The 57671-nt window shown below is 71.2% G+C and carries 54 protein-coding genes and 1 pseudogene (1 of these 55 running past the window's edge); 12 read left to right on the top strand and 43 right to left on the bottom strand.

From position 1 onward, the window contains the following. From carA to ACWF62_RS15900, 8 genes are all read right to left on the bottom strand, one after another. A protein-coding gene (carA, locus tag ACWF62_RS15935) for a glutamine-hydrolyzing carbamoyl-phosphate synthase small subunit (protein ID WP_378506272.1) crosses the window boundary here: on the bottom strand, positions 1-826 show its 5' portion. It extends 335 nt beyond the left edge of the window; the window shows 826 of its 1161 coding nt (coding positions 1-826); it begins with the start codon at positions 824-826; its stop codon lies off the left edge, out of view. After that, positions 823-1308 (bottom strand): PH-like domain-containing protein, encoded by a 486-nt coding sequence (locus ACWF62_RS15930; RefSeq protein ID WP_378506271.1) that lies wholly within the window; start codon positions 1306-1308, stop codon positions 823-825. The genes carA and ACWF62_RS15930 overlap by 4 nt, the downstream gene beginning before the upstream one ends. Further along, entirely contained in the window at positions 1308-2606 is a 1299-nt protein-coding gene (locus tag ACWF62_RS15925) for a dihydroorotase (RefSeq protein ID WP_452630582.1), read from the bottom strand. The genes ACWF62_RS15930 and ACWF62_RS15925 overlap by 1 nt, the downstream gene beginning before the upstream one ends. Then, positions 2603-3550 (bottom strand): aspartate carbamoyltransferase catalytic subunit, encoded by a 948-nt coding sequence (locus ACWF62_RS15920; protein ID WP_378506269.1) that lies wholly within the window; start codon positions 3548-3550, stop codon positions 2603-2605. Before ACWF62_RS15920 ends, ACWF62_RS15925 begins: the two co-directional genes overlap by 4 nt. After that, positions 3547-4128 (bottom strand): bifunctional pyr operon transcriptional regulator/uracil phosphoribosyltransferase PyrR, encoded by a 582-nt coding sequence (pyrR, locus tag ACWF62_RS15915; RefSeq protein WP_378506268.1) that lies wholly within the window; start codon positions 4126-4128, stop codon positions 3547-3549. The genes ACWF62_RS15920 and pyrR overlap by 4 nt, the downstream gene beginning before the upstream one ends. A gap of 186 nt (positions 4129-4314) precedes the next feature. Further along, on the bottom strand, positions 4315-4815 hold the full coding sequence (gene nusB, locus ACWF62_RS15910; RefSeq protein ID WP_378506267.1) for a transcription antitermination factor NusB: 501 nt from the start codon (positions 4813-4815) through the stop codon (positions 4315-4317). 1 nt (position 4816) lies between these two features. Next, positions 4817-5380 (bottom strand): elongation factor P, encoded by a 564-nt coding sequence (gene efp, locus ACWF62_RS15905; RefSeq protein ID WP_378506266.1) that lies wholly within the window; start codon positions 5378-5380, stop codon positions 4817-4819. Positions 5381-5397: 17 nt separating this feature from the next. After that, positions 5398-6504 carry an aminopeptidase P family protein gene (locus ACWF62_RS15900; protein ID WP_378506265.1) on the bottom strand — a complete coding sequence of 369 codons (1107 nt, stop codon included), beginning with the start codon at positions 6502-6504 and terminating at the stop codon, positions 5398-5400. 123 nt (positions 6505-6627) lie between these two features. On the opposite strand from ACWF62_RS15900, the gene ACWF62_RS15895 reads away from it, so the two are divergent. Further along, positions 6628-7266 (top strand): B-4DMT family transporter, encoded by a 639-nt coding sequence (locus ACWF62_RS15895; RefSeq protein WP_452630581.1) that lies wholly within the window; start codon positions 6628-6630, stop codon positions 7264-7266. 93 nt (positions 7267-7359) lie between these two features. Here the strand turns inward: ACWF62_RS15895 and aroQ are convergent, their stop codons facing one another. From aroQ to ACWF62_RS15840, 11 genes are all read right to left on the bottom strand, one after another. Continuing rightward, positions 7360-7785, bottom strand: coding sequence for a type II 3-dehydroquinate dehydratase (aroQ, locus tag ACWF62_RS15890; protein ID WP_378506263.1), 426 nt, complete (start codon positions 7783-7785; stop codon positions 7360-7362). Then, positions 7782-8891, bottom strand: coding sequence for a 3-dehydroquinate synthase (gene aroB / locus ACWF62_RS15885; RefSeq protein ID WP_378570072.1), 1110 nt, complete (start codon positions 8889-8891; stop codon positions 7782-7784). Before aroB ends, aroQ begins: the two co-directional genes overlap by 4 nt. Further along, entirely contained in the window at positions 8888-9460 is a 573-nt protein-coding gene (locus ACWF62_RS15880) for a shikimate kinase (protein WP_378506261.1), read from the bottom strand. Before ACWF62_RS15880 ends, aroB begins: the two co-directional genes overlap by 4 nt. Continuing rightward, complete coding sequence (aroC, locus tag ACWF62_RS15875) at positions 9457-10644, bottom strand: chorismate synthase (RefSeq protein WP_378506403.1); 1188 nt, start codon at positions 10642-10644, stop codon at positions 9457-9459. Before aroC ends, ACWF62_RS15880 begins: the two co-directional genes overlap by 4 nt. A 43-nt stretch (positions 10645-10687) precedes the next feature. Beyond that, positions 10688-11119: a prepilin peptidase gene (locus ACWF62_RS15870; protein WP_378506260.1), complete on the bottom strand. Its 432-nt coding sequence runs from the start codon at positions 11117-11119 to the stop codon at positions 10688-10690. 120 nt (positions 11120-11239) lie between these two features. Then, complete coding sequence (locus ACWF62_RS15865; protein ID WP_378506259.1) at positions 11240-12079, bottom strand: shikimate dehydrogenase; 840 nt, start codon at positions 12077-12079, stop codon at positions 11240-11242. Then, complete coding sequence (locus tag ACWF62_RS15860) at positions 12069-13298, bottom strand: endolytic transglycosylase MltG (protein WP_378506258.1); 1230 nt, start codon at positions 13296-13298, stop codon at positions 12069-12071. The genes ACWF62_RS15865 and ACWF62_RS15860 overlap by 11 nt, the downstream gene beginning before the upstream one ends. Continuing rightward, positions 13295-13822 carry a Holliday junction resolvase RuvX gene (ruvX, locus tag ACWF62_RS15855; RefSeq protein ID WP_378570071.1) on the bottom strand — a complete coding sequence of 176 codons (528 nt, stop codon included), beginning with the start codon at positions 13820-13822 and terminating at the stop codon, positions 13295-13297. Before ruvX ends, ACWF62_RS15860 begins: the two co-directional genes overlap by 4 nt. Further along, positions 13819-16485, bottom strand: a complete 2667-nt coding sequence (gene alaS, locus ACWF62_RS15850; protein ID WP_378570082.1) for an alanine--tRNA ligase — start codon at positions 16483-16485, stop codon at positions 13819-13821. Before alaS ends, ruvX begins: the two co-directional genes overlap by 4 nt. Before the next feature lie 116 nt (positions 16486-16601). Next, positions 16602-17744, bottom strand: coding sequence for a cytochrome P450 (locus tag ACWF62_RS15845; protein WP_378570070.1), 1143 nt, complete (start codon positions 17742-17744; stop codon positions 16602-16604). A gap of 72 nt (positions 17745-17816) precedes the next feature. After that, positions 17817-19181, bottom strand: a complete 1365-nt coding sequence (locus tag ACWF62_RS15840; RefSeq protein ID WP_452630586.1) for a replication-associated recombination protein A — start codon at positions 19179-19181, stop codon at positions 17817-17819. Between the two features lie 199 nt (positions 19182-19380). Between ACWF62_RS15840 and ACWF62_RS15835 the strand changes: the two genes are divergently transcribed. After that, positions 19381-21021, top strand: a complete 1641-nt coding sequence (locus tag ACWF62_RS15835; RefSeq protein WP_378506254.1) for an alkaline phosphatase D family protein — start codon at positions 19381-19383, stop codon at positions 21019-21021. A 23-nt stretch (positions 21022-21044) separates the two neighbouring features. Further along, positions 21045-22334 carry an alkaline phosphatase family protein gene (locus tag ACWF62_RS15830; RefSeq protein WP_378506401.1) on the top strand — a complete coding sequence of 430 codons (1290 nt, stop codon included), beginning with the start codon at positions 21045-21047 and terminating at the stop codon, positions 22332-22334. 57 nt (positions 22335-22391) lie between these two features. On the opposite strand, the gene ACWF62_RS15825 is transcribed toward ACWF62_RS15830, so the two are convergent. Both ACWF62_RS15825 and aspS read right to left on the bottom strand, forming a co-directional pair. Further along, the gene (locus tag ACWF62_RS15825) at positions 22392-23624 is read right to left on the bottom strand and encodes a phosphotransferase family protein (protein ID WP_378506253.1); all 1233 of its coding nucleotides are present in this window, start codon (positions 23622-23624) and stop codon (positions 22392-22394) included. A gap of 167 nt (positions 23625-23791) precedes the next feature. Continuing rightward, on the bottom strand, positions 23792-25564 hold the full coding sequence (gene aspS / locus ACWF62_RS15820) for an aspartate--tRNA ligase (protein ID WP_378506252.1): 1773 nt from the start codon (positions 25562-25564) through the stop codon (positions 23792-23794). A 162-nt stretch (positions 25565-25726) separates the two neighbouring features. Here aspS and ypfJ point away from each other — a divergent pair, with 162 nt between their 5' ends. Further along, positions 25727-26665 carry a KPN_02809 family neutral zinc metallopeptidase gene (ypfJ, locus tag ACWF62_RS15815; protein ID WP_378506251.1) on the top strand — a complete coding sequence of 313 codons (939 nt, stop codon included), beginning with the start codon at positions 25727-25729 and terminating at the stop codon, positions 26663-26665. A gap of 9 nt (positions 26666-26674) precedes the next feature. On the opposite strand, the gene helR is transcribed toward ypfJ, so the two are convergent. The 4 genes from helR to ACWF62_RS15795 form a co-directional block, all read right to left on the bottom strand. Continuing rightward, positions 26675-28900, bottom strand: coding sequence for an RNA polymerase recycling motor ATPase HelR (helR, locus tag ACWF62_RS15810; protein WP_378506250.1), 2226 nt, complete (start codon positions 28898-28900; stop codon positions 26675-26677). A gap of 133 nt (positions 28901-29033) precedes the next feature. Continuing rightward, on the bottom strand, positions 29034-30122 hold the full coding sequence (locus tag ACWF62_RS15805) for an AI-2E family transporter (protein WP_378506249.1): 1089 nt from the start codon (positions 30120-30122) through the stop codon (positions 29034-29036). Positions 30123-30175: 53 nt separating this feature from the next. Beyond that, positions 30176-31213, bottom strand: a complete 1038-nt coding sequence (locus tag ACWF62_RS15800) for an Rv2578c family radical SAM protein (protein WP_378506248.1) — start codon at positions 31211-31213, stop codon at positions 30176-30178. A 65-nt stretch (positions 31214-31278) separates the two neighbouring features. After that, positions 31279-31545 (bottom strand): DUF1876 domain-containing protein, encoded by a 267-nt coding sequence (locus ACWF62_RS15795; RefSeq protein WP_378506247.1) that lies wholly within the window; start codon positions 31543-31545, stop codon positions 31279-31281. A 111-nt stretch (positions 31546-31656) separates the two neighbouring features. On the opposite strand from ACWF62_RS15795, the gene ACWF62_RS15790 reads away from it, so the two are divergent. From ACWF62_RS15790 to ACWF62_RS15770, 5 genes are all read left to right on the top strand, one after another. Beyond that, positions 31657-32103 carry an HIT family protein gene (locus tag ACWF62_RS15790; RefSeq protein ID WP_378506246.1) on the top strand — a complete coding sequence of 149 codons (447 nt, stop codon included), beginning with the start codon at positions 31657-31659 and terminating at the stop codon, positions 32101-32103. An 87-nt stretch (positions 32104-32190) separates the two neighbouring features. Next, complete coding sequence (locus ACWF62_RS15785; protein ID WP_378506245.1) at positions 32191-34035, top strand: HNH endonuclease signature motif containing protein; 1845 nt, start codon at positions 32191-32193, stop codon at positions 34033-34035. A gap of 77 nt (positions 34036-34112) precedes the next feature. Next, a complete protein-coding gene (locus ACWF62_RS15780; protein WP_378506244.1) occupies positions 34113-34724 on the top strand; it encodes a DJ-1/PfpI family protein in 612 nt (203 codons plus the stop codon). Continuing rightward, the gene (locus ACWF62_RS15775) at positions 34721-35215 is read left to right on the top strand and encodes a MarR family winged helix-turn-helix transcriptional regulator (protein WP_378506243.1); all 495 of its coding nucleotides are present in this window, start codon (positions 34721-34723) and stop codon (positions 35213-35215) included. Before ACWF62_RS15780 ends, ACWF62_RS15775 begins: the two co-directional genes overlap by 4 nt. 46 nt (positions 35216-35261) lie before the next feature. Further along, positions 35262-36068, top strand: coding sequence for a CPBP family intramembrane glutamic endopeptidase (locus ACWF62_RS15770; RefSeq protein ID WP_378506242.1), 807 nt, complete (start codon positions 35262-35264; stop codon positions 36066-36068). A 42-nt stretch (positions 36069-36110) separates the two neighbouring features. Here the strand turns inward: ACWF62_RS15770 and ACWF62_RS15765 are convergent, their stop codons facing one another. The 3 genes from ACWF62_RS15765 to ACWF62_RS15755 are packed head-to-tail and all read right to left on the bottom strand — an operon-like array spanning position 36111 to position 38706. Further along, complete coding sequence (locus ACWF62_RS15765) at positions 36111-36743, bottom strand: hypothetical protein (RefSeq protein WP_378506241.1); 633 nt, start codon at positions 36741-36743, stop codon at positions 36111-36113. Next, entirely contained in the window at positions 36730-38010 is a 1281-nt protein-coding gene (gene hisS, locus ACWF62_RS15760) for a histidine--tRNA ligase (RefSeq protein WP_378506240.1), read from the bottom strand. Before hisS ends, ACWF62_RS15765 begins: the two co-directional genes overlap by 14 nt. Positions 38011-38031: 21 nt before the next feature. After that, a complete protein-coding gene (locus tag ACWF62_RS15755) occupies positions 38032-38706 on the bottom strand; it encodes an MBL fold metallo-hydrolase (RefSeq protein WP_378506239.1) in 675 nt (224 codons plus the stop codon). A 160-nt stretch (positions 38707-38866) separates the two neighbouring features. Between ACWF62_RS15755 and ACWF62_RS15750 the strand changes: the two genes are divergently transcribed. Both ACWF62_RS15750 and ACWF62_RS15745 read left to right on the top strand, forming a co-directional pair. Further along, on the top strand, positions 38867-39742 hold the full coding sequence (locus ACWF62_RS15750) for a peptidylprolyl isomerase (protein WP_378506238.1): 876 nt from the start codon (positions 38867-38869) through the stop codon (positions 39740-39742). Next, positions 39739-40545, top strand: coding sequence for a peptidylprolyl isomerase (locus tag ACWF62_RS15745; protein ID WP_378506237.1), 807 nt, complete (start codon positions 39739-39741; stop codon positions 40543-40545). The genes ACWF62_RS15750 and ACWF62_RS15745 overlap by 4 nt, the downstream gene beginning before the upstream one ends. A gap of 35 nt (positions 40546-40580) precedes the next feature. Here the strand turns inward: ACWF62_RS15745 and ACWF62_RS15740 are convergent, their stop codons facing one another. From ACWF62_RS15740 to pdxT, 11 genes are all read right to left on the bottom strand, one after another. Then, positions 40581-42902 (bottom strand): RelA/SpoT family protein, encoded by a 2322-nt coding sequence (locus ACWF62_RS15740; RefSeq protein WP_378506236.1) that lies wholly within the window; start codon positions 42900-42902, stop codon positions 40581-40583. Between the two features lie 52 nt (positions 42903-42954). Next, positions 42955-43494 carry an adenine phosphoribosyltransferase gene (locus ACWF62_RS15735; RefSeq protein ID WP_378506235.1) on the bottom strand — a complete coding sequence of 180 codons (540 nt, stop codon included), beginning with the start codon at positions 43492-43494 and terminating at the stop codon, positions 42955-42957. Then, the gene (locus ACWF62_RS15730; RefSeq protein WP_378506234.1) at positions 43491-45185 is read right to left on the bottom strand and encodes an ABC transporter substrate-binding protein; all 1695 of its coding nucleotides are present in this window, start codon (positions 45183-45185) and stop codon (positions 43491-43493) included. Before ACWF62_RS15730 ends, ACWF62_RS15735 begins: the two co-directional genes overlap by 4 nt. Positions 45186-45191: 6 nt before the next feature. Next, positions 45192-46370 (bottom strand): protein translocase subunit SecF, encoded by a 1179-nt coding sequence (gene secF / locus ACWF62_RS15725; RefSeq protein WP_378506233.1) that lies wholly within the window; start codon positions 46368-46370, stop codon positions 45192-45194. A 2-nt stretch (positions 46371-46372) separates the two neighbouring features. After that, positions 46373-48076 (bottom strand): protein translocase subunit SecD, encoded by a 1704-nt coding sequence (secD, locus tag ACWF62_RS15720; RefSeq protein ID WP_378506232.1) that lies wholly within the window; start codon positions 48074-48076, stop codon positions 46373-46375. Between the two features lie 92 nt (positions 48077-48168). Then, positions 48169-48507 (bottom strand): preprotein translocase subunit YajC, encoded by a 339-nt coding sequence (gene yajC / locus ACWF62_RS15715; RefSeq protein ID WP_378506231.1) that lies wholly within the window; start codon positions 48505-48507, stop codon positions 48169-48171. Positions 48508-48580: 73 nt separating this feature from the next. Then, positions 48581-49675 carry a Holliday junction branch migration DNA helicase RuvB gene (gene ruvB, locus ACWF62_RS15710; protein WP_378506230.1) on the bottom strand — a complete coding sequence of 365 codons (1095 nt, stop codon included), beginning with the start codon at positions 49673-49675 and terminating at the stop codon, positions 48581-48583. Continuing rightward, positions 49672-50271: a Holliday junction branch migration protein RuvA gene (ruvA, locus tag ACWF62_RS15705; RefSeq protein WP_378506229.1), complete on the bottom strand. Its 600-nt coding sequence runs from the start codon at positions 50269-50271 to the stop codon at positions 49672-49674. Before ruvA ends, ruvB begins: the two co-directional genes overlap by 4 nt. Next, positions 50268-50852, bottom strand: a complete 585-nt coding sequence (gene ruvC / locus ACWF62_RS15700) for a crossover junction endodeoxyribonuclease RuvC (protein WP_378506228.1) — start codon at positions 50850-50852, stop codon at positions 50268-50270. Before ruvC ends, ruvA begins: the two co-directional genes overlap by 4 nt. A gap of 111 nt (positions 50853-50963) precedes the next feature. Further along, positions 50964-51716 carry a YebC/PmpR family DNA-binding transcriptional regulator gene (locus tag ACWF62_RS15695; RefSeq protein ID WP_452630579.1) on the bottom strand — a complete coding sequence of 251 codons (753 nt, stop codon included), beginning with the start codon at positions 51714-51716 and terminating at the stop codon, positions 50964-50966. Between the two features lie 100 nt (positions 51717-51816). Beyond that, the gene (gene pdxT, locus ACWF62_RS15690; RefSeq protein ID WP_452630585.1) at positions 51817-52413 is read right to left on the bottom strand and encodes a pyridoxal 5'-phosphate synthase glutaminase subunit PdxT; all 597 of its coding nucleotides are present in this window, start codon (positions 52411-52413) and stop codon (positions 51817-51819) included. Between the two features lie 273 nt (positions 52414-52686). Between pdxT and ACWF62_RS15685 the strand changes: the two genes are divergently transcribed. Next, the gene (locus tag ACWF62_RS15685) at positions 52687-54495 is read left to right on the top strand and encodes an APC family permease (RefSeq protein ID WP_378506226.1); all 1809 of its coding nucleotides are present in this window, start codon (positions 52687-52689) and stop codon (positions 54493-54495) included. Here the strand turns inward: ACWF62_RS15685 and ACWF62_RS15680 are convergent. The 4 genes and pseudogenes from ACWF62_RS15680 to ACWF62_RS15665 all read right to left on the bottom strand — a co-directional run. Further along, a complete protein-coding gene (locus ACWF62_RS15680; RefSeq protein WP_378506225.1) occupies positions 54482-55297 on the bottom strand; it encodes an acyl-CoA thioesterase in 816 nt (271 codons plus the stop codon). The two genes, ACWF62_RS15685 and ACWF62_RS15680, sit on opposite strands and share 14 nt — an antisense overlap. Positions 55298-55466: 169 nt before the next feature. Then, entirely contained in the window at positions 55467-56381 is a 915-nt protein-coding gene (pdxS, locus tag ACWF62_RS15675; RefSeq protein ID WP_378506224.1) for a pyridoxal 5'-phosphate synthase lyase subunit PdxS, read from the bottom strand. 84 nt (positions 56382-56465) lie between these two features. Then, the gene (locus ACWF62_RS15670; RefSeq protein WP_378506223.1) at positions 56466-57521 is read right to left on the bottom strand and encodes an NUDIX hydrolase; all 1056 of its coding nucleotides are present in this window, start codon (positions 57519-57521) and stop codon (positions 56466-56468) included. After that, positions 57521-57671, bottom strand: a pseudogene (locus ACWF62_RS15665) (alpha-(1-2)-phosphatidylinositol mannosyltransferase); the annotation flags it as partial. The pseudogene ACWF62_RS15665 and the gene ACWF62_RS15670, both read right to left, overlap by 1 nt.

Below are 57671 nucleotides of genomic sequence, written 5' to 3'. Positions count from 1 at the left end.
GGATCTGGTTGCCGAAGCAGATGCCGAACAGCGGCAGACCCTGGCCGAGGACCTCCTTCGTCAGGTGCACCGCGCCGTCCGCGGTCGCCGGGTCGCCGGGGCCGTTGGACAGGAACACGCCGTCCGCGTTCAGGTCGAGGATCTGCTCGAGGCTCGCGGTCGAGGGCAGCACATGCACCCGGATCCCGCGCTGCGCGAACATCCGCGGCGTGTTGGTCTTGATGCCGAGGTCGATCGCGGCGACCGTGAAGCGGGCCTTGCCGCCGACCGGCTCGACGACGTAGCCGCTGCTGGTGGACACCTCACCGGCCAGGTCAGCGCCGAGCATCGCGGGCTGCCCCTGCACCGCGGCGAGCATGCTGGCGTCGTCGGCGAGCGCGGCGCCGGAGAACACGCCGGCGCGCATCGATCCGCGGGTGCGCAGGTGCCGGACCAGGGCGCGGGTGTCGATGCCTGCGATGCCGACGACGCCCTGCCGCTCCAGCTCATCCTGCAGCGACCCGGTGGCCCGCCAGCTCGACGTGCGGCGCGACGGATCACGGACCACGAAACCGGCCACCCAGATTCGCGACTCCGACGACTTTCCGGTCGGGCCGACGGACTCGTTGTCCTCGTCGTTCCAGCCGGTGTTGCCGATCTGCGGGGCGGTGGCCACCACGATCTGGCGGTGGTAGCTGGGGTCGGTCAGGGTCTCCTGGTAGCCGGTCATGCCGGTGGAGAACACCGCCTCACCCAGGGTCTGCCCGGTGGCGCCGAACTCGACGCCGCGGAAGATCCGGCCGTCCTCCAGGACGAGGGCCGCGGGCCCTGACTTCACGATGCTCACTCTTTCTCTCCATCCACCCAGGTCGGGTACACGCTCTTGTCGTCTCCACGGAATCCGGTGTCGATCTCCGTTCCGGTGGGCAGCTCCCACCGGATCACCAGGACCCCGTCCTTGCTCATGACCTTGCCCGCGAGCCCGCGTTCGGTCCGGATCGCGCGGATCGACTCCTGCGGGATCCAGATCGGCGACGCCCCGTCGCGTTCGAGCAGCACACCCAGCTCGTGGCGGCTCAGTTCGCCGGTGGCCCGGTGGCCGAGGTCGCCGACCGCGATCCGGTCCTGCCAACTCGGGGCGAGGGTGCTGCCCACATACAGTCCGGTGCTCGGCGGGATCAGCTGCGCCCCCCGCTCGGCGGGGACGGCGGGCAGGTCGCCGACGCGCTCCCGCTGCCGCTTCGCCCGGCCCCGCCAGCCCCAGAACATCAACGCAACCAGCACCACCCACAGGGCCGCGAAGCCGGCGGTGATCAGGACCCGGTCCATCACCGCACCCGCCCCTCGAGCACCGTCGGCGTGCCCCGCAGCAGGGTGGTGGTGACCTTCGCACCGAAGGTCATCGCCTCGTAGGGAGTGTTGTTCGCGATCGACGCGAGCTCGGGTCCGCGGACCGTCCACTCCCGGGCCGGGTCGACCAGCGTCAGGTTTGCCGGCTCGCCGACCGCGATCGGGCGGCCCTGGTCGGGCAGCCCGACGATCTCCGCGGGCCGCTCGCTCATCACCTTCGCGACGCCGCGCCAGTCCAGCAGCCCGGGCTCGACCATGGTCTGCGCGATGATCGCCAGCGCCGTCTCCAACCCGAGCATGCCGGGGCGGGCCTGCGAGAACTCGCAGCACTTGTCCTGCTCGGCGTGCGGGGCGTGGTCGGTGCCGACGCAGTCGATCGTGCCGTCGGCCAGCGCCGCGCGCAGCGCCTCCACGTCGGAACGTTCCCGCAGCGGCGGGTTCACCCGGTTCACCCCGTCGTAGGTCTCCAGCCGGGAGTCGTCGAGCAGCAGGTGATGCGGGGTGACCTCGGCGGTGATCGAGATGCCCTGCCCCTTGGCCCACTTCAGCAGTTCGACGGTGCCTGCGGTGGAGGCGTGGCAGATGTGCACGCGGGCTCCGGCGTCGCGGGCAAGCAGGGCGTCGCGGGCGACGATCGACTCCTCCGCCGCCCGCGGCCAGCCACCGAGCCCGAGCCGGGCGGCGGTCGGGCCCTCGTGGGCGACGGCGCCGACGGTCAACCGCGGCTCCTCCGCGTGCTGCGCGATCAGCACACCGAGCGCGCTGGAGTATTCCAGGGCGCGGCGCATGATTAGCGGGTCGTCAACGCAGTGGCCGTCGTCGGAGAACAGCTTGACCTGCCCGACGCCGGCGGCCATCGTCGCCATCTCGGCGAGCTGCTTGCCCGCCAGTCCGACGGTGACCGCCCCGACCGGGTGCACGTCGACGAGCCCGACCTCCTGGCCGCGGCGCCACACGTGGTCGGTGATGACCACCGAGTCGGCGACCGGGCTGGTGTTGGCCATCGCGAAGACCGCGGTGAATCCACCGAGAGCCGCTGCCGCGGAGCCGGTTTCGATGGTCTCGGTGTCCTCGCGGCCAGGTTCCCGCAGGTGGGTGTGCAGGTCGACGAAGCCGGGCAGCAGGATCTGGCCCGCGGCGTCGATCACGGTGGCGTCGTCCGCCGCGGCGAGTCCCGCCCCGATCTCGGCGATCTCGCCGCCGCGGATCAGCACGTCGACCGGGTCACCCTCGCCGTAGATCCGCGTTCCGGTGATCAGCACCTCGCCGCCGCTCACAGCGCCACCCCTTCCCCGGTACCGACCAACAACCCGAACAGGACAGCCATGCGGATGTGAACTCCATTCGTGACCTGCTGCAGCACAGCAGTTTTCGGTGAATCGGCAACGGCGGACGCGATCTCCATGCCGCGCAGCATCGGCCCCGGGTGCAGCACCACCGCATGCTCCGGCAGCAGCGCGAGGCGCCTCTCGTTGAGGCCGTAGGTGATCGAGTACTCGCGCGGCGACGGGAAGAACCCGCCGTTCATCCGCTCCGCCTGCACCCGCAGCATCAGCACCGCGTCCAGGCCCGGCAGTTCGGCGTCGATCGAATGCGAGACGGTGACCGGCCAGCTCGACACCCCCACCGGCAGCAGCGTCGGGGGCGCGACCAGCACCACCTCCGCGCCGAGCATCGACAGCAGGAACGCGTTGGACCGCGCGACCCGACTGTGCAGGATGTCGCCGACGATCGCGATCCGTTTGCCCGCGATGTCGCCGAGCCGCTGCCGCAGGGTGAGCGCATCCAGCAACGCCTGCGTCGGATGCTCGTGGGTGCCGTCGCCCGCGTTGATGACGGCGGGCCCGCCGCCGTTACCGTCGCCGGTCCACTCGGCGATCCGGTGCGCGGCGCCCGACGCGGGATGCCGCACGATCAGCGCGTCCGCGCCAGCGGCGTGCAGGGTCAGCGCGGTGTCCCGCAGCGACTCGCCCTTGCTCACCGATGAACTCGACGCGCTGACGTTGATCACGTCCGCGCTCATCCACTTCCCGGCGACCTCGAAGGAGACGCGGGTGCGGGTCGAGTTCTCGAAGAAGACGGTCATCACGGTGCGCCCGCGCAGGGTCGGCAGCTTGCGGACCTCGCGGCCGAGCAGCGCCTGCTGGAATCGTTCGGCCTCGTCGAGCAGTGCGGTGGCCGACTCCGCGGTCAGGTCGGTGACCGAGAGCAGATGCTTCACTGGGCGGTTCCCTCGTTCTCTCCGCTGCTGAGCGTCACGGCGTCGACGCCGTCGTGCTCGACCAGCAGCACCTGGACGTCCTCGCTGCGCGCGGTGGGGACGTTCTTACCGACGTAGTCCGCGCGCAGCGGAAGCTCCCGGTGGCCGCGGTCGACGAGGACCGCCAGCTGCACGGCACGGGGCCTGCCGAGGTCCCGCAGCGCGTCCAGCGCCGACCGCACCGAGCGGCCCGAGAACAGGACGTCGTCGACGAGGATCACCAGCGCGCTGTCGACCCCGCCGTCCGGCACCGAGGTCCGCTCGAGCGGGCGGTGCGGCTTGGTCCGCAGGTCGTCGCGGTAGAGGGTGATGTCCAGGGATCCGACGGGGGGCCGGATGCCGGAGAATTCCTCGATCTTCGCGGCGAGGCGGTGGGCGAGGGTGGTGCCGCGGGTCGGGATACCGATCAACACCACACGGGGTGGATCGTTCTCCGCGTCCAGCGCGGTCTTCTCGATGATCTGGTGCGCGATCCGGGCGACCGTGCGACCGACGTCGGCAGCGGAGAGCAACTCCCTACCGGTGGGTGTGTTCGACAAGCTGGACCTCCTTCTCCGCCTCTCGGGACGGATCGTTAAAGGATGTCTGACGCCGCTCAGCCTAGCAGCGCGGGCACCCGTCACCCGCACCCGCGCGACGTGGGCCTGACCACAGCCCGGATACGGGTGAAGGGCACCCTCGCCCGGTCCAACCGGTCGAGGGTGCCCTTCACCCGTGGCGGCGAGTCAGTCGTCGGACGACTCCGCGGCCTGCTGCTGAGACTGCGCGGTCGCGGCGGCGGCGGCCCGCACCTGGGGCGCGACGAGGACGACCTGCCCGAGGATGCCGTTGACGAACGCGGGCGACTCGTCGGTGGACAGTTCCTTCGCAAGTTCGACGGCCTCGTCGACCGCGACGACCGGCGGCACGTCCGTGGCGTGGAACAGTTCCCACACCGCGATCCGCAGGATGGCCCGGTCGACGGCGGGCAGCCGGTCGAGCGTCCAGTCCTGCAGATGGTCGGCGATCACCCGGTCCAGCCGGTCCAGGTTCTCCGCGACACCGGTCACCACCGTGACCGTGTACGGGTTCACCGGCGCGACGGTGTCGTCCCTGCTGGACAGCTCGACCCGCTCATCCGCAAGGTTCACCGGGTCGAGGTCACGCGCCTCCGCCTCAAACAGGAAGTCGACGGCACGCTTGCGGGCCTTGTGCCTGGCCCCGAGCTTCTTCTGGCTACCGGACACGCTACGAGTTCACGCGGCCCAGGTAGTTGCCGTCACGCGAGTCGATCTTCAGCTTGTCACCGGTGTTGATGAACAGCGGGACCTGCACCTCGGCGCCGGTCTCCAGGGTCGCGGGCTTGGTGCCGCCGGTGGAGCGGTCACCCTGCAGGCCCGGATCGGTGTGCTGGACCAGCAGCTCGACGGTGACCGGCAGCTCCACGAACAGCGGGGCATCCTCGTGCGTGGCGACCTGGACCTGCATGTTCTCCAGCAGGAAGCGGTGGCCGTCCCCGACGGTGGCCTCCGGGATGGAGATCTGGTCGTAGGTGTCGCCGTCCATGAAGACGTAGTCGCTGCCGTCGTGGTACAGGTACGTCATGTCGCGGCGGTCGACGGTCGCGGTCTCGACCTTCACCCCGGCGTTGAACGTCTTGTCCACGTTCTTGCCCGAGAGCACATTCTTCAGCTTCGTCCGCACGAACGCGGGACCCTTGCCCGGCTTGACGTGCTGGAACTCGACGATCTGCCAGAGCTGGCCCTCGATCTTCAGTACGAGCCCGTTCTTGAAATCACTGGTGTCCGCCACTGGCTTCGCGTCTCCTTTTAGACGATTGTCAAATCCTTGCTGGTGAGCGTGAGGAGCTCGGGCCCCTGCTCGCGGACCACGAGGGTGTCCTCGATCCGGACGCCTCCGCGCCCGGAGAAGTACACCCCCGGCTCGACGGTCACCGCAGCACCGGCTAGCAGTGTACCGGTGCCGCCCTTCCCGATCCCCGGCGCTTCATGGATCTCCAGGCCGACACCGTGCCCGAGACCGTGCAGGAACAGGTCGCCGTGACCCGCGTCCTCGATCACCGAACGGGACGCCGCGTCCACCTCGCCGACCGCGACCCCGGGTGCCAGCGCCGCCCGCCCCGCCGCCTGCGACCGCAGCACCAGGTCGTACACGTCCCGCTGCCAGGCCGCAGCCGACCCGAGCACATAGGTGCGGGTCATATCGGAGTGGTAGCCGGCGACGGTGGCTCCGAAGTCGAGCTTGACGAAGTCCCCGGACGCCAACACCGCGTCCGTCGGCCGGTGATGCGGGATCGCCGAGTTCGCGCCCGCCGCCACGATCGTCTCGAACGAGACGCCGTCGCCGCCGTGCTCGAGCATCAGGAACTCAAGGTCCCGCCCGACCTCCCGCTCGGTCCGGCCCGGCCGCAGCCCGCCCCGCTCGATCAGCACGGCCAGCGCCAGATCCGCAGCCGCACAAGCCCGCCGGAGCAGACCGACCTCGTGCTCGTCCTTGACCTCCCGCAGCCGCTCCACCAGTCGCGGGGCACGGGTCAGGGCAAGGTCCGGCGCCGCGGACCGCCACGCGGCCAGCGCGTCGACCGTCACCACATGACTCTCGAACCCCACCCGCACGCCCGCACGGTCCGCGAGCCGCCCGACCAGGGCCGCCGCGCTCGACCGGTCGATCACCGCCCGCAGGTCCGGCACCTGCGCACCGACCTGGGTGACGTAGCGGCCGTCGGTGCAGATGACCGTCCGGTCCTCAGTGTCCGGGCCGTCGCCCGCGTCGACGATCAGCGCCGCGTTCGACCCGGTGAATCCGGTGAGGTAGCGGATGTTGAGCAGGTCGGTGACCAGCAGGACGTCGAGGTCATGCTCGGCGAGCAGTCGGCGCAGGGCGGCGCGGCGTGCGCCGTGATCGGCAGTGAACATGGGTCCAACCTACGACAGTGACCCGCCCGGTCGGGCGCGGTCGCCGTCCGATTGGCCGAGTATCCGCGGCCGGCGGTGTCGGTTGGGTCACAGCCCCGACGTGACGCTCGTTACGCTGTCCGCATGAAACCCTGGATTGTTCGCGGTCTCGGCATGACATTCGTCCACGTCATCACCCGTGTCGTGCTCGGAATCGCCATCACCGCGTGGCCCCTGCACGGGTCGCTGATGCGCTGGCTCGGCATCATCGTCGTCGTCCTCGCGGCACTGTTGTGGGCGGGAATCGACGGCATCCGTGACGCCCGCGCGCATCCGTCCGAGCGGGAGGAGGCGGACCTGACGATGACCTGGCTCAAGGCGGGCGCCGTCGCCGGCCTGCTCTCGGGTGCGGTGTGCTGGCTGATCGGCGCGGTGTCCGACATCGCGCTCGGCGAGAACCCGCTGTTCTTCGAACTGACCTCCGGCGCCGCCTTCACCCTGCTGCTGGTGTTCGTTCCCGCGATGCTCGCGGTCGCGGTCGGGCGGTTCCTCGCGCATCGGGACGCGAACAAGGCGGACAAGCAGGCCGCGGTCGCCGCGCCGGTCCCGGTGGCGGCAGCAATCGCGGGTGACCCCGAGACGACCGAGCAGTGGTCACACGAGGAGGACGGTGGATCGTACGGGTTCGCCGAGGGCCCCTACTCCGAACCCTCCGACGACACCGGTCCCGCCGACGACGCCCCCACCGAGGTGTTCCGCGCGGTCCAGCCGCCGAAGGACTGAATGCAGCTCCGCTGCCCGTGAGTGATTTTCACCCCGGTCGGGGTGAAAATCACTCACAGTTCCGGCTTCCCGGGGCGGCGCGGCCGCCGATGGTCAGCGCTCGGCGAGGAACCGCATCGCGAGAGCGTAGCCCTGCACCCCGGCACCGACGATGACAGCGGTCGCGAGCGGGCTCAGGTACGAATGCTGCCGGAACTCCTCGCGGGCGTGCACGTTCGAGATGTGCACCTCGACGAGCCCCGCGGTCAGCTCCGCGCAGGCATCCCGCAGGACCACCGAGGTGTGCGTCAGACCACCCGCATTGAGGATCACCGGCTCCCCCGCGTCCGCGGCGTCGTGGATCCAGCCGAGCAGCTCGCCCTCGTGATCGGACTGCCGGACCTGCACCTGCACACCGAGTTCCGCGGCGGTGCGGTCGCACAGGGCCACCAGGTCGGCGTGTGTGGTCGCGCCGTACACCTCGGGCTGACGGCGTCCGAGCCGCCCCAGGTTCGGCCCGTTGATGATCTGGATCGTCACAGCAGTACCGTACCGGCGGTCGCGCCCGGGTCACGGGAGATCGCGGAGTAGGCCGCGGCGAGCAGCGTCGGGTCCGGGCCCTCCAGTCGGCTCGGCTTCGCCAGGCCGTCCAGGACCACGAACCGCAACATGCCCGCGCGGTTCTTCTTGTCGGTCTGCATGCCCTTCATCAGGTCGGCGAAGGCGTCCGCGTCGTAGCCGGTGGGCAGCCCGATCGACTCGAGGATCGACTTGTGCCGATCGGCGGTGGCATCGTCGAGGCGGCCCGCGAGCCGACCGAGTTCGGCGGCGAAGACCAGCCCGACGGACACCGCGGCACCGTGCCGCCAGCGGTACTTCTCGCGCCGCTCGATCGCGTGGCCGAGGGTGTGCCCGTAGTTGAGGATCTCCCGCAGGCTCGACTCCTTGAGGTCCGCGGCGACGACCGTCGCCTTCACCTCGACAGAGCGGCGGATCAGTTCGGGCAGGACCTCCCCGGTCGGGTCGAGGGCGGCCTCCGGGTCCGCCTCGATCAGGTCGAGGATCACCGGGTCGGCAATGAAGCCGGTCTTGATCACCTCGGCCATGCCGGCAACGATCTCGTTGCGCGGCACCGTTTCCAGGGTCGCGAGGTCGATCAGGACGGCGGACGGTTCATGGAACGACCCGACGAGGTTCTTCCCCGCGTCGGTGTTGATGCCGGTCTTGCCGCCGACCGCGGCATCGACCATCGCCAGCAACGTGGTCGGCACGTGCACGACCTTCACCCCGCGCATCCAGGTCGCCGCGACGAACCCGGCGAGGTCGGTTGCCGCGCCGCCGCCGAGGCTGACCACCGCGTCGCTGCGGGTCAGGCCGATCCGGCCGAGCACCTCCCAGCAGAATCCGGCGACCGCGAGATCCTTGCCGTCCTCGGCGTCCGGGATCTCGATGCTGTGCGCGTCGATCCCCTTCGCGGCGAGCGCCGCCTTGAGCACGTCCGCGGTCTGCAGCAGCGTCGGCTGGTGGATGATCGCGATGGTCCGGATGCCCGCAAGTTCGCCGACGATGTCGTCGAGCAGACCGCGGCCGATGATCACCGGATACGGGTTGGCCGTCTCGACCTGGACGCGTACGGGTTCGGTCACTGCCTGCCTTCTTCCTTCTGCGTGTCACCGGGCCGCGGGTCGAGCGGCGCCGGGTCGGTCTTCGTCGGGTCAAGCTTCGCGAGCAACTGCTCGACGACCCGGGCGGGGCTGCGCCCGTCGGTGCGCAACCGAATGGTCGCGACCTCCCGGTAGAGGGGTCGGCGGCGGCGCATCAGATCGCGGTACTTCTGTCGCGGGTCGCCGCCGGTGAGCAGCGGGCGACCGGTGTTGGCGCCGGTCCGTTTGAGGCCCTCGGCGACGCTGATCTCGAGGTAGACGACGGTGTGCCCGGCCAGCCTGCGCCGGGTGGTGTCGGAGAGGATCGCGCCGCCGCCGAGGGAGACGATGCCGTCCTGCTCCCCGAGGGCGCGGCGGACGACGTCCTCCTCGATTGTCCGGAACCCCGCCTCGCCGTCCTCGGCGAAGATCGCCGGGATGGTCCGGCCGGTCTCCTGCTCGATTGCCACGTCGGTGTCGTAGACGTCGAGGTCGAGCGCCCGGGCCAGCCGCCTCCCGATGGTCGACTTCCCGGCACCGGGCGGCCCGATCAGGACCGCGCGCGGGCTCACCTCGCCAGCCGCTCCCGCACGGCCGCGAGGTAGCCCTCGACGTTGCGCTGGGTCTCGGCGACGGAGTCGCCACCGAACTTCTCCAGCGCCGCCTGCGCGACGACGAGCGCGACCATGGACTCCGCGACGACACCGGCCGCGGGGACCGCACACACGTCGCTGCGCTGGTGGATCGCGACCGCTTCCTCGCCGGTGGCCATGTCGACGGTGGCCAGCGCGCGCGGAACGGTGGAGATCGGCTTCATCGCGGCACGCACCCGCAGCGCCTCGCCGTTGGTCATGCCGCCCTCGAGGCCACCCGCCCGGTTGGTCGAGCGCAGCACCCCGTCGGGGCCGGGCGTCATCTCGTCGTGCGCGGCACTTCCGCGGCGGCGGGCGGTCTCGAAGCCGTCCCCGACCTCGACACCCTTGATCGCCTGAATTCCCATGAGAGCGGCGGCCAGTCGTGCGTCGAGGCGGTTCTCGCCGCTGATGAATGAGCCGAGCCCGACGGGCAGGCCTTCGACGATCACCTCGACGACACCGCCGAGGGTGTCGCCGTCCTTCTTCGCGGCCTCGATCTCGGTGATCATCGACTCCTCGGCTGCCTTGTCGAAGGCGCGCACCGGGCTGGCATCGACGGCATCGAGATCGTCGGGCCGCGGCCCGGGGCCGACGTAGGGTTCGGACGCGCCGATGGAGATGACATGCGAGAGCACCTCGACACCGAACACCTGGCGCAGGAAGTTGCGGGCGATGGTGCCCGCGGCGACCCGGGCCGCGGTCTCCCTGGCGCTGGCCCGTTCGAGCACGGGACGGGCGTCGTCGAATCCGTACTTGAGCATCCCGGAGAAGTCGGCGTGGCCGGGCCGCGGACGGGTCAGCGGCGCGTTGCGGGCCAGGTCCTTGAGGAGCGCCTCGTCGACCGGGTCGGAGGCCATCACGGTCTCCCACTTGGGCCATTCACTGTTGGCGACCTCGACGGCGATCGGTCCGCCCATGGTGCGGCCGTGCCGGACGCCGCCGACGACGGTGACGACGTCCTTCTCGAAGCTCATCCGGGCGCCGCGCCCGTAACCGAGGCGGCGGCGGGCCAATTGGGAAGCGATCTCGTCCGAGGTGACCTCGACCCCGGCGACCATGCCGTCGAGCATCGCGACGAGGGCGGGTCCGTGGGATTCTCCGGCAGTTATCCAGCGCAGCACGCCGCCCATCATTCCACGGGACTGTTCCCGCTCGTCACACCGGTCACGCGAGGACGGCGAGCGCCACGAGCGAGGCCGCGCACATCGACGGTCCGTGCGGCAGACTCGCCCCGCCCCGCCCGGCGATGCGCAGCGTCACCCCGGCTGCGGCGGTGAGCGCGAACGCCCCGACCGCCGCCGCCAGCCACACCTGCGCCCCGCCCATCCCGGTGGCGGCGCCGAGCCCGACCGCGAGTTTGACGTCCCCGCCGCCCATCGAGGTGGGGGCGGCGAGGCGCATCAGCAGGTACCCGCCCCCGAGCAGGGCGGCGCCGACGAGGGCCTGGCGCAGCCCGCCGGTCGCGGCGGCGACCGCGAGGATCGCCGCAGCCCCCGGCAGCGTCAGCAGGTTCGGCAGCCGCCGCGTCCGCAGGTCGATCAGTCCGAGCCAGCCGCACCAGGCCGCGAGCGGTAGTAGTCCCCCGATGTCCCCCATCCGGGCAGCGTCGCACGCGCCGTCAGTCCTCCCCGACCGGCGACCTGGGGCTATCGCCGTCCTGTGGATGAATTCGGCGCCGCCGACCGTGCGTGATTTTTACCCCAATGCGGGTGAAGATCACGCACGGGCGCGGAGCGCTGCGGCCATCGCGGCTCGCGGCGCCTGCCGCCCGGTGAACTGCTCGACCTGCCCGAACGCCTGGTTCAGCAGCATCCGCAGCCCGTCGACGACGGTGCCACCCGCCGCCAGCACCGCCGACGCGAGCGGCGTCGGCCAGGGGTCGTAGATGGCGTCGAAGACCACCGGCGCGTGCGCGACCGCGGACGCGTACGGCGCGACGGCGTCGGCGGGGACGGTGCTGATCACGACCGCGGCGTCCCGGCACGCGGCGGCCAGCGCGACCTGCTCGAAGCCCTGATGGCGGGCCCGCAGCCCCATCGTGCCCGCGCAGGCCAGGGTGTCGGCGGCGCGGTCCGCGGACCGGGCGACGACGGACACCTCCGCGACACCGAGGTCGGCGAGCGCGCGCAGGGCCGGGCGTGAGGTGCCGCCCGCACCGATCAGCACGGCGCTCGCACCGGCGAGGTCCACCACCCCGACCTCGGCGAGCGCACCGGCGACACCGTCGACGTCGGTGCAGTCGGCGCGCCAGCCTCCGTCTATCCGGACCAGCGTGTTCGCCGACCCGACCTGCACGGCCCGCTCGGTCCGCTCGACCGCATACCCGAGGGCGGCGACCTTGCCGGGCATCGTCACCGACAGCCCGACCCATTCGGGTCCGAGTCCGTCGACGAGGCCGGGCAGCTGCTCGCCGGTGCATTCGATGCGCTCATAGGTCCAGTCGGTGAGGCCGAGCGCCCGGTACGCCGCGAGGTGCAGCTGCGGGGACCGGGAGTGTTCGATCGGCTTCCCAAGGACGGCCGCCCGCCGCGGCCCGCTCGTGTGGTCAGCGTCCACTGCTCAGAATCCCGCTCTGCACAGCCTTCTTGCTGTTCTCGAGGTGCTCGGCGTAGCTCTTGGTGAACAGGGTGGTGCCCCTGTCGTCGATGGTGACGAAGTACAGCCAGTCGCCGGGCGGCGCGGTCTCGACCGCCTGCACGGCCTTGATGCTCGGCGACGAGATCGGTGTTGCGGGCAGCCCCTCCATCGCGTAGGTGTTCCACGGCGTGACCGTCGCCCTGTCGGCGTCGGTGGTCGCCAGCTCCGTGGTGTCGAGGGCGTAGTTGACGGTCGAGTCGAACTCGAGGCGCTGCGGAACCGCGAGCCGGTTGATGATGACCCGCGCGACCTTGCCGAAATCGGCGGGCAGGGCCTCCCGTTCGACGAGGGATGCGGCGATCAGCACCTGATACCCGTCCAGCCCGATGCTGGCGCCCGCGGACGTGATGCCCGTCGCCTCGTACTTGGCGGCGCTTCCGCTGACCAGTCCACGGAGGATCTCGGTGGCGTCGGCGCCCGGGTCGAAGTCCCAGCTGCCCGCGGCGATGAGCCCCTCGAGCTGGCGGGTGCGGTCGGGCACCCCCTGGACCCGCGCGGCCGCCCAGTCGGGAACCCCGAGCGCGGCGAGGTCGGGTCCCGCGCCTGCCGCGTCGAGTTCCTCGACGCTGACGCAGTCCAGCGCACCCGACGCCGCGGGCAGGCAGCTGGCCTCGGAGATCAGGGTGTAGATGCCCCGCTTGGTTGCGCCGGTCTTCACGTCCGTGGTGTCGTGCAGTTGCCTGCCCTCGGAGATCACCAGCGATCCGACCCGCGACGACGGGTCGACCAGCGTGCTGACCGCGGTGGCGGCGGGCAACCGGGATTCCAGGTGGTAGTACCCGGGCTGCAGCGAGTTCATCGACGCGTTCTGCACGGCGGCGGTGTAGAACGCGGCGCTGCTGGCGACGACGTCCTTCTCGACCATCTGCGCGCCGATCTCGGTCGCGGTGTCGCCGGGGCGCACCTCGACGACCACCTCCGGTCCGGCGTCCCCCGCCGCGTAGTCGGCGGGGGCGTCGTCCCCGAGCAGACCCAGCGCGAGGTAGCCACCACCCGCGAGCACGCCGACGCCGGCGACCGCGGCGGCGACAACCCCCACCGTACGGCCGCGTTTACGGCGGGAAACGGCGGATTCCCTTGCCTCCCTGGCTCGGCGGGCCTCCGCACGGCTCTGGTACTGCCGATGCTCGTCGATCACTCCTCCTCCGTCGACACGTCCGCGGTGTGCGCCGACCGCAGCACCGCGCTTCGCTGATCGAGCCATCCCTGCAGGATCGCGACGGCCGCGGCCTGGTCGATCACCGACCGCTGCCCCTTCGCCTTGACCCCGCTCTCCCGCAGGGCCCGCGACGCGGTGACCGTCGTGAAGCGTTCGTCGGTCATCCGGACCGGGATCGGGGCGATCCGTTCCCGGAGCCGATCCGCGAACGCCACGGCGAGACCGGCGGCGGCGCCGCGCTCCCCGCGCAGGGTCTGCGGCAGACCGACGATAACCTCCACCGCCTCGTACTCCTCGACGATCGCGACCAGGCGCGTCAGGTCGGAGGTGTCCGCCCTGCTCTTGGCCCGGGCAACGGTCTCGACCGGCGTGGCGAGAATGCCGTCGGGGTCGCTCGCCGCGACCCCGATCCGGACGCTGCCCACGTCGATGGCGATGCGCCGCCCCCTGCCGGGGTCGTCCGCACCGGGCTGGTCAGCCGCCGGCGGCGGGCCCGAACTCACCCGGCGATCTCGGTGACGCGGGCGCGGACCGCGGCGAGGGCGGCCGGGATGCCGGACGGGTCGGCGCCGGATCCCTGCGCCATCTCCGGCTTGCCGCCGCCACGCCCGCCGATCAGCGGGCCGAACGCGCCGACCAGGTCGCCGGACTTGACGCCGAGGTCCTGCGCGGCCTTGCTGGCGGTGACGACGAACGGCACCTTGCCGTCGGTGGCACCGAGCAGCACGACGACCGCGGCCTCGGTGCCGAAGCGGCCCCGGATGTCGGTGGCGAGGGTGCGCAGGTCCCCGCCGGACACCCCGTCCGGCGCCTGCGCGGCCACCAGCAGCAGCCCACCGATCCGCTCGGCCTTCTCGACGAATCCGGCCGCCGACGCGAGCACCGCCGCCGCCTTCGTTGCCTCGAGTTCCTTCTCCGCGACCTTGAGCCGCTCGACGAGCTGCTCGACCCGGCCGGGCACCTCCTCGGAGGGCACCTTCAGCGCGGTCGCGACACCGGCGAGCAGGGCCCGCTCCTTGGCGAGGTAGCGGTACGAGTCGAGGCCGACGAACGCCTCGACGCGGCGGGCTCCGGAGCCGACGGACGACTCACCGAGAATGGTGATCTGGCCGATCTGCGCCGACGCCTGCACGTGGGTGCCGCCGCACAGTTCCATCGAGAACGGGCCGCCGATCTCCACGACCCGCACCTCGTCGCCGTAGTTCTCGCCGAACAGCGCCATCGCGCCCATCGACTTGGCCTTGTCGAGATCGGTGACGAACGTGTTGACGGGGTGGTTCGCGGCGACCGCCTCGTTGGCGACGGCCTCGATGTCGGCGAGCTGCTGCGCCGACAGCTGGTTCTGCGCGGCGAAGTCGAATCGCAGGTAGCCGGGCTTGTTCAACGACCCCTTCTGGGTGGTGTTCGGGCCGAGCACCTGCCGCAGCGCGGCGTGCACCATGTGCGTGCCGGAGTGGCCTTGGGTGGCACCGGACCGCCAGGACGGGTCGACCTGCGCGAGGATCGCATCACCCTCGGTGATCTGCCCGTCCTCGACGGTGACCTTGTGCACCCACAGCTTCTTCGCGATCTTCTGCACGTCCCGGACCCGCACCCGCATGCCGGGGCCGGTGAGGACACCGATGTCGGCGATCTGGCCGCCGGACTCGGCATACAGCGGGGTGCGGTCGAGGATCACCTCGACCTCCTGCCCCACGGTCGCCGTCGGCACCCGAACGCCACCGGAGATCAGCGCGAGAACCGTTGCCTCCGTTGTCAGTTCCGCGAAGCCGGTGAACTCGGTCTCGCCGCGGTCGACGAACTCCTTGTAGATGCTCAGGTCAGCGTGCGCGTGCTTGCGGGACTGTGCGTCCTCCTTGGCGCGCTTGCGCTGCTCGGCCATCAGCGACCGGAAGCCGTCCTCGTCGACGGACAGGCCCGCCTCGGACGCCATCTCGAGGGTCAGGTCGATCGGGAACCCGTACGTGTCGTGCAGGACGAACGCCTCGCTGCCGCCGAAGACCTTCTTGCCCGACGACTTGATCTCGTCTGCCTCAGCCTCGAACATCTTCGAGCCGGACGCCAGGGTCCGCAGGAACGCGGTCTCCTCGCCGACCGCGACGCCGAGGATGCGGTCGAAGTCGGTCTCGAGGACGGGGTACGACGGGGCCATCGTGTCCCGGACGACGGTGACGAACTCGCTCATGCTGGGCTGGTCCGCGCCGAGCAGCTTCGCGGAGCGGACGATGCGGCGCAGCAGCCGGCGCAGCACGTAGCCGCGACCCTCGTTGCCGGGGTTGACGCCATCCGCGATCAGCATCACCGCGGTGCGGGCGTGGTCGGCGATGACGCGGAAGCGGATGTCGGACTCGTTGTCGACGCCGTAGGCGGCGCCGGTCAGCTCCTCCGCCTTGGTGATCACCGGGCGTACCAGGTCGGTCTCGTAGACGTTGTCGACGTCCTGCAGCAGGAACGCGACGCGCTCGACGCCCATGCCGGTGTCGATGTTCTTCTTCGGCAGCACACCGACCGGGGGGTGCCCCTTCTTCGGGCTGAGCTCACCCCGCACGTCCTGCATGAAGACCAGGTTCCAGATCTCGATGTAGCGGTCCTCGTCGACGACGGGCCCGCCCTCCTTGCCGTATTCAGGTCCACGGTCGTAGTAGATCTCCGAGCACGGCCCACCCGGGCCCGGCACGCCCATATCCCAGTAGTTGTCCTCGCCGTCACGGAACTGGATCCGCTCCTCGGGCATCCCGGCTACCCGCCGCCAGATCTCGGCCGCCTCCGGATCCTGGTTGTACGCGGTCACCCAGATGCGCTCGGGATCGAAGCCGTAGCCGCCCTCCTCCTGCGGCTTCGTGATCAGCTCCCAGGCGAGGGTGATCGCACCTTCCTTGAAGTAGTCGCCGAAGGAGAAGTTCCCGGCCATCTGGAAGAAGGTGTTGTGCCGGGTGGTGACGCCGACGTTCTCGATGTCGCCGGTACGCACGCACTTCTGGACGCTGGTCGCGGTCGAGTACGGCGGGGTCTGCTGGCCGAGGAAGTACGGCTTGAACTGCACCATGCCCGCGTTCACGAACAGCAGGTTCGGGTCGTCGAAGATCAGTGAGGCGCTGGCCACCTCGGTGTGACCCGCCGTGACGAAGTGGTCGAGGAATCGCCTGCGGATCTCGTGGGTCTGCACCTGGTTGCCCTTCGCGTCTGAACTGAATCTGCCGTCGACCGTCGCCGTGCACGACGACATCGACCCTTCACAAGCTTAACGTCCGTGTCAGGCGAGTTCCGCGGGCAGTGGCGCGATCACCGAAGACGCAGGGACAGCCGGGTGAACCCGCCGGTCGGATAGCGCGCGGTGACGGTCGCCCCGCCGCCCGGCGCGATCGCGGTCGTCGCCGCCAGCAGTTCCTCGAACAGCACCCGCAACTCCAGCCGCGCGAGCGGCGCGCCGGGACAGTAGTGGACGCCGCGACCGTAGACCAGGTTGTCGGCCCGGTCCCGGTCGAGGCGGAACTCGTCGGGGTCGCCGAACACCCGCGGGTCGCGGTTTGCCGAAGCCCACACCACGTACACCCGGTCCCCGGCATTGACCGGGGTCCCCGCCACGTCGGCAGGCCGGGTCACCCGGCGTCTGCTCGCCACGAACGGCGAGTTGATCCGCTGGATCTCGTCGGTGGCGGCGTCGAGCAGCGCCGGGTCGGCGCGCAGCACCGCCTGGACGTCCGGGTGTCGGGCGAGGAACTCGGCGACGACACCGGCGCTGGCCGCGATCGTGGACAGTTCCGCCACCGTCCAGTTCCGGATGATGGAGACGATCTCCTCGTCGGTGAGGGGCCTGCCGTCGACGCGTTCGGTGAGCAACTCCCCGGTCGGGTCGGCGGCGGGGCGTCCCCTGCGCCGGTCCAACTGTTCCCGGATGTGACCGTCGAACTCGACCGCGATCGCCGCCATCGCGGCCCGATCCACGGCGAGCGTTGCGCGCCGGTTCTTCTCCGTCCAGTCCCGCATCGGGGCACGCAGCGTGTCCGGCCAGCCCATGAACGCACAGGTCGCGTCGTTCGCGAAGGGTTCGGCCAGGTCCGCCATCGCGTCGACGTCGACGCCCCTCGGCAGGGCCGAGACCAGCCCGGCGCAGATGGTCCGCAGCATTGGCTCGAACGCGGCGATCCGGTCCCCGGTGAAGTAGCCGTCCACGATCCGCCGGAGGCTGCGGTGCCGCTCGCCGTCGAGACCGTTCGGGATCTGCAGGTGCCGGGACACCTCGTTCGAGTAGGTGCCGGGGTCGTCGGCGATCGCGACGGTGTCCGCGTGCCCGAATACCGTCCAGCTGTCGTTGCCGTCGTATGCGATCGGGCAGCGGGCCCGCATCGCGTCGTAGGACGCGAGCTGGTCGGATTGGACCGCGTCGGACCGGGGCTGCCAGTCCGGTTCCCGAGTGCCCGTCATGTCGGCTCCCCTCGTCCGTCGAACGGTGCGTGCTGTGCACCCCGATCGGGGTGCACAGCACGCACAGGCGCGTCAGCCGCGGACGATACGCCGCAATTTGCCGACCCGCGCGCCGATCTCGCGCTCGGAGCCGTGCGTGGTCGGGTCGTAGTAGTCGACCCCGACGAGGTCGTCCGGCGGGTACTGCTGCGCCAGCACCCCGTCGGACGTGTCGTGCGGGTACCGGTAGCCGACCGCATTGCCGAGGGGCTGCGCGCCCGCGTAGTGCCCGTCCCGCAGGTGCGGCGGAACGGCCCCGACCTTGCCCGCCCGGATGTCGGCGATCGCGGCCCCGATCGCGGCGGTGACCGCACCGGACTTGGGCGCGGTGGCGATGTGGATGGTGGCCTGCGCCAGCGCGAGCTGCGCCTCCGGCATCCCGACGAGCTGCACCACCTGCGCGGCTGCGGTCGCGGTCTGCAGCGCCGTCGGGTCGGCCATCCCGACATCCTCGCTGGCATGGATCATCAACCGCCGGGCAATGAACCGCGGGTCCTCCCCCGCGACGATCATCCGTGCGAGGTAGTGCAGCGCGGCGTCGACGTCGGATCCGCGCAGCGACTTGATAAACGCGCTGATGATGTCGTAATGCTGGTCGCCGTCCCGGTCGTAGCGGACCGCGGCCCGGTCGACGCTTGCCTCGACCGCGGCGAGGTCGACGACGGCACCACCGTCGCGGTCCTGCACGGCCTCGACCGCCGCCTCGAGCGCGGTCAGCGCCCGCCGCGCGTCGCCGCCGGAAAGCCGGACCAGGTGGTCGATCGCCTCGTCCGCCAGCGTGACGGCACCGCCGAACCCCCGCGGATCGGTCACCGCACGGTCGAGAAGTTCACGAATGTCCCCGTCCGTCAGCGACTTCAGCTGCAGCACCAGCGACCGGGACAGCAGCGGCGAGACGACGGAGAACGACGGGTTCTCGGTGGTCGCGGCGACGAGCAGCACGATCCGGTTCTCCACGGCGGCGAGCAGCGCGTCCTGCTGGGTCTTGGAGAAGCGGTGTACCTCGTCGATGAACAGCACGGTCTGTTCGCCGGGAGTGGAGCCCACGGAACGACCCGAGGTCCCCGCCGCGAGTCGCCTGCGGGCCAGGTCGATGACGGCGCGCACATCCTTGACCCCGGCGGACAGCGCGGACAGCGCCTCGAACCGGCGTCCGGTGGCCCGGGAGATCAGCGACGCGAGGGTCGTCTTGCCGGTGCCGGGCGGACCGTACAGCAGCACCGAGGCGGCGCCGGATCCCTCGACGAGGCGGCGCAGCGGGGCACCCGACCCGAGGAGATGGTCCTGGCCGAGCACCTCCTCGAGGGTCTCCGGGCGCATCCGGACGGCCAGCGGCGCGTCGGGGCGGGTCGGCGCGAGACCCCCGGTGACGCCGCCGGGTGCGGGTTCCCGGTCCACCGCGCCCGGCGCCTCGAACAGACCGTTCTCCTCGGCCGCGCTGTCGGACGGTCCCAGCCAATCGCTCACGTGCTCGAACCTACCGGGCCCGGCCGGCCCGGCGGCCGGTGGGCGACGGCCGTCGGAACTCTTCGTGAACATCGGTTCGGACCCAGCGCCACCGATTGAACACTCGTCCAGTTTCGGTTGTCATGCAGGCATGTCCACCGACGACTCGCCCCGCCTCACCCGCCGCACCGTGTTGCTGGGTTCGACCCTCGCGGCGGGCGCCGCCGTGCTCGCGGCCCGGACCGCGACCGCCACCGAGCCGGGCACGGCATTCGCCAACGGGGTCGCATCCGGGGATCCGCTGCCCGACCGGGTGATCATCTGGACGCGCATCACCCCGACCCCGGACGCCACCCCCGGATCCGGCGCGGGGGCGCCGACCCGGGTGCGCTGGGAGGTCGCGACCGACCCCGGATTCGCCGCCGTGGTCCGGGCGGGCGCCGTCACCGCGACCGCCGACACCGACCACACCGTGAAGGTGGACGTGACGGGCCTCGCACCCGCGACGACCTACCACTACCGGTTCACCGCACCCGACGGCCAGCGGTCCCGCCCCGGCCGCACCCGCACCGCACCGCACGTGGACGCCGACGTCGCCCGCCTGCGGTTCGGGGTGGTGTCCTGCTCGAACTGGGAGGCCGGGTACTTCGCCGCATACCGGCATCTCGCCGCCCGCGACGACCTCGACGCGATCGTCCACCTCGGCGACTACCTCTACGAGTACGGGCGCGGCGAGTACGGCGCCCGCGGCGGCCCGGTCCGACTGCACGACCCGGCGCACGAGATCGTGACGCTCGCCGACTACCGAATCCGGCACGCGCAGTACAAGACCGACCCGGACCTGCAGGCCCTGCACGCCAGGCAACCGTTCATCGTCACCTGGGACGACCACGAGACCGCCGACAACGCCTGGCGGGACGGCGCCGAGAACCACACCCCCGGGCTCGAGGGCGCCTGGGCGCGACGGTACGCCGACGGCAGGCGCGCCTACCTGGAATGGATGCCGCTCCGCGTGACCCGCCCCGACCAGCCGCTGTACCGGCGGTTGCGGTTCGGCCGGTTGGCGGAACTGTCGATGCTGGACCTGCGCAGTCACCGCTCCGAGCAGGTGTCGGCCGCCTCGGCCGCGGTCGACGCGACCGACCGGACGATCACCGGCGCGCGCCAACTCGACTGGCTGACCGCGGGCATCGTCACCGCGCCGACCCGATGGCGGCTGGTCGGCAATCCCGTGATGATCGCGCCGATCCTGTTGCCGCCCCTGGATGTTCGCACGACGGAGGCGCTCACCCGTGCGGTCGGCGTGCCCCGGGCCGGGCTGTCGTACAACGCCGACCAGTGGGACGGCTACACCAGCGACCGGCGCCGTCTCTTCGACGCGATCGCCGCGGCCGCCGCCCCGAACACCGTCTTCCTCACCGGCGACATCCACTCGTCGTGGGCGGCGGAACTGCCCCTCGACGCCGCGCAGCAGCCCGCGGGCGGCACCGTGGGCACCGAGTTCGTCGTCCCGTCGGTGACCTCCCCCAACATCGACGACCTGCTCGGCGTCCCATCCCGCTCGGCCTCCCCGGCGGTCGAGGCCGCGCTGCGGGCGACGAACCGTCACCTGCGGCACGTCGAACTGGACTCGCACGGGTTCGGGGTGTTCGAGGTGACCGCCGACCGCGCCCAGATGGACTGGTGGTATCTGACCGACCCGACCGATCCGGCGGCGGGCGCCCGGGTCGGCGCGAGCCTCGCGGTCGCGGACGGCAGCCAGCGACTCTCCCCCGCCACCCCGCTGCCGTGACCGCCGCGAACGACGAGGTGACCGTGCACCCCACCCACACCCACCGCACCAACCCGTCCGGGCCGTCCCGGCGCACCGTCCTCGCCGGCGCGGCCGCCCTGACCGGGCTCACCGTGCTGGGCACCGCCCCCGCCCGCGCGACGGCGGCAGGCAGGCGGGCCGCCGCCCCGGACGCGGACGTGTACGTCCTGGTGGTCGACGGGATGCGTCCCGACGAGCTGACGCCGGACCGCACCCCGGCCCTCACCGCGCTGGCCGAGTCCGGCGTCCGGTTCCCGAACGCGTCGGCGATCACCGTGGCCGAGACCCTGCCCAATCACGCGGCGATGATGACCGGGGTGCTCCCGAACCGGAACGGGGTGCCCGCCAACACGATCCACGACCGCGCCGAGGGCGGCACCCGCGAACTGGATCGGCCGGGTGACCTGCTGGCGCCGACGATGCTCGACCGGGTGCGCGCCGAGCGCGGGTGGGTGACGGCGTCGGTGCTGTCGAAACGCTATCTGCATGGCCTGTTCGGCGGGCGGGCATCGGTGGCGTGGGATCCGGTGCCGCAGATCCCGGGAACCGAGCACGCCCCGGACCTGTTCACCACGACGGCGCTGACGCAGATCGTCGCCGAGCATTCCCCGCGGCTGACGTTCGTCAACCTGGGCGACGTGGACCGGGTCGGGCACCTCGACCTGTCCGGGCCGTCGCTGCGGCTGGCCAGGACGCAGTCACTGCGCGGCACCGACGAACTGGTGCGCCGGTTCACCGCGTTCCTGCACGAGTCCGGGCGGTGGGACCGCAGTGTGCTGATCGTGCTCGCCGACCATTCAATGGACTGGTCGGTGCCGACCAGGCTGGTCGGCCTGACCGCGCCATTGGCCGCGGATCCGCTGCTCCGGGGTCGGGTGCGGATCGCGCAGAACGGCGGCGCCGACCTGGTCTACTTCACCGGCGGCGACGACGAGCGGGCCGCCGCGATCACCCGGATCCGGCGGATCGCCGCCGCGGTCGAGGGTGTCGAGTCGGCGTGGGCGGTCGCAGACACCGCGCTCGGGGACCGCGCTGGGGACGTCGCGGTGTTCTGCCTGCCCGGGTGGCGGTTCAGCGACCCAACCCCGATGTCCAACCCGATCCCCGGCAACCACGGGCACGCCGCGACGCTGCCGATCCCGTTCTTCGTCGCCGGTGGTCACCGCGTTGTCGGGCCGCCGCGGATCGACCGGATCCCGGTGCGGACGGTCGACGTGGCACCGACCGTCGCGGCGCTGTTCGGCATGTCCGCCCCGGCGGGCGGCTGGGACGGGGCGGCGCGGATCGGGTGATCCGGGTCGCGTCCCGTCGGCTCAGGTCCAGGCGCTGGCTCAGGTCCAAGCGCTGGCTCAGGTCCAGACGTCGGCGAGCCGGTCGGCGACGTCCCTGGCATGGTCGGCGACGACCGCGACCTGCGCGTGCTCGGCGAACTCGCCGAGCGCGCGCCACCGCGCGGTCAGCGCCTTGGAGCGCGGCGCCGACAGCTGGTGTTCGCGCACCGCGGCGATCCGGGCGTGGTCCTCCGGGAGGAACCAGTAGGTGGACAGCCACACCCACACCAGCTGAGCCTCGAGGAGCCGGGCGTACAGGGTCCGATCGTCGGCGAGGTGCGGCCACATGCCGACAACCTCGGCCCGCCAGGCCTCGACCATCGCCAGCGAGCGCTGCGTGGACAGCTCGAAGCTGCACAGGCAGCCGGGGAAGGAGATGAGCGCGTAGGCGAGGTCGAGGGTGGCGTCCCGGAAGCCACCCCACTCGTAGTCGAGGAATCGGACACCCTCGTCGTTGACGATGATGTTGTCCGGGCACAGGTCGGACGGGCTGAACGCGCGGTGCCGTCCGCCGTCGAACAGGGCGGTCGCGCGCTGCGCCATCTCGATCACCTCCGACGCAGGCGCGGCGCCGAGGTCCCGGTCGAGCATGCCGGGCAGCTTCGGAATCGTCGTCGCGACCTGACCGGACACCGCGTTCCCGAGGTGCGCGACACCGGAGCGGCGCAGCAGCGCGGCGAAGTCCTCCTCCCGACCGACGGTGGCGGCGTGCATGCGCCCCAGCGACTGGGCAAGGGCCATCAGGGAATTGGTGACCGCCGCCTCGTCCTGGCGGACGAGGAGCCGAGCCAGCGGGTCGGCGTCACCGAGGTCGGTGAGGATCAGCAACCGCGCGGACAGGTCGTACGCGATCAGCGAGGGACCGGGACGGCTGTCCGTCGCGAGCGCGGTGGCGAACTGGTAGGAGACGGCCTCCCGCAGGAACGCGGTCTCGGCCACCTCCCCGCCTGCCGCTCCGCCGCGGCCGAGCAGGTCGCCCTCGAACGTGCCGTCCCCGGCGGTGCCGCCCGGGTACCCGGCGACACTGCGGGCGTGCGCGACCTCGGACAGTTCCCGGACCTGCTTGATCACCAGGGTGCGGGGCAGCGAGAACGGGTTCGCCGCGCACCGAACGCGGAGGACGACGGTGCGGCCACTGCCCCCGAGATCGACGGGATCGACGAGGGTCACCGGCGCGCCGGTGCGGCGCTCGAGCAGCCGTTCGGCGGCGGCAACCACTTCGGATACTGGATCAGCCAAGAGTGCGGTCATAGCGCCCAACAACCTACCTGCCCGAGGTGACATCGCGGGGGCACTCCGCGCGGCGGGGAAGGGTGGTTCCCGGACTGCTCCCGAGCCGACCAGCGACAACGGACCGATCCGTCCGTTGCGTAACGAAACGGTCACGGCCCGCGCCGGTGCGGCCCGGGAGCGGCAGGTCAGGCCTCGTCCGGCTCCGGCGTGAAGTCGATACCCGACTCCGTGCGCTGCAGTTCGGTGATCGGGGCAGGCGCCTCGGTGAGCGGGTCGACGCCGCCGCCGGACTTCGGGAACGCGATCACCTCACGGATCGAGTCCATCCCGGCGAGCAGCGCGGTGATCCGGTCCCAGCCGAACGCGATGCCGCCGTGCGGCGGGGCGCCAAACGCGAAGGCGTCGAGCAGGAAGCCGAACTTCTCCTCCGCCTCCTCGTGCGAGATACCCATCACCTTGAAGACGCGTTCCTGAATGTCCTTGCGGTGGATGCGGATCGACCCGCCGCCGATCTCATTGCCGTTGCAGACGATGTCGTAGGCGTAGGCCAGCGCCGAGCCGGGGTCGGTGTCGAAGGAGTCGATCGACTCCGGCTTCGGCGAGGTGAACGCGTGATGCACGGCGGTCCAGGCGCTGTAGCCGAGGGCAACGTCGCCGCCCGCGACGGCGTCGGAGGTGGGCTCGAACAGCGGCGCGTCGACGATCCACACGAACGCCCACTCGTTCGGGTCGATCAGGTCCTGCTTGCGGGCGATCTCGCCGCGGGCGGCGCCGAGCAGTCCCCGCATCGCCTTGGTGGCGCCTGCCGCGAAGAAGATGCAGTCGCCGGGCTGCGCGCCGACGTGCGCGGCGAGGCCCGCACGCTCGGCGTCGGTGAGGTTCTTCGCGACCGGACCGGTCAGCTCCCCGTCCTCGCCGATGAGCACGTAGGCCAGCCCCTTGGCGCCGCGCTGCTTCGCCCACTCCTGCCAGGCATCGAGCTGGCGCCGCGGCTGGCTCGCGCCGCCGGGCATCACCACCGCGCCGACATACTCGGCCTGGAACACCCGGAAGGTGGTGTCGGAGAAGAACTCCATGCACTCGACGAGTTCGATGCCGAACCGCAGGTCCGGCTTGTCGGAGCCGTAGCGGCGCATCGCCTCGGCGTAGGTCATCCGGGCGATCGGGGTGGTGATCTCGTGCCCGATCAGCTTCCACAGGTTGGTCAGGATCTCCTCCGCGAGGAGGATCACGTCGTCCTGGTTGACGAAGCTCATCTCGATGTCGAGCTGGGTGAACTCCGGCTGCCGGTCGGCGCGGAAGTCCTCGTCGCGGTAGCAGCGCGCGATCTGGTAGTACCGCTCGATGCCGCCGACCATCAGCAGCTGCTTGAACAGCTGCGGCGACTGCGGCAGCGCGTAGAAGTTGCCCGGCTGCAGGCGGGCGGGAACCAGGAAGTCGCGCGCACCCTCCGGGGTGGACCGGGTCAGGGTCGGGGTCTCGACCTCCACGAACTGGTGGTGGGCGAGCACCTCGCGGGCCGCCGCATTGACCTTCGACCGCAGCCGGATCGCGTGGGCCGGGCCCTCGCGACGCAGGTCCAGGTAGCGGTGCTTGAGGCGGGCCTCCTCGCCGGGCTGGTCGTCGAGCTGGAACGGCAGCGGGGCGCTCTCGTTGAGGACCTCGAGCTGCGTCGCATTGACCTCGATCGCGCCGGTCGGGATCTCGAAGTTCTGGTTGCCCTCGGGCCGGACCTCGACGGCACCGGTGACCTTCACGCAGTACTCGGCGCGCAGCCGGTGCGCCTGCTCGAGCACGTCATCGCTGCGGAAGACCACCTGCGCGACGCCGGACGCGTCCCGCAGGTCGATGAAGATGACGCCGCCGTGGTCGCGCCGCCGCGCTACCCAGCCGGTGAGGGTGACGGTCTGATCGGCCTGCTCGGCTCGCAACGAGCCGGCGAGATGGGTGCGCAGCACGGGGTTCCTTTCACGCGTCCAGCACGAGATGTCTGGGAGTGGTTGCCCTGTGATCCTACGGAGGTCCCGATCCGAAGACACAATGCGGCGGACCATCACGACCAGCAGCCTTCGTGCCAAGCTGATGCGCACGGATCGGACGCGGAGAGCGAGGGGTGGACGATGACCTTCAACGAGGGCGCGCGGATGGACGGTGGCCGGGTGCGGGTCGGCGGGGGCGGCGGCGGGCGCCGCGGCCCCGGCGGCAAGGTCGCGCTCGGCGGCGGTCTCGGCGGCATCGTGGTGCTGGTGCTGGCCCTGCTGCTCGGCGGCGACCCCGCAAGCCTGCTCGGCGGCGGGCAGTCCGGCACCGAACCGCAGCCCGGCGCCGCGGGCGGCACCCTGGAGAACTGCGAGACCGGCGCCGACGCCAACCGCGACGTGAACTGCCGCGTCGCGTTCACCGCAGCGAGCCTGGACTCGGTGTGGGGCGCGGAGCTCGAGGAGCAGACCGGGACCCGATACGTCGAGCCGGGCATCACCCTGTTCTCCGGCGCGATCAACACCGGCTGCGGCAACGCGACCAGCGACGTCGGGCCGTTCTACTGCCCGGCCGACTCGACCGGCTACTTCGACACCAGCTTCTTCCAGCTGCTCGTCGACCAATACGGCTCGTCGGGCGGACCCCTCGCGCAGGAGTACGTGGTCGCGCACGAGGTGGGCCACCACATCCAGAACCAGCTCGGCGACATCGGACGCGCCCAGGCCGACCCCCGCGGACCCGAGTCCGGCGCGGTGCGCACCGAGCTGCAGGCCGACTGCTACGCCGGGATCTGGGCGCACTACGCCGACAACCAGGCCGGCCCCGACGGCGGAGCACCGTTCCTGGAGCCGTTGAGCAAGAACGACATCCGGGATGCACTGTCCGCCGCGTCCTCGGTCGGCGACGACCGGATCCAGCGGGCGGCGACCGGCCGGGTGAACCCCGAGGGCTGGACCCACGGGTCCGCCGAACAGCGGCAGAAGTGGTTCCTCACCGGCTACCAGACCGGCCAGGTGTCGGACTGCAACACCTACGCCGCCCGCGACCTCGACAACCCGTCCGCGCTGACGGGCAGCTGACGAACGGCGCTACCGGGCGCCGCCGTCGACGCCGTGCGGGCCGTCACCGGTGAGCCCGGCCAGCGCCCGCGGCAGCGGGGCGCGGTGCAGGACGCCGAGCCGTTGGGTCGCTCGGGTGAGGGCGACGTACAGATCGGCCGCACCGCGGGGGCCGTCGGCGAGGATCCGTTCCGGAAGGACGACCAGCACCGCGTCGAACTCAAGACCCTTCGTCTGCGACGGCGGCACCGCACCGGGGACGCCGTCCGGCCCGATGACCACGCTCGTCCCCGCCCTTCCCGACTCGGCACGGACGAACTCGTCGATGGCGACCCCGAGGTCACCGTCCCCGTCGACCCGCCTGGCCCACGGCCGGACCCCGCACGCGCGCACCGATTCCGGCGGCACGACATCGGGCGCGAACTCACCGAGCAGCGCGCCCGCGACCGCCATGATCTCGGCCGGGGTGCGGTAGTTGACCGACAGCGGCCGGTACACCCACCGGCCCGGCACATATCGGTCGAACAGCGCGGCCCAGGACGACGCCCCGGCCGCCGATCGCCGTTGCGCCAGGTCGCCGACGACCGTGAACGACCGGCTCGGGCAGCGCCGCATCAGTACCCGCCAGTCCATCTCCGAGAGCTCCTGCGCCTCGTCGACCACCACGTGCCGGTAGGTCCAGTCCCGATCCGCCGCAGCGCGGTCCGCGAGGTCCCTGGTGTCCCGTTCGACGAAACGGTCCGCCAACTCTCCCGCGTCGAGCAGGTCGGTCGCAAACAGGTGATCGTCGTCGTCCATGTGGTCGGCGCGACCGACCATCAGATCGAGCACCCCCGCCGCGTAGGTCGCCGCCGCGTCGGCTTCGGCCCTCCGGCGCCGGTCGGCGGCCCGCTCCGCGGCCGGGTCGGTCCCGAGCAGGTCGACCAATTCGTCGAGCAGCGGCACGTCCGACACCGTCCAGGCGTCGCCTTCCTCCCGCAGCAACACCGGGTCCGCTCCCGCGGCAGCGAGCCGGCTCGGTGACGAATACAGCTGCGCCAGCAGTGTTTCCGGCGCGAGCATCGGCCACAGTTCGTCGAGCGCCGCGGTGAAGGCGGCGTGCTCCGCCAGCTCGGCGCGCAGGTCCGCGCGCAGCTGCTCCCATGCCTCACGGTCGGTCCGGCTCAGCCAGCCGCGACCGATCCGCCCGATCGCCCGCTCGGTGAGCACGTACGTGACGATGTCGGTGAAGATTGCGCGGGCGGCGTTGTGCGGCAGGCCGCTTCCCCGCGCCTCCTCCCTGGCCCACGCCGCGGTCTCGGCGTCGATGCGCACCGTCACGTCGGCGAGGTCGAGCGTCACGGGATCCTCCGGCAGTCGCTGCCGGTCGGCGATCGCCGCCGCGAGCACGTCCAGCATCCGCAGCGATCCCTTGATCCGGGCCGTCTCGGGCGGATCCACCGCGGTGACGTGCAGGCCCGGAACCAGGTCGCCGGTGGTCGTGAACACGACGTCGGTCTCCCCCAGCGACGGCAGCACCCGGTCGATGTGGGTCAGGAACGCCCGATTCGGCCCGACGACGAGGACGCCGTGGCGGGCGATCTGCTCCCGCTGCGTGTACAGCAGGTAGGCGACGCGGTGCAGGGCGACCACCGTCTTCCCGGTGCCGGGTCCGCCCTCGATGACGAGCACGCCGGGATGCTCGAGCCGGATGATCCGGTCCTGCTCGGCCTGGATCGTCGCCACGATGTCCCGCATGCCGTCGCCGCGGGGCGCGTTCACCGCCGCGAGCAGCGCATCATCGCCCGCCGCGTCGCCGTCCGGACTGCCGAGCACCTCGTCGGTGTACCCGACCACCGCACGGCCGCGTCCGTGGAACTGCCTGCGCCGCCGCATGCCCTCCGGGTGCGCACCGGTGGCGGTGTAGAAGGCACGCGACGCGGGCGCCCGCCAGTCGAGCAGCAGCGGTTCGCGATCGTTCGCGTCGTCGAGGAGGCCGATGCGGCCGATGTACGACCGCTCCCCGGAGATCGCGTCCAGCCGGCCGAAGCAGAGCCCGCTGTCGGCGACGTTCAGGCGCGCCACCTCGGCTGCCAACGTCCGCACCGCAACGTCGCGCTCGACCAGGGTGCCGCCGTTCTCGGCGTCGACCGGGCTGCGCAGCGCGGCGCCGTGCCGTTGCTGCACCCGGGCCCGCTCCGCGTCCAGCCGCGCGTGCAATCCCGCAACGTAGTCCTGCTCGGACCGGAGTTCGTCCTCGTACCCGTGCTGTGACATGCGCCCCCTCGGCGTCGAGAAGTCCGCTGGTTGCGGCTTCGGCGGACGATTCTGCGCCGCACCCCGGGCCTTGCGGCAAGCCCCCGGGTGCGCTATAGGTTGAAGGTGGAAGCAGTCGTCCCCACGCTCGGCGTCAGGTCGAATCCGCGCCGTCCGGCCGCTCATGAACGAGTTCGTAACGGCGCCCGTAGGTTTCGACGATCGCCTGGATGACGGCGACCACTGGGACCGACACCAGCGCGCCGACGGCGCCGAACAGCGACGCCCCGACGATCACCGAGCCGAAGGCCACTGCCGGATGGATCGACACCGTCCTCGACGTGATCCGGGGATGCAGGAGGTAGTTCTCCACCTGCTGGTACGCGGTCCCGAACACCACCACCCACACCCCGTCCATCGGCTGCTGGGCCGCCGCGATGATCGCGGGCAACGCGATCGCCAGGTAGGTGCCGAGGGTCGGGATGAACTGGGAGACGACCCCCGTCCAGATCGCCAACGGCAGCCAGTAGGGCACCCCGATCAGCATCAGGAAGATCCCGGTGGCGACCGTGCTGACGGCGGCAAGGATCAGCCGCGACACCACGTAGCCGCCCGCCTTGTCGACCGAGATCGACCACACCGTGGAGATGATCTCCTGCTGCCGCGCCGGGAACCAACTGGAGATGGTCCGCCTCAGTTGCGGGCCCTCCGCGGACATGTAGAACACGAACAGCAGCAGAGTCAGTCCCTGGAACACGACGCCGACCAGCGACGACACCACCCCGAGGACGCTGGGGGTGTACTTCTGGGCGAGGTCCCGGACCGTCTCCGGGGTGATCTTGATCAGATCCTTGCCGGTCGCGAAGTCGGTTCCGAACGTGCGGTTGGCCCAGTCGGTCACCCGAGACAGCGCGTCGGGCAGCGCGGTCAGTAGCTGCGCCAACTGTTCAGCGAGGAGGGCACCGAAGACCGCGACGAATCCGATCGCGAACAGGATCACCGCGACCAGCACGATGCCGGTGCCCGCGCCGCGCCGCAGCCCCTTCCGTTCGAACCAGTCGACGACCGGTTCGATGGTGACGCTCGCGAGCCACGCCAGGAACAGCAGACCGAGGAATCCGCGCAGATTGTGGAACAGCCAGCCCGACATCTGATAGGCGGCGATCGCGAGGAGAACGTAGACGATCGCGAGCCGGAGCCAGCGGAGATTCGCCCGCCGACCCGCCGCACGGTCCTCGCTCATCGCACCCTCCGCCGTCGGATGGTTCGTGCCGGTGTCCGGAATCTACCCCGCGCTCAGAACAGTGTCAGCGCCTGCGCGCCAGCGCCGACCGGTTCCGGTGGCTGCGCGGCAGGCGCCGGCGGACGCGGGGCCGCGCCACCGAGTCCGTACCGCTCGACGAGGGGCGTCACCCGGTCTCGCAGCCATGCCCGATACTCGGGGGTGACGGTGGCGCCGCGCCCGTAGAGCTGCCGGTATCGGCGGATCAGCGCCGGATGGTGGTCGGCCACCCAGTTCAGGAACCACCCGCGAGTGCTGCCCCTCAGGTGCATCGGGATGACCGTGACACCGGTCGCGCCTGCCTCCGCGATCGCACCGAGCAGGCCGTCCAGGTGCGTGGTCGAGTCGGTGAGATACGGCATGACCGGCGCGACCATGACCGTGCAGTCGAAGCCCGCATCGGTGATCGCCCGGATCAGGTCGAGCCGGGCCCGCGGCGACGGGGTGCCCGGTTCGATCGCCCGCTGCAGGTCCGCGTCGCCGATTGCCAGCGACACCGCGAGTGAGGCCGGGACCTGACGGGCTGCGAGGGTGAGCAGTGGCAGGTCGCGCCGCAGCAGGGTGCCCTTGGTGAGGATCGAGAACGGTGTCCCCGACTCAGCGAGCGCGGTGATGACGCCGGGCATCAGCCGGTAGCGGCCCTCGGCGCGCTGGTAGGGGTCAGTATTGGTGCCGAGCGCGACCGGTTCCCCCTTCCAGGATCGGCGCGCGAGTTCGCGGCGCAGCACCGCGGCGACGTTGACCTTGACGACCAGCTGGGTGTCGAAGTCCGCACCCGCGTCGAGGTCGAGGTACTCGTGGGTCGGCCGGGCGAAGCAGTAGCGACACGCATGGGTGCAGCCGCGAAAGGTGTTGACGGTGAACCGGAACGGCAGTGGCGACCCGTCCGGCACCCGGTTCAGCGCGGACTTGCACAGGACCTCATGGAAGGTGACGCCGTCAAACTCGGGGGTCTGCACGCTGCGCACCAGCCCGGCCCGCGCCAGACCGGGGAGGGCGCCGTCCTCGACGTCCGATTCGACGGCCTCCAGCGTCTGTCCCTGCCACCGCATGACCCATAGTCGAACATTCGTTCTAGGTCGAGTCAAGCCTGGCAGGGAATTCGCTTCCCGGGCAGCTACGCGTACAGCAGCGCCTTCCGGTGGGTGATGCTCTCGATGTCGGCCGCGGTCGCATCGATCAGCTGATGCGACAGGTCCGCAAGCGCACGCGCGGTCGCGAGCTCGTCACCGATCGCGGGCACGTCGCGGTCGGCCGGGTTGAGCCGGGCCAAGCCGACGCCGACCAGGTCCGGCCTCCCCTCCGCGTGCAGCCGCGCCTTCGCGCGCGTCCGTCCGTCGTGCTCGTCGATCTCCATGGTCACCGACCACGTCTTCGCATCCATGATGGTCGCCTCCTCAACTCCCTCCCTCAACGATGGCAGCAGCGGGCAGCCACGTCGAGTGCCGGCCGGCGAGTAGCCACAGCCACCATCTCCGGGGCGCAGGATGGACCCATGATCACCGATCCGCCGGGGGCGCGAACAGCGCCGGGCGACTGCCTGTTCTGCGGGATCGCCGACGGCCGAATCGACGCGCACATCGTCCACCGGGACGCGGACACGGTGGCGTTCCTCGACCACAGGCCGGTATTCGCGGGCCACGTCCTGCTGGTGCCGCGCACCCACGTCCCGGTGCTGGCCGATCTGCCCGCCGACCTGATTTCGCCGGTGTTCACCGCCGCACAACGGCTGTCCGCGGCAATGGTCGCTGGCCTGGGCGCACAGGGATCGTTCGTCGCGATCAACAACACGGTGTCGCAGTCGGTGCCGCACCTGCACGTGCACATCGTGCCCCGCACCACGGGGGACGGCCTGCGCGGCTTCTTCTGGCCCCGAACGAGATATGTCGACCATGCCGAGGCGAGCGCCGTCGCGGACCGGATCAGAAGGGCACTCAGCTGACCACCATCGAGGGCGGCAGCGGGGCCACATGGTACGGCTGGCGAAGCAGCCTCGACCCGAGGCGCACCTCCCGCTACACTCGTACGCATGTTCGATTCGGGGGATTCGACACAGCGAGACTCGACACCGCGGGACGACGCGACACCGCGAGACTCGGCACCGGCGTCGGGGGTTCTGGCCGGCGTTCCCGAGGTCGAGTGGTCGGCGGTACTCCGCGAGCAGCACGCGGCGATCGCGCGGGCACAGTTCCTCGAGGTCGACGCCGTCGCCACCGTCTACCTGGCGCGGTGCGCGGCCGATGCGAAGCGGGGCTGCAATGACGCATTCCAGGGCGAGTTCGCCGCCGCGGAGGTCGGCCTGGTCTATCGGTGGACCGAGCCGACCGCGCACCGGGTGATCGGCCTCGGCGTCGACCTGCGTTGGCGACTGCACGCCACCTCAGCCGCATTCGCAGCGGGAGCCATCGACCAGGCCCGCGCGCAGACCATCTCCGACGCCCTCACCAACGTCTCCCTGGACCGGGTGGACCACATCGAGCGACTACTCCTCGATGGGTCGGACACCCTGAACACCACGAAGCTGCGGGCCAAGGCGCGCCGCCTGATCGCCCGCCACGATCCCGATGCGGCAACACGCCGCAGGCAGCAGGCCGAGGCCGATCGCGACATCCGGTTCCACGCCAATGAGGACGGGACGTGCACCGTCGACGGCACCCTCCCCGGCCCCGCCGGGCAGATCATCGCAATGCGACTGCGGTCGATGTGCTTCGACGTCTGCGCCGACGATCCCCGCAGCTTCGCGCAGCGCCGCGCCGACGCCCTACTCGCCCTCGCCACCGACAGTCCGTACCTAGACTGCCGCTGCGGCCGCACCGACTGCACCGCCGCCGGCCGAACGAGCAGCGAGTGCACCACACCGACGCATCACGCCGCAGCACCGTCGTTCACGGCGCGGCCGCTGCCCCCGACCACCGTCCATGTCGGCGTGAACCTGACCACCCTCCTCAGCCTCGACGATCTCCCCGGGTATCTGGCCGGGCACGGCTGGATCGACGCGGACCTCGCACGCGAGCTGTCCGCCGACGGCACCTGGCGGCGGGTCCTCACCCTGACCGACGCCGACCGCGAGGCGATCCTCGACGCCCTCTGCGGACACACCGGGACCGAACCGACGCCGGAACCCGCACCCGACCGCGGCGAGCCATTCCACCCGCCGGACACCCCTGCGCCCGAACCGGTTTCCGATGATGCCTGGCTCGCCCGCCGCCGCGCGGGCAGCCTCCCGCACGGTGCCGTCGTCGGGATCGGGCGCGCCCTGCGCGCCGCCGGAATCACCCCGACCGCGATTCGCGAACGCACCGCGCACCGCCGCGAGCAGCTGACCTATCGCCCCTCGGCGCGCCTCGCCGAGATCGTGCGGACCCGCGACGGCACCTGCCGGTTCCCCGGCTGCAGCGCCCGCGCCGCTACCTGCGACCTCGACCACACCGTCCCCTTCGACCATGCCGACCCCGGGCGCGGCGGCCGCACCGTCGAGCAGAACCTCGCCTGCCTGTGCCGGCGCCACCACCGCCTCAAGACGAGCGGACTCTGGACGGTTCGACAACTTGGCGGCGGCCGGCTCGAATGGACCGCCCCGACCGGGGAATTCGCGACCACGGACCCCGCGGGCGCCTTCAGCGACGACACCGCGACCGTGGGCGCCGCCGACCGCAACCTCGCCGAGTCGTACGGCCTGACCCTCACCGACCCGCTCACCCTCGACCGACTCTTCGACCCGCACCACGGCCGCGGGGTGGAGGCCGACCTCCGCTACGTCATCGACGCCCACCCGCGACCCGGCCCGTCCGTCGTCGTCCCGGCGACGCCGATCGAGGTCGACCTCACGGACCCGACCCGGCCCACCGCCCGCGAGGAGCCGGCACCGTTCTGACCCGACCAGCACCCAACACCCAACACCCAACACCCAACACTATTGACAACGCCTTGTCATATTGACAGTCTGTTGTCATGACTGACACCGTGCACGTCGCCCTCTACGACACGTTCGTCGACTGGGAGATCGGCTACGCCATCGACCACATCAACAATCCGGAATGGCAGAAGACCCCCGGCCGGTACGCCGTCGCCACCGTCGGCGCGACCACCGCACCGGTGACCTCCACCGGCGGCCTGCGGATGCTGCCCGACACCACCCTCGACGACCTCGACCCGCGCGGCAGCGCGATGCTGATCCTCGCGGGCAACAACATCTGGAACACCGACACGTTCACGCCGTTCGCGGAGAAGGCGGGCGAGTTCCTGCGGGCGGGCGTCCCCGTCGCGGCGATCTGCGGCGCAACGGGCGGCCTCGCCCTCGCCGGACTCCTCGACGAGCACGCCCACACCAGCAACGCGGCCGAATTCCTCGACGGCGTCGGCTACGCGGGCGGATCCCGCTACCGGGACGAACCCGCGGTCACCGACCGCGACCTGATCACCGCGTCGGGCACCGCACCGGTCCACTTCGCGCGGGAGATCTTCCGCCGCCTCGACCTGTACGAGCCCGACGTGCTCGACGCCTGGTTCGCCCTATACGGCCTGCGCGACCCGGCAGGCTTCTACGCGCTGGCCAACCGGTGACTGAGCTCCCCCACCAACAGCTCCTCAGTGGCCTCGCGCTGGCGTCGTTCCGCCTCAACGGGCAGTTCCTTGCCGTCGCCGAGGACCTGACGCGACCGGTCGGCCTCACCGCCGCCTGGTGGCAGGTCCTCGGCGCGGTACTGCCGCGGCCCCAGCCGGTGGCCGACATCGCCCGCGACATGGGCATCACCCGCCAGGCGGTGCAGCGGATCGCGAACCTGCTCGTGGACCGCGGTCTCGCCGAGTACCGGCCAAACCCGGCCCATCGCCGCGCCAAACTGGTGGCGGCCACCGAGGAGGGCCGCCGGGCGGTGCGCCGGATCGACCCGGCACACCGCGCATTCGCGCGGCGGCTGACGCGGGAGCTCGACCCGGACGAGCTGGCTAGCACACTCCAGGCAATGCACCGGCTGTCCGCGGTGCTCGACCGGCTCGCCGCGCCCGACGCGGTGGCGGACACGGCGGGACGGTCACCCGATTATGAGGCGTGAGCCGTGATGATGTAGCCGACACATCCCTTGGACGAGAGGCACATCCGTGAGCGACCCATCGAGTGCTCGCCCCGCACCCGTCCGCCACGCCGCCCCGAGCGACCGGTTCGGCAAACTTGTGGAGCGCCGCGACGGCAAGGACTTCCCCTACTACACCGGCGTCCCGGTCGGCTTCACCGTGCAGCAGTGGATCCTGCTGTGGATCTCGGTCGCCGTCGGGTTCGCTGCCCTGGTCACCCTCCCCCAGTCGACTCCCCTCGTCGCCCTGCTACCGCGGATCCTGTTCGTCGCGATCCCGCTGGGCACACTGGCGTACCTGGCTCGCGACCAGTGGAAGGCGCTGTTCCGGAAGGTGAACGGCGCCGACGTGCGCACGATGATCGGGTTCGCCGTCCTCAACCTGGTCGTCACCTCGATCCTCGCCCTGATCGTCAAGGCCCTGTTCGGGACCGCCGAGAATCCCGCCGTCGACGGCTCCGACGGCTGGGGCGCCCTCGACTACGTTGCGTTCTACGCGGGCACCGGCATCCAGCTGGTCGGCGAGGAACTGTTCACGATCATCCCGTTCCTCGCGCTGCTGTACTTCCTCGTCACGAAGGGGAAGCTGCCGCGCACGACGGCCATCGTGCTCGCGTGGCTGATCAGCGCGGTGTGGTTTGGAGCCGCGCACCTGCCGACCTACGACTGGAATTTCGCCCAAGCGCTCATCGTCATCGGCGGCGCCCGACTGGTGTTGACGCTGGCCTACATTCGCACCAAGAACTTGACGGTGTCGATCGGTGCCCACATCATCAACGACTGGGTTCTGTTCACGCAGTCACTGTTCTTCAGCACGGCGCTGATCGCGCTCTGACCCTGCCGCCGCCCACCGACGAGAGCTCGTGCGGCACACCGATCAGTCGGTGAGCCGCACGACCTCCTCGTCGGTGAGGATCGTCTGCGGGACGCGGTTCGCTTCCCTGGCGAGCTGCACGGCCCGGTACAGCGGCCGCTCCTCCAGGCCAGCCCCGCGGGCCTCGGCCCGCAGCTGCGCGATCAGCACCGTGGACATCGCGACCGCGGGCGCCAGCTCCCCCGACACCAGCCCGTCGGCCAGCGCGCGCAGCGGCAGCACCTCGAGCTCGCGGCCGCCGTCGGCGGTGTACAGCGCCAGCGGGACGGTGACCCGGCGGTCGCCGTCCCCTACCCGCAGCGCGACCTGTGACACCCGGCCGCTGCGCACCAGCAGTTCCGCGCTCACCGCCCGCGCGACGTCGACGGACACCGCGCGGAGACCGGAGTGGGCATGAATCACCGTGTCGGTCATCGATGTTCGGCGCCGGGTCGCGGCCAACGCGGACAGCGCGGTCGGAACACCGAGCAGCGACCCGACGAGGGCGCCGACGGCGACCGAGGTGAACACACCGACGATCGCACCGACCACCACCCCCAGCAGGAACGCGAACACCGCCAGCCGGCGCAGCCGCGGCGTGATCAGGCGCGCTGGCACCAGGTCCAGGTCGACCGACCCGCCGTCAGCTGCCGGCAAGGACCGAACCCACCTCGGCGACAACGGCATCGAGCGACACCTGACGCTGGTCCCCGGTCGCCAGGTCCTTGACGCCGATCACCCCATCCTCGATGTCCCGCTCGCCAAGGACGAGGGCAAGCTTCGCGCCGGAACGGTCCGCGGCCTTCATCGCGCCCTTGACGCCGCGCCCACCGTAGGCGAGGTCGACGCGGATGCCCGCGGACCTCAGCTGCGCGGCGATGACCACCAGCGTGCCCTTCGCCTCGGCGCCGAGGGGCACGCCGAACACCTCGCAGCGGGCGGGCGTCGCCGCCGTCTTGCCCTCCGCCTGCAACGCGAGGATCGTGCGGTCGACACCGAGTCCGAACCCGATGCCGGACAACGATTGTCCGCCGAGCTGCGCCATCAGGCCGTCGTAGCGTCCGCCGCCACCGATCCCGGACTGCGCGCCGAGGCCGTCGTGCACGAACTCGAACGTCGTCTTCGTGTAGTAGTCGAGTCCGCGCACCATCCGCGGGTTGATCGTGTACGGCACGCCCAGCGCGTCCAGGTGCGCCAGCACCTCGTCGAAGTGCGCCTTCGCCTCCTGCGACAGGTGGTCGAGCATCAGTGGTGCGTCGGCGGTCAGCTCCTTGATGTGCGGGCGCTTGTCGTCGAGGACCCGCAGCGGGTTGATCTCCGCGCGCCGCCGGGTGTCCTCGTCGAGGTCGAGCCCGAACAGGAACTCCTGCAGCAGCTCCCGATACTGCGGGCGGCAGGTGTCGTCGCCGAGCGAGGTGATCTCGAGCCGAAACCCGTCGAGCCCGAGCCCGCGGAAGCCGGCGTCGGCGATCGCGATCACCTCGGCGTCGAGGGCCGGGTCGTCGACACCGATCGCCTCGACCCCCACCTGCTGCAGCTGCCGGTAGCGGCCCGCCTGCGGGCGCTCGTACCGAAAGAAGGGGCCCGCGTAGCTCAGCTTCACCGGCAGCTGCCCGCGATCGAGTCCGTGCTCGATGACGGCGCGCATCACGCCCGCGGTGCCCTCCGGCCGCAACGTCACCGACCGGTCACCGCGGTCTGCGAAGGTGTACATCTCCTTGCTGACCACGTCGGTGGATTCGCCGACACCGCGCGCGAACAGGCCGGTGTCCTCGAAGATCGGCAGCTCGATGTGGCCGTACCCGGCGAGCCGGGCGGGCCGGGTCAGCCCGTCGCGGACGGCGACGAATTCCGCCGACACCGGCGGCACGTAGTCGGGGACGCCCTTGGGGGCAGAGAACGCGCTGTTACTGGACTTGCTCACGATGCCTACTTTTCCCTACCGCTACCCGGACAGTCCAACCAGAAACGGGTTCGACGCCCGCTCCTGCCCGATCGATGTCGCGCCGCCGTGGCCGGGGAGCACCGCGGTCGCGTCGTCGAGGATCAGCAGCTTGGCGGCGATCGACGCGAGCAGCTGCTCATGGTTGCCGCCGGGCAGGTCGGAGCGGCCGATCGACCCGGCGAACAGGGTGTCGCCGGTCAAGGCCAGCGGGACAACGCCGTGCTCGGTGCCGACCGTCGTGCGGAGCACCACCGAGCCCTGGGTGTGGCCGGGGGTGTGGTCGACGGTGATCGTGATGCCCGCGAGGTCGAGGACGTCGCCGTCCGCGAGGTCGATCACCTCGGACGGCTCCCGGAACTCGGCGTCCCCGATCATCGCGGACAGCGCTGCACCGGTGCCGCGCAGCGGGTCGGACAGCATGTAGCGGTCCTCGGGATGGATGTAGGCGGGAATCCCGAACTTCTCGCACACCGGCTGCACCGACCAGGTGTGGTCGAGGTGCCCGTGCGTGAGCAGCACCGCTGCGGGGGTCAGGGACTGCTCGCCGAGGAACTCGATCAGCGGTTCCGCCGCGTTCTGTCCGGGGTCGACGACGAGGCACTCGCTCGCGCCGTCCTGCGCGAGGATGTAGCAGTTCGTCTGGAAGGCGCCGGCCGGGAATCCGGTGACGAGCACGGCAATCGCTCCTCGAGGTGATGGGACAGGTCCGCCGCACAGCCTATGTGTTACGACAGCGGCGCCGTTTCACAGGTTCGGGTGGCAGACTCGGTCACCGACAAATTCGGCGCCGAAACCGGCGCCGCACGTGTGGGTCCAGATCCGGAGGTAGCCAGCAGTGCCAAGCAATGAGCAGCGTCGCCAGGCAGCGAAACGCAAGCTGGAGCGACAGCTCGAGCGACGGGCGGAGCGGGAACGCAAACGCAAGCGGATGACGATCGCGGTGTCCGTCCTCGGCGCCGTCGTCGTGGTCGCGGCGGGTGCGGTGGTGTTCGGGCTGACCCGCTCCGACGACTCCGTCGACACCGCCGCCGACGCCGGTCAGGAACCCACCGAGCAGCCAACGCCGGGCGCGCTGCCCACCGCCCGCGCGGAGGCGCTGCCCGCCACCGTCGACTGCACCTACATTCCCGACGGGCAGACCCCGGCGAAGCAGGCGACCGTGCCGAACGCGACGGCGGTCTCCGCCGAGGGCACCGTCACCGTGGACCTGGCCACCGACCAGGGGCCGATCGGCCTGAACCTGGATCGGGCGAAGGCGCCGTGCACGGTCAACAGCATGGTCTCGCTGGCGGAGCAGGGCTACTTCAACGACACCCCCTGCCACCGGCTGTCCACCGTCGGCCTGAAGATCCTGCAGTGCGGCGACCCGACCGGGCAGGGCACCGGCGGGCCGGGCTACGGCTTCGTCAACGAGTTCCCCACCGACCAGTACAGCCCGGAGGATCCGACGATCGACCAGCCGGTGACCTACCCGCGCGGCACGATCGCGATGGCCAACACCGGCCAGCCCGGCAGCAACGGCAGCCAGTTCTTCCTGGTGTACGACGACTCCCCGCTGCCGCCGATGTACACCGTCTTCGGCACCATCTCCGACGAGGGCCTCGCCACCGTCGAGAAGATCGCCGCCGCCGGTGACGACGGCTCGATGTCCGCGGGCGGCGGCAAGCCCAACACCCCCGTGCAGATCCAGACGGCTACGGTGGCCGCATGATGCGTACCCCGTTGATCCGCACCCTCGCCGCGACGGCCGGCGTCGGCCTCGCGCTGACCGCCGTCGCCTGCTCGTCCGACGACACCGGAACCGACGCCGCCGCGTCGACGACGTCGGCCGCGGCCCGGACGGCGCAGCCGGAGGTGGACATGTCGGTGTACCCGGCGCTGCCCGCGGTCCCGGCGGCGGCAGCGTCGACGGTGTCCTGCGAGTACCCGTCGACGTCGCGGCAGGCCGCGAAGCCGGTGCAGCCGCCCGCGACGACGGACGTCTCGACCGTGGGGACGGCCGCGGTCACCCTGACCACCTCGCAGGGCCCGATCGGGTTGACCCTGGACCGCGCGGAGGCCCCGTGCACGGTCAACTCGTTCGTGTCGCTCGCCGAGCAGGGCTACTTCGACGACACCCCGTGCCACCGGCTGGTCACCAGCCCCGGGCTGCAGGTGCTGCAGTGCGGCGACCCGACCGGGCAGGGCACCGGCGGACCCGGCTACGGCTTCGACAACGAGTACCCGACCACCGTGTACGGCGCGGACGACCCGGCCGGGCAGCAGCCGATGCGGTACCCCCGCGGCACGGTGGCGATGGCGAACTCCGGGCAGCCGGGCAGCAACGGCAGCCAGTTCTTCCTGGTGTACGCGGACTCGGTGCTGCCGCCGCAGTACACCGTCTTCGGCACCATCTCCGACGAGGGCCTCGCCACCGTCGAGAAGGTCGCCGCGGCCGGCGACGACGGGTCGATGTCCGCGGGCGGCGGCAAGCCGAACACCCCGGTGCAGATCGAGACGGCCACCGTCGGCTGAGTGACGCCGCGCGGCCTGAACCGAGCCGATCGCGTTCAGGCCGCGCTGGTCATCCGGTAAACGTCGTACACGCCCTCGACGTTGCGGACCACGTTGAGCACGTGCCCGAGGTGCTTCGGGTCGCCCATCTCGAAGGTGAACCGGCTGATCGCGACCCGGTCCCCCGAGGTGGTCACCGACGCCGACAGGATGTTCACCTTCTCGTCGGCGAGGGCCTTCGTCACGTCCGAGAGCAGCCGGTGCCGGTCGAGGGCCTCGATCTGGATCGCGACCAGGAACACCGACGACGCCGACGGCGCCCACTGCACCTCGATGATCCGCTCCGACTGCCCGCGCAGCGACGACGCGTTGGTGCAGTCGGTACGGTGCACGCTGACCGCGCCGCCGCGGGTGACGAACCCCATGATCTCGTCGCCGGGCACCGGGGTGCAGCACTTCGCGAGCTTCGCAACGGTGCCCTCCGCGCCGGGAACCAGGACACCGGAGTCGGTGCCGCGCCGCGGCCGCATCGGCATCGTCGACGGCGTGGACCGTTCGGCGAGTTCCTCCTCCACCGCGCCGACGCCGCCGAGCTGCGCGACGAGGCGCTGCACGACGTGCTGCGCGGAGACGTTGTGCTCGCCGACCGCCGTGTACAGCGCGGACACGTCGGCGTACCGCAGTTCATGCGCGATCGCGGTCATCGACTCGGCGCTGAGCAGCCGCTGCAGCGGCAGCCCGCCCCGCCGGACCTCCTTGGCGATGGCCTCCTTGCCCGCCTCGAGGGCCTCCTCCCTGCGTTCCTTCGCGAACCACTGCCGGATCTTCGCCTTCGCCCGCGGTGACACCACGAACGTCTGCCAATCCCGGCTCGGTCCGGCGTTCGTGGCCTTCGAGGTGAACACCTCGACGACCTCACCGTTCTCCAGGGTCCGTTCGAGCGCGACGAGGCGGCCGTTGACGCGGGCGCCAATGCACCGGTGCCCGACCTCGGTGTGCACCGCGTACGCGAAGTCGACCGGGGTCGACCCGGCGGGCAGCGTGATCACCTCGCCCTTCGGGGTGAAGACGAAGATCTCCTTGACCGCGAGGTCGTAGCGCAGCGATTCGAGGAACTCGCCCGGGTCGGCGGCCTCCCGCTGCCAGTCCAGCAGCTGACGCATCCACGCCATGTCGTCGACCTCGGCGGTGTCGGAGCCGTGCTTGCCGCGCGTCTCCTTGTACCGCCAGTGCGCGGCGATGCCGAACTCCGCGGTCCGGTGCATCTCGCGGGTGCGGATCTGCACCTCAAGGGGCTTGCCCTCCGGGCCGATGACGGTGGTGTGTAGCGACTGGTACACCCCGTACCTGGGCTGGGCGATGTAGTCCTTGAACCGGCCCGCCATCGGCTGCCACAGCGAGTGCACGACACCGACCGCCGCGTAGCAGTCCCGGATCTCGTCGCACAGGATCCGGACGCCGACCAGGTCGTGGATGTCGTCGAAGTCGCGGCCCTTGACGATCATCTTCTGGTAGATCGACCAGTAGTGCTTGGGCCTGCCCTCGACGGTCGCGCTGATCCGGGACGCGGACAGGGTCGCGTTGATCTCGGCCCGCACCTTCGCCAGATAGGTGTCCCGGGACGGCGCGCGGTCCGCGACCAGCCGCACGATCTCCTCGTACTTCTTCGGGTGCAGGATCGCGAAGGACAGGTCCTCCAGCTCCCACTTGACGGTCGCCATACCCAGCCGATGCGCAAGCGGCGCAATCACTTCCAGTGTTTCGCGAGCCTTGCGGGCCTGCTTCTCCGGCGGCAGGAACCGCATCGTGCGCATGTTGTGCAGGCGGTCGGCGACCTTGATCACCAGCACCCGCGGATCGCGGGCCATCGCGATGATCATCTTGCGGATGGTCTCCGCCTCGGCGGCGTGACCGAGCACCACCTTGTCCAGCTTGGTGACCCCGTCGACGAGGTGCGCGACCTCCTCCCCGAAGTCGCCGGTGAGCTGCTCGAGCGAGTAGCCGGTGTCCTCGACGGTGTCGTGCAGCAGCGCCGCGATCAAGGTGGTGGTGTCCATGCCGAGTTCGGCGAGGATCGTCGCGACGGCGAGCGGGTGGGTGATGTACGGGTCGCCGGACTTGCGCTTCTGGTGCGCGTGCCGTTCCTCGGCGACGTCGTAGGCGCGCTGCAGCGTGGCGAGGTTCGCCTTCGGGTACAGCTCGCGGTGGATCGCGACGAGCGGTTCGAGCACCGGCCTGATCGTGGTGTTGCGCTGTGCCGTGATCCGGCGGGCCAGCCGGGCCCGGACGCGACGCGACGCCGAGGTCGGAACCGCCTGCGCGGACGCGTCGTTCGGCGTCGTACCCCCGGACCCGGACCTGTCGAGGTTCTGCGTCACATCCGTCACCTCCCTACCGATTCGAACTGCTCACCCGCACCAACTTTAGCCCTCAGACCCGCAGCAACGAGGTCAGCGGGCGGTCCGGCAGGCGACCGCGTCCGCGAAGCCCCTCGATCTCGAGGACCACCGCGATCGCGACGACGACGGCACCCGCCGCCTCGAGAAGCTCCGCCGCGGCACCGAGGGTGCCGCCGGTCGCGAGGACGTCGTCGATCACCAGCACCCGGCGCCCGCGCAGGTCGATGCCGTCCGCCGGGATCTCCAGCGTCGCGGTGCCGTACTCGAGCCCGTAGGACTGCGACAGCACCGGCGGCGGCAGCTTGCCCGCCTTCCGGACCGCGAGCACCCCGGCGTCGAGTGCCCGGGCGACGCCTGCGCCGAGCAGGAAGCCGCGGGCGTCGATGCCGGCGACCAGGTCGACGCCGTCCGCGAGCGCGGCCATCGCATCGACCACGTCCCGGAACGCGGCGGCGTCGGCGAACACCGGGGTCAGGTCCGCGAACCGCACCCCTGGCTCGGGGAAGTCATCCACCCAGCGGATCAGGCGGGCGACGTCGGCGGACGCCAGGTCGGTTCGGTCGGTGCTCACCGGAGAAGTATCCACCGGTCCATGTTCCACCCGGCCCCGGCGACGGTCGCGTTCGGTACCGCCGCGTGCATCCCCGCGGCGATCGAGGTGGCGCGCGGCGCCGCGAACAGCGGGAGCGACGGCATCTCGGTCCACAGAATGTTCTCGGCCTCCGTGGTGAGGTTCAGCCGGCTGCCCTCGGCGGTGTCGACCGCCAACTGGTCGGCGATCTCGGTGACCCGGCCGTTGCGGAAGTCGCCGATGTTGGTGCCGTTCCCCGCCGCGAGCGAATACGCGGGCGGCACCACCGAGTCCAGTCCCGCCGCGCCCTGCGCGGACCCGGTCCCGCCGAGCACGGCGTCGACCTGTCCCGCGCCGAGCGCGCCCGGCGTGTAGTCCGGCGATCCCGCGTCCTCGACGGTGATCCCGGCAGGCGCGCACGCCGCGGCGACGTCGGCGACGATCTGCGCGCGGCGCGCATCCGGGGCGAGATAGCCGACCCGGACGGTGATCGGCCCCTGACCCGACGCCGCGAGGGCGGACCGCGCGGCGTCGACGTCGGGCTGCAGGTAGCGGTCTCCGACCACGCCCGCCGCGGTCGGATAGATCAGCATGTCCGGCTGCGCGATCCGCGAGTTCAGCACACCCGATCCCAGCCCGGACGCGATGTCGAAGCCGGGGTGGCCGTACTCGTCGAACAGGCTCTGCCGCGGCACGCACGACGCGAACGCGCGCCGCGCGTCCGCCGACCCGAACACCCCGCCGGTCGCGAGCACGAACTGCTCGCTGCTGCGCGACGGCGCGGTGGTCGTGGTGAAGCCGTCCCCCGGGGCCAGCCCGTCGATCGAGCCCGCGCCGACGTCGATCACGTCGAGTTCACCGGCGGACAGCCGCGCGGGAAGGTCGGAGTTCTTCGGCCACACCACGATCCGGTCGGTGCCCGGCTTGTTCCCCCACCACTTGTCGTTGGCGACGAGGACCACCTCGCCGTCCGGGCCGACCGAGTCCAACCGGTACGGCCCCGACGACGGGAACAGCGCCGGGTCCGCCGGTCCCGGGGTGAGGGCCCAGCCGGTGTTCCAGAATTCGGCGAGCCTGCCGATCGCTTCGGTGTCGCCGCCGTTGAGTGCGCCGACGACGTCGGGCACGTTCGCGACCCGTCCCGCCACGTGCGCGGGCATCAGTGCGGTCGCCCCGAACAGCCCGCGCCAGTCGGCGAACGCGCGGCCCGGCTTGAACACGACCGTCGCGTCCTTGCCGCCCGGCGCGCAGTCGACCCGGTCGATGTCCGCGTAGCCTGCCCGGCTTGCCGCGTGGAACTGCGGGTACCGTCCACTGCCCGCAGCCCAGGCCAACACCATGTCGTCGCAGGTCACCGGGACACCGTCGGAGTAGACGGCGTCCGGATTGATCCGGTAGGCGACGGTCAGGGTGTCGCCGGGCGCGGTCAGCATCGAGCCGACGTCACCGTCGGACAGGGCGGTGCCCTCCGGGCCGAGGTAGCTGAAGCCGGTCAGCACCCGCACGAACGCCTGCCGCGCACCGTCGGCGGCGCCGGCGACGGTGTTCGCGTTGTACGTGCTGACGACGTTGTCGACGGCATACCCGATCGAGGGGACCTGGTCCTCCTGCGTCGAACACGCGGCGCTGGCCCCGACCAGCGCGCAGGCGGCGGCCACCGCGATCCGGTTCCGGACGGCACTGCTGCGCATGTCGCTCTACCTCTTCTTGTCGCGCTTCCCGGTCGGCCGTGCACCCGGCCTCGGGGCAGCGCCGGTGGGCCGCGGCGTCGGCAGCACCCCGGTCGAGCCTGCCAGTGCCGCCCCCGAAACCGGGGCCGACCCGCCGGATCGTTCCGCCCGGCGCGCGTGCACCTTCCTGGTGTGCGCGGCAACCGGCCCCCACCGCTCCTTGATCGACACCAGCAGCGGCGTCGCGAAGAAGATCGACGAGAAGGCGCCGACCACGATGCCGACCAGCTGCACGACCGCGAGGTCCTTGAGCGTGCCGACGCCGAGCAGCCAGACCGCGACGACCAGCAGACCGATCACCGGCAGCACACTGATCACGGTGGTGTTGATCGAGCGCATCAGCGTCTGGTTGACGGCGAGGTTCGCCTGCTCCCCGTAGGTGCGGCGGGTGGTGTGCAGAACGCCCCGGGTGTTCTCCTCCACCTTGTCGAAGACGACGACGGTGTCGTACAGGGAGAAGCCGAGGATGGTGAGCAGGCCGATGACGGTCGCCGGGGTCACCTCAAGACCGATCAGCGAGTACACGCCCGCGGTGACCACCATGTCGAAGAACAGCGCGATGATCGCCGCGATCGCCATGTCCCGCTCGAATCGGATCGCGATGTAGATGCTGACGATCACCAGGAACACCAGCAGCGCGATCAGCGCCTTCTTGGTGATCTGGCTGCCCCAGGTCTCGCTGACGTCGGCGACGCTGATCGCGTTCTTGCTCGGTTCGCCGTTCTTGTCCTCCGGCTGGAAGGCGTCGAACAGGGCGTTCTGCAGTTCAACGGTCTGCCGCGCGTCGAGCGCGTCCGACCGGATCTGAATGGTGGCGCTGTCCCCGGCGCCGACGGTCTGCACCGACACCGGATCCTGGCCGAGCGCCTCCGAGTACACCGCCTCGACCTGTTCGGTCGTCGCCCCCGTCGCCGCCGGGAACTGGATGCGGGACCCGCCCTCGAAGTCGATGCCGAGCGAGAATCCGCGGAAGATCATGCTCAGCAGCGAGATGGCCACCACGGCGGCGACCAGTGCGTAGTAGACCCGGCGCTTGCCGACCACCTCGAACGCGCCGGTGCCGGTGTAGAGCCGGGACAGCAGACCGTGCCGGGGCAGGGTCGCCTCGTCGACGGCGCCGTCGGAGATGTCCGTGTTGTTGCTCATGTTCAGGACTCCTTCGCCTGCGAGGCGGCGACCGCCGTCTTACGTTCGCGTGCCACCTGGCTGACGGCACCGAGGCCGTTGACGCTCGGCTTCGACCAGAACGCCGACTTCGACGCCAGGTGCACCAGCGGATGGGTCACCAGGAACACCACGATGACGTCGAGGATGGTCGTCAGGCCGAGGGTGAACGCGAAGCCGCGCACCTGACCGACGGCGAGCACGTACAGCACCGCCGCCGCGATGAAGCTGACCGCGTTGCCGGACAGGATGGTCCTGCGGGCCCGTGCCCAGCCGCGCGGCACCGCGGACCGGAAGCTGCGACCCTCCCGGATCTCGTCCTTGATGCGTTCGAAGTAGACGACGAACGAGTCGGCCGTCATGCCGATGCCGATGATCAGACCGGCGATGCCCGCGAGGTCGAGGGTGAACCCGATGTAGCGGCCGAGCAGCACCATGATCGCGTAGACCAGCAGCCCGGACAGGACCAGCGACAGCGCGGTCAGGATGCCGAGCATGCGGTAGTAGATCAGGCAGTACAGCAGCACCAGGATCAGACCGATCGCGCCCGCGATCAGGCCGGCCTGCAGCGAGGCCAGTCCGAGGGTCGCCGACACCGTCTCGGCCTCCGACGCCTGGAACGAGAGCGGCAGCGAACCGTACTTGAGGGTGTTCGCGAGTTCCTTCGCGGTGGTTGCGGTGAAATCACCGGTGATCGAGGTGGCGCTGCCCGCCGGGGTCGCGCCCTGCACGACGGGTGCGCTGACGACCTTCGAGTCGAGGGTGAACGCGGCCTGCTTGCCGATGTTGGCCGCGGTGAACTGCGCCCAGGTGGAGCTGCCACCGGACTTGAAGGTGAGGCTGACCTCGTGCCGGGCCTGCTGGGTGTTGAACTGCGAGGTGGCGTCCGAGATCTCCTGGCCGTCGATGATGCTCGGGCCGAGCAGGTACACGGTGGTGCCGTCGGTGGAGCAGGCGACCAGCGGCAGCGCCGGGTCGTCGTTGCCCTGCAGCGGGTCGGCGGCGGAGCAGTCCAGCGACGCCATCGCCTGCTGCTGCACGGCCGGGTCGGTGCTCTGCCGGGTCGCCTTCGCTGCCGCGATCTCCGCGGCGGCCTCGTCGGCCTCGTCCGCGACCGGGGTCTCGGCGGCGGGTGCCGGCGCCTCGGGCTCCGGGGTGTCCGTCGCGGGGACGTCGGGCTCCTGCGCGGGGAACGGGCGGTTCTGCGGGGCCGGGACATCGGTGGCCGGGTCATCGGTGGCCGGAGCGGGCGCCGGGGCCGGGGACTCCGCCGCGGGGGCCTGACCGGACTGCGCCTGGGTGTTCGCCGACACCTGCGAACCGAGCACCGGGCGGATGTACAGGCGGGCCGTCTGACCGAGCGTGCGGGCCTGGGCGCTGTCGTCACCGGGCACCGTGATCACCAGGTTGTCACCGTCGATGACCACCTCGGAGCCGGAAACACCGAGCCCGTTGACGCGGGTCTCGATGATCTCCTGGGCCCGCCGCAGGCTGTCCTGGCTCGGCGTGCTGCCGTCCGGGGTGCGTGCGGTGAGGGTGACCCGGGTCCCGCCCTGCAGGTCGATGCCGAGCTTCGGGGTCGGGGACTTGTCCCCGGTGAAGAAGACGAGCGCATACAGCACGGCGACGATCAGCCCGAAGATCACGAGCGAACGCGCAGGCCGGACGGCTCCGCTGGGTGATGCCACGATCCGTAGTTCTCCTAGTAGCTGGGTGCGGACTGCCCGCCTCGCACGCGACCGCTGCCGAGTGCGGTCACTCGGCAGCGGGGACGATCAGATCATTCCTGATCGAGGCGGCGCTGAGTCTGCTCGGGAGTCTCCTCGACCGTCGAGTCGTCGGTGTCGGCGGCGGCGTTGTCCTGGTCCTCGGTGACGAGTTCCCGGATCACCATGCGCGCCCAGGTGGTCACGACGCCCGGCGCGATCTCGAGGTCGACGGTCGTCTCACCCAGTGCGGCGACGGTGCCGTAGAGGCCCGCGGTGGTCATGATGCGGTCACCGACGTTCAGCGAATCCTGCAGTTCTGCGGTCTTCGCCATCTCCTTCTTCTGGCGGCGGATGCCGAGGAACATCGGCACCAGCAGGACGAGGATGAGGAGCGGGAACAGCAATTCCATCGTTGAAGTCAGTCCTTGAGGTTTGTCGGCGCGACCGGTCCCGTGCGGACCGGCGCAGTACACCAGTGTGCCATTACTCCCACGGCGCCTGCTGTGGTTCGTTCACACGCACCTCTATTCCGCCGGTCGCCGCCTCCGGGGGCGGCGTCAATCCGAGCTGCTCCCAGGCCGCTGCCGTCGCGACCCGGCCCCGCGGGGTCCGGGCGACGAGACCGGCGCGTACCAGGAACGGTTCGCACACCTCCTCGACGGTGCCGGGTTCCTCCCCGACCGCGACCGCCAGCGTCGACACCCCGACCGGTCCGCCGCCGAAGCTGCGGACCAGGGCGCTGAGCACCGAGCGGTCGAGCCGGTCGAGGCCGAGTTGGTCGACGTCGTAGACGGCGAGCGCGGCCCGCGCGACGTCCCTGGTGATGACCCCGTCCGCGCGGACGTCCGCGAAGTCGCGGACCCGGCGCAGCAGTCGGTTCGCGATGCGCGGCGTGCCGCGGGATCGGCCCGCGATTTCCGCGCTCGCCTCCTCACCGAGCCGGACACCGAGAATCCCGGCCGAGCGCAACAGGATTCGCTGCAGCTCGGGCGGATCGTAGAAGTCCATGTGTGCGGTGAACCCGAACCGGTCCCGCAGCGGTCCGGTCAGCGCGCCGGACCGGGTGGTCGCACCGACGAGCGTGAAGGGGGCGACCTCAAGCGGGATGGAGGTGGCGCCGGGGCCCTTGCCGACGACGACGTCGACGCGGAAGTCCTCCATCGCCAGGTACAGCATCTCCTCCGCGGGCCGAGCGATGCGGTGAATCTCGTCGATGAACAGCACGTCGCCCTCGACGAGGTTGCTCAGCATCGCGGCCAGGTCCCCCGCCCGTTCCAGCGCGGGGCCGGACGTCAGGCGCAGCGAGGTGCCCAGCTCGGCGGCGATGATCATCGCCATCGATGTCTTGCCGAGTCCGGGCGGACCGGACAGCAGGACGTGATCCGGGGTGCCGCCGCGCAGCTTCGCGCCGGCCAGCACCAGCTGCAGCTGCTCTCGGACCCGCGGCTGGCCGATGAAGTCGGTCAGCGACGTCGGGCGCAGGCTCGCCTCGACGTCCCCGTCGCCTGCAACGAGTTCGGCGGTGACCGGGGAGGTGTCGTCGTCGGGGTAGCCCGCGTCGTCGGGGAACCCGGTCACCGGGTCTTACCCAGCATCGCGAGCGCGGAGCGCAGCGCCCGCGACGTGTCGGCGTCGGGGTCCGCGGCAAGGACCGAATCGGTCGCCGGTTCGGCCTGCTTCAGCGGGAATCCGAGCCCGACGAGGGCCTCGACGATCTGGTCCCGGATCGGGCCTGCCGCGGGCGCGGAGGTGGGGGATCCGGGGGCCACCGGGACCGCCTCGACCTTGTCCCGCAGTTCGACGACCATCCGCTCGGCGCCCCGCTTCCCGATCCCCGGAACCCGGGTCAGCGCCGACACATTGCCCTCGGCGAGCGCCTTGCGCAGCGCCTCCGGTTCGAGGACCGCGAGGATCGCCATCGCCAGCCGCGGGCCGACACCGGACACCGTCTGCAGCAGCCCGAACAGGTCCCGCGACTCGGTGTCGTGGAATCCGTACAGGGTCATCGAGTCCTCGCGGACGATCATCGCGGTGACCAGTCGCGCCTCGGTGCCGCGCTGCAGCGTCGCGATGGTCGCCGGGGTGGCGTTCAGCCGGTACCCGACACCGGACGCCTCGAGGACCACGTGGTCGAGGGCGATCTCGAGCACCTCACCACGGACGGACGCGATCATCGTGTACCTGCCTTCTTCACCCTGGACCTGTTCAGTTCCGCGAGGCGCGCCTCGTACCGTCGCTTCTGGTCGGCGGCGGCCGCCTCGGCACGTGCCATCCGCTCGATCATCGGCGCCCGCCAACAGTGGCAGATGGCCAGCGCGAGCGCATCGGCGGCGTCCGCGGGCCGGGGCGCCTGCTGGAGACCGAGAATCCGGGTCACCATCGCGGTGACCTGCGCCTTGTCCGCGCGCCCGTTGCCGGTCACCGCCGCCTTGACCTCCGAGGGGGTGTGGAACCGGACGGGCACGCCGCGCTGGCTGGCGGCCAACGCGATGACACCGCCGGCCTGGGCGGTCCCCATCGCGGTCGACACCTGATGCTGCGCGAAGACGCGCTCGATCGCCACGACCTCGGGGCTGTGCACGTCCATCCAGTGACAGGCCGCGTCGTAGACGGCGTTCAACCGGATCGCCAGGTCCATGTCCGCGGGAGTGCGCACCACGTCGACGTCGAGCGCGGTCACCTGCCGCCCGCGCCCGGACTCGACCAGTGCGATACCGCACCGCGTCAGACCCGGGTCGACACCCATCACCCGCACGCGCCCACCTCTCGACAAAACTCACAGCCACTGCGAACAGCTGTTCGAGAGTATAGGCGCGGGCACCGACACCGGCCGGGACCAACACGACCCCGGCCGGGACGGCCCGACTCAGGCGTCGAGTTCGGCGAGCACCTCGTCCGAGACGTCGACATTGGTGTAGACGTTCTGCACGTCGTCGGACTCCTCGAGCGCGTCGACGAGCTTGAACACCTTGCGGGCCCCGTCGGCGTCGACCGGGACCTCGACGGAGGCGCGGAAGTCCGGGTCGGCGGAGTCGTAGTCGATGCCCGCGTCGACCAGGGCGGTGCGGACCGCGATCAGGTCACCGGCCTCGGCAACCACCTCGAACTGCTCGCCGAGGTCGTTGATCTCCTCGGCGCCGGCCTCCAGCACCACCTCAAGGATCTCGTCCTCGGAGCGGCCCGCCTTGTCGAGCACCACGACACCCTTGCGGGTGAACAGGTACGACACCGATCCCGGGTCGGCCATGTTGCCGCCGTTGCGGGTCATCGCGGTGCGCACCTCGCCGGCGGCGCGGTTGCGGTTGTCGGTGAGGCACTCGATCAGCACCGCGACACCGTTCGGGCCGTAGCCCTCGTACATGATCGTCTGCCAGTCGGCGCCGCCGGCCTCTTCGCCTGCGCCACGCTTGCGGGCCCGCTCGATGTTGTCGTTGGGGACCGAGGTCTTCTTCGCCTTCTGGATGGCGTCGTACAGCGTCGGGTTTCCGGCCGGGTCACCACCGCCGGTGCGCGCGGCAACCTCGATGTTCTTGATCAGCTTCGCGAAGGCCTTGCCGCGCTTGGCGTCGATCACGGCCTTCTTGTGCTTGGTGGTGGCCCATTTGGAATGGCCGCTCATACGTGAATTCCCTCTTCCCGTTGGTTGTCGTGGTGCGGGGTGTGTGGGTGCGCCCGCGGCGGCGCGGCGGCCACGGCGGGAAGCACACAGTAGCGCCAGTTTACCCGCGGTCCACCCTGGCCTGGCGAACCATGCCGACGAACAGCTCGTGGATGCGGCGGTCTCCGGTCACCTCGGGGTGGAACGACGTCGCCAGCACCGGACCCTGCCGCACCGCGACCACCCGGCCCGCGGCCGGTCCGTCGGGGACGGTGGCGAGCACCTCGACCCCCGCCCCGACCCGCTCCACCCACGGCGCGCGGATGAACACCGCCCGCATCGGCTCCCCCGCAACGCCCGCGACGTCGAGGTCCTCCTCGAACGAGTCGACCTGACGACCGAAGGCGTTGCGGCGCACCGTGATGTCGAGCCCGGCCAGGCAGTGCGCGTCGGGGCGGGTGTCGAGCACCTCCGACGCGAGCAGGATCATGCCAGCGCACGACCCGTAGGCGGGCATGCCAGCGCGAAGCCGGGCCCGCAGCGGTTCGAGCAGGTTGAACACCACGAGCAGACGGCTCATCGTCGTCGACTCGCCGCCGGGGATCACCAGCCCGTCCACGCCCGCGAGTTCCTCAGCGCGCCGGACGGTGATGGCCTCGGCCCCGGAGGCCCGCAGCGCGGCCAGGTGTTCGCGCACGTCCCCCTGCAGGGCGAGCACGCCGACCCGCGGCGCGGTGGGGACGGGGGCGGCGGGTCGGTCGGCGGTGTCGAGGCTCGTCTGCACGGGTCGAGAATACGGACCGGTGTTGGCGATACCGACGGGCATGTCGGTCGATGCTCGGCCCGGGCGCCGCGATGCATGCGGTGACGGGCCGCAGCATGACCGGCGGCTGATCCCCCGATCGACCGGTCCCGTCAACACCGCGGCCACCGCCGTCAGGTCATCGTCAAGATCGTCGGGATCCGCGGCGGACCGGCCGAGACTCGCCGCATGACCTCCACGCTGCTGATCCGGAAGCCCCGCGACCCCGCCGCGAAGCCGCCCGAACGGCACCGGCTGTCGGTGCCCACCGGCCTCGCGGGCCTGTCCCTGGACGCGATGGCGTCGGTGTCCTATGGGCCGGAGGCAATCGTGCTGGTGCTCGCCGCCGCGGGCGGGGTCGGGCTCGGGTTCACCCTCCCGGTGACGCTCGCGATCGCCGCGCTGCTCGCGCTGCTGGTGGCGTCCTACCGGCAGCTGATTGCCGCGTTCCCGAACGGCGGCGGCGCCTACGCGGTGGCCAGGGCCCGGCTCGGCGACCGCTCCGCGCTGGTGGCCGCGTCGTCGCTGGTGATCGACTACGTGCTCAACGTCGCGGTGTCGGTCGCGGCGGGCGTCGCCGCACTGACCTCCGCGGTGCCCGCCCTGCTCCCCCACACCGTGTGGATCTGCCTGGCCGTCGTCGTCGCCGTCACCGCGCTGAACCTGCGCGGCATCGCCGACAGCGCCCGCGCGTTCATGCTCCCGACCGTGGTGTTCGTCGCGAGCATCGCCGTCGTTATCGTGGCGGGCCTGCTGCGCACGGAGCCGCTGAGCGTCGCCGAGGGCGAGGCCGTCGCCACCAATGTCCAGGCGGTGGGCGTGCTGCTGCTGCTCAAGGCGTTCTCCAGCGGCTGCGCCGCACTGACCGGTGTCGAGGCGATCGCCAACGCGGTGCCCAGCTTCCGCGAGCCGCGGGTGCGGACCGCGCAGCGAACCGAGGTCGCCTTGGGAATCCTGTTGGGCACCATGCTGATCGGCCTCGCCGTCCTGATCGGCAAGTTCTCCCTGCACCCGGTCGAGGGCAGCACGGTGCTCGCGCAGCTCACCGAGGCCGCACTCGGCCGCGGGATCGGCTACTACGTGGTGCAGTTCGCCACCGTCGTGCTGCTCGCCCTCGCCGCCAACACCTCCTACGGCGGCCTGCCCACCCTGCTCCGGCTGCTCGCCGACGACCACTACCTGCCGCACCGGTTCGCGGTCCGCTCGGCCCGCGAGGTGTACCGGTACGGGGTGCTTGCGCTCGGCGGCTGCGCCGCGGTGCTCGTCGTCGCTGCCCGCGGCAACATGAACGCCCTCGTTCCGCTGTTCGCGATCGGGGTGTTCGTCGGGTTCACCCTGGCCCAGGCCGGGCTGGTCCGGCACTGGGTGACCGTGCGCAGCAGCGGCTGGCGGTGGCGGGCGGCCCTCAACGGGCTCGGCGCAACGACCACCGCCGCCGCCGCGCTCGTCACCACCGCGATGAAGTTCACCGAGGGCGCCTGGCTGATCGTGGTCGCGCTGCCCGCGCTGGTCCTGGCGATGGGCCGGGTGCGGGCCGCCTACACGGCCCTCGGCGTGCGGCTGCATCGCGGCGAGGTCCCGGGCCCGCCCACCCGCCGGGCGGGCACGATCGTGGTCGTCCCCGTCGCGGAGGTCTCGGAACTGAGCCGCGAGTCGATCGACACCGCACTCGCGTTCGGCGGCGACGTCGTCGCGGTCCGGGTCTGCCCGGCTGGTGAGTCCCCGAGCGCGTTCACCCGGGCGTGGGAGGCCTGGCATCCGGGTGTCCGCCTCGACCTTATCGACGGCGGCACCGAGGGGGTCGCCGCGCCGCTGACCCGGTACATCACCGAACACTTCGCCGGACGGCGGGTCGTCGTGGTCATCGGCGAGGTCGAGCCGGCAGCCGCCTGGCAGCGGATCCTGCCGACCGGGAACGGCGCCGACCTCGATCGCGCGCTGCGCCGCAACACCGACGCCGTGGTGTGCCGGGTGCGGCTGCGGCTCAGTCCCGCATGAGGCGGGTCATGCCCTCCTGCACGACGGCGGCGACGATGGTGCCGGACCGGTCGAAAATACGGCCCTGCGTCAGTGCCCGCCCAAAACCGGCGGACGGGGACGACTGGTCGTACAGCAGCCACTCGTCCGCCCGGAACGGGCGCAGGAACCACAGGGCGTGGTCCAGGGACGCCTGCTGGATGCGGACACCGGCGTGCGGCACCTGCGCCGACCCCAGCAGCGTCATGTCCGACATGTACGCGAGGGTGCAGATGTGGAAGACGGGGTCCTCGGGCAGGGTCCGCCGGTAGCGGAACCACACCTGCTGCTGGGCGGGCACCCCGGGGCGGCGGGTGATGACCTCCTGCGGCACGAACCGCAGGTCCCAGTCGGCCCACTCCCGGAACTCCCAGGACAGCTCCTCCAGGGACAGCGCCGTGTCCGGCAACTCGTCGGGGTCGGGCACCGGCGGCATCGTGTCGCCGTGCTCGATCCCCACGTCCCCGACGTGGAACGAGGCCGACATCGTGAAGATCGCCTGACCGTCCTGCACCCCGGTGACCCGGCGGGTGCAGAAGGACCGTCCGTCGCGCACCCGGTCCACCAGGAACACCGCCGGAATGGTCGGGTTTCCCGGCCGCAGAAAGTAGCCGTGCAGCGAATGGACCCGGAACGCCGGATCCACGGTCCGGACCGCGGACACCAGCGCCTGACCGGCCACCTGGCCGCCGAACGTGCGGGTCAGCATCGTCTCCGCCACGATCCCGCGGAAGATGTCCTTCTCGAGCTGCTCGAGTTCGAGAATCTCTTCGATCGACGACATGCCGCTCAACCTAGCAACGACGCGGCCCCGCATCGGTGCACGACGCGCGTCGCTGCGCTCGCCTTCCGATGCGGGGCCGTGTGGGGAATCAGCGGTGGGTCACCACCCGCGCTCGGCGAGCCGGTGCGGCTGTGTCAGGGGCCGCCCTCGGCCTGCGAATGCAGTCAGCTCACCAACCGCGCTCGGCGAGCCGGTGCGGCTGCGGGATCTCGTCGACGTTGATGCCGACCATCGCCTCGCCGAGGCCGCGGGAGACCTTCGCGAGCACGTCCGGGTCGTCGAAGAAGGTGGTGGCCTTCACGATCGCCGCGGCCCGCTCGGCGGGGTTGCCGGACTTGAAGATGCCGGAGCCGACGAACACGCCCTCGGCGCCGAGCTGCATCATCATCGCCGCGTCCGCGGGGGTCGCGATGCCGCCCGCGGTGAACAGCGTGACCGGCAGCTTGCCCTCCTTCGCGACCTCAACAACCAGCTCGTACGGTGCCTGCAGCTCCTTCGCCGCGACGTACAGCTCGTCCTCGCTCAGCGACCCGAGACGCCGGATCTCCGCGCCGAGGGTGCGCATGTGGGTGGTCGCGTTGGAGACGTCGCCGGTGCCCGCCTCGCCCTTGGAGCGGATCATCGCCGCGCCCTCGGTGATCCGGCGCAGCGCCTCGCCGAGGTTGGTGGCACCGCACACGAACGGGACGGTGAACTTCCACTTGTCGATGTGGTTCGCGTAGTCGGCCGGGGTGAGCACCTCGGACTCATCGATGTAGTCGACGCCGAGGGACTGCAGGATCTGCGCCTCGACGAAGTGCCCGATCCGGGCCTTGGCCATCACCGGGATCGACACGGCGGAGATGATGCCGTCGATCATGTCCGGGTCCGACATCCGGGACACGCCGCCCTGCGCGCGGATGTCGGCCGGAACGCGCTCGAGCGCCATCACCGCGACAGCGCCCGCGTCCTCGGCGATCTTGGCCTGCTCGGGAGTGACGACGTCCATGATGACGCCGCCCTTGAGCATCTCGGCCATCCCCCGCTTGACGCGGGCGGTACCAGTTGTGGGGGCGGTATCGGGGGTGCTCACGGCAAACTCCATCGGTAGTGGCTTCTCACTCGGAACCGTCCCGGACGCGGGCTCGAAGCTCGGCCCCCCGCCGGTCGTGAAGACGATCCTAGTGCCTCAGCGAATGGACCGGACCTCGGGCTCACCCGGCCGGGCGAGCACCGCGTGCACCTCCGCGACCAGGTCGGGCAGGTCCTCCGGATAGACCACCTCGCCGCCCGCCGCGACCGCCCGCATGTCGTCCGGGCTGCACCACCGGTGCCCGGAGATCGCGCGCCGCTCCAGCTCGGTGAAGCCGCCGCGCTGCGGCGTGAACGCGGTCCGGCGCAGCGCGAAGAACAGCTCCTCGGATCGGATCACGTCGCCGTCGTACGGGAACACCGCCACCCGGCGCCAGATCGGGCCGCGCAGTTCGTCGGCGGCGACGACGAGCCCGGTCTCCTCCCTGACCTCGCGGACCGCGGCGCCGCGCAGGCTCTCCCCCGACTCGACGCCGCCGCCGATGGTGAACCAGAAGTGCACGTCCGGCACCTGCGGGTCGTGCCCGCGCAGCAGCAGCACCCGGCCGTCGTCGTCGACCAGCACCACCCGCGCCGAGGTCCGCATCTCGTCGACGCCCTGCCCGGCGCCGGCCGACGCGGTGGTGCGTTCGGCGATCTCGAAATAGGTGGGCAGCGGTGCGGTTCCGCCGAGATGCAGCCAGCGCACCGGCCGCCGGGTGCGCAGCGCGAGGGTGTCTCGGACCGCGTCGTTGTGGAACCGGCGCGCGATCAGCACCCGCGCCTCCGCGTCGGCGAGCTCCGCCACCAGCTGCGGCGCGAGGGCCTGCCCGGGCACCGCGGCCAACGCCGCCGACAACTGATTCTCGGCGGACTCCCGGTCCGCCCGGTCCGCCCGTTCGGCGCGGTCGGCCAGCTCGCGCAGCCGCTGCCCGCCCAGCTCCGGCGGCGGCGCCGACCCGAACGCGTACCCGGTCGGCACCACCGCCGCGGCGACGGCCCGTGCGACGACGGCCCGGCGGGCCAGCGCCGAATCGAGTGCCTGCCAGGACAGGTCGGAGCGGACGTGCAGGCGGTCCAGCCGATTCGCGGTGCCGTACGCCCACACCCCGATCGCGACGAGGACCGCGACGACGAGGGCGACGACCAGGATCGTGGTGGCGGACAGGGTCATCAGGCCTCCACCCGCACGGGCTGGGCGCCGACGGTCACGGTCTCGTACACCCGCAGGATCTGCTCGGCGACCACCGGCCAGTCGTACTCGGCGACCACCTCGGAGGCGACGTCGACCAGTGCGCGGCGCTGGTCCGGGTCCGAGAGCACC

Source organism: Rhodococcus sp. NPDC054953, assembly GCF_053609225.1.
This window is presented reverse-complemented; position numbering and strand designations above follow the sequence as displayed.

Coding starts and splice junctions, on each gene's coding strand:
- ACWF62_RS15930 (WP_378506271.1), bottom strand. CDS start 1,308: ATGGACCGGGTCCTGATCACCGCCGGCTTCGCGGCCCTGTGGGTGGTG.
- ACWF62_RS15900 (WP_378506265.1), bottom strand. CDS start 6,504: ATGTTCACTGCCGATCACGGCGCACGCCGCGCCGCCCTGCGCCGACTG.
- ACWF62_RS15895 (WP_452630581.1), top strand. CDS start 6,628: ATGAAACCCTGGATTGTTCGCGGTCTCGGCATGACATTCGTCCACGTC.
- ACWF62_RS15870 (WP_378506260.1), bottom strand. CDS start 11,119: ATGGGGGACATCGGGGGACTACTACCGCTCGCGGCCTGGTGCGGCTGG.
- ACWF62_RS15845 (WP_378570070.1), bottom strand. CDS start 17,744: ATGACGGGCACTCGGGAACCGGACTGGCAGCCCCGGTCCGACGCGGTC.
- ACWF62_RS15835 (WP_378506254.1), top strand. CDS start 19,381: ATGTCCACCGACGACTCGCCCCGCCTCACCCGCCGCACCGTGTTGCTG.
- ACWF62_RS15825 (WP_378506253.1), bottom strand. CDS start 23,624: ATGACCGCACTCTTGGCTGATCCAGTATCCGAAGTGGTTGCCGCCGCC.
- ypfJ (WP_378506251.1), top strand. CDS start 25,727: ATGACCTTCAACGAGGGCGCGCGGATGGACGGTGGCCGGGTGCGGGTC.
- helR (WP_378506250.1), bottom strand. CDS start 28,900: ATGTCACAGCACGGGTACGAGGACGAACTCCGGTCCGAGCAGGACTAC.
- ACWF62_RS15805 (WP_378506249.1), bottom strand. CDS start 30,122: ATGAGCGAGGACCGTGCGGCGGGTCGGCGGGCGAATCTCCGCTGGCTC.
- ACWF62_RS15800 (WP_378506248.1), bottom strand. CDS start 31,213: ATGCGGTGGCAGGGACAGACGCTGGAGGCCGTCGAATCGGACGTCGAG.
- ACWF62_RS15795 (WP_378506247.1), bottom strand. CDS start 31,545: ATGGATGCGAAGACGTGGTCGGTGACCATGGAGATCGACGAGCACGAC.
- ACWF62_RS15790 (WP_378506246.1), top strand. CDS start 31,657: ATGATCACCGATCCGCCGGGGGCGCGAACAGCGCCGGGCGACTGCCTG.
- ACWF62_RS15785 (WP_378506245.1), top strand. CDS start 32,191: ATGTTCGATTCGGGGGATTCGACACAGCGAGACTCGACACCGCGGGAC.
- ACWF62_RS15780 (WP_378506244.1), top strand. CDS start 34,113: ATGACTGACACCGTGCACGTCGCCCTCTACGACACGTTCGTCGACTGG.
- ACWF62_RS15745 (WP_378506237.1), top strand. CDS start 39,739: ATGATGCGTACCCCGTTGATCCGCACCCTCGCCGCGACGGCCGGCGTC.
- ACWF62_RS15730 (WP_378506234.1), bottom strand. CDS start 45,185: ATGCGCAGCAGTGCCGTCCGGAACCGGATCGCGGTGGCCGCCGCCTGC.
- secF (WP_378506233.1), bottom strand. CDS start 46,370: ATGAGCAACAACACGGACATCTCCGACGGCGCCGTCGACGAGGCGACC.
- yajC (WP_378506231.1), bottom strand. CDS start 48,507: ATGGAATTGCTGTTCCCGCTCCTCATCCTCGTCCTGCTGGTGCCGATG.
- ruvA (WP_378506229.1), bottom strand. CDS start 50,271: ATGATCGCGTCCGTCCGTGGTGAGGTGCTCGAGATCGCCCTCGACCAC.
- ACWF62_RS15695 (WP_452630579.1), bottom strand. CDS start 51,716: ATGAGCGGCCATTCCAAATGGGCCACCACCAAGCACAAGAAGGCCGTG.
- ACWF62_RS15685 (WP_378506226.1), top strand. CDS start 52,687: ATGACCTCCACGCTGCTGATCCGGAAGCCCCGCGACCCCGCCGCGAAG.
- ACWF62_RS15680 (WP_378506225.1), bottom strand. CDS start 55,297: ATGTCGTCGATCGAAGAGATTCTCGAACTCGAGCAGCTCGAGAAGGAC.
- pdxS (WP_378506224.1), bottom strand. CDS start 56,381: ATGGAGTTTGCCGTGAGCACCCCCGATACCGCCCCCACAACTGGTACC.
- ACWF62_RS15670 (WP_378506223.1), bottom strand. CDS start 57,521: ATGACCCTGTCCGCCACCACGATCCTGGTCGTCGCCCTCGTCGTCGCG.